Origin of the sequence: Nostoc sp. 2RC (genome assembly GCF_014222165.1) — a bacterium.
In the GTDB taxonomy this organism is placed as follows: domain Bacteria; phylum Cyanobacteriota; class Cyanobacteriia; order Cyanobacteriales; family Nostocaceae; genus Nostoc; species Nostoc linckia.
Map to the genome: position 1 here is coordinate 1 of NZ_JACKZU010000020.1, position 41,083 is coordinate 41,083.

The following is a 41,083-nucleotide window of genomic DNA, read 5'->3' on the forward strand; positions in this document are numbered from 1 at the left end:
CTGTGGGTAACTGTTGCATTAGTTTTCCCCTTGTTGCCACAATGGTTAAAGCATCTTCTAAAGAGAACACACCTGCTATTGCCGCTGCGACATATTCCCCGATGCTGTGACCAATCATCGCCTCTGGATGCACTCCCCATGACATCCACAACTTAGCGAGGGCATACTCAATGACAAACAGTGCTGGTTGGGTAATTGCTGTTTGTTGTAGTTGCTGCAAAGCTTTTTGGATTTTGTCTTCACTAGGATAAAGTACATGGCGTAGATCGATCCCTAAGTGGGGTTTGAGAATTTCTGAACAAATATCCACTTGTTCCCGAAATGTCGTCTCCTCTTCATAAAGTTCCCGCGCCATATTTACGTATTGTGTCCCCTGTCCAGAAAACATAAACACGACTGGACAGTTACAGGGCTTCTGGTAGTGGGTAAAAACTCGTTGCGGATCTAGCGTAGTCAGTGCTTTGAACGCGTCGTCGAGGTCTTGGCAAACCACCATCAAGCGATGGTCAAAAGCCCGACGACCTACTTGTAGAGTATGTACGACATCAGCAAGAGTAATATCACAATGCTGTTTTAGATGTTCAACTAAATTAGCTGTTGTAGTTTCTAAGGCTGTAGTTGTCTTAGCTGACAACACCAGCAATTGCCAAGGGCGAGATTTTCCCGAAGGCTGGAAGGTTGGGGGTTCTTCCAAGATGACATGGGCATTAGTACCCCCAACTCCGAAAGAACTTACCCCAGCGCGACGAGGAATTCCGTTAGTTTTCCACTCCGATAACGTATTATTAACGTAAAAGGGGCTGTCGCCGAAGTCTATTTTCGGATTTGGTTGTTCAAAGTGTAAGCTGGGAGGAATTAATTTGTGCTTGAGGGCCATCACCGTTTTAATTAAACCAGTTACACCAGCCGCGATATTTAAGTGTCCGACATTAGCCTTTACAGATGCGATCGCACAGAAACCTTTTTGGTTGGTACTAGTTTCAAACGCCTCCTTAAGGGCACTAATTTCAATCGGATCTCCCAAAGCTGTGCCAGTTCCGTGAGTCTCAATGTAGCTAATTGTTTCGGGGGTAACTCCGGCCATCGCCTGAGCCTCAGCAATCACCTGAGCTTGACCATCTACACTAGGAGCCGTGTAACCCACCTTAGCCGCACCGTCGTTATTGATCGCTGAACCTTTAATCACTGCATGAATGCTGTTGCCATCGGCCAAAGCATCCTCTAATCTCTTGAGTACAACAATACCCACGCCATCACCAAAAATAGTTCCCTGAGCTTTAGCATCAAAGGGGCGACAGTGACCGTCAGGAGAAGTTATACCCCCTTCTTGATAGAAATAACCTTTATTTTCCAATGACTGTATTGAAATACCACCTGCCAAAGCCAAATCGCACTCGTAGTTTAGTAATCCTTGACAGGCTGAATGAACAGCTACCAATGAAGTGGAACAAGCTGTGCTGATGTTGAGACTTGGGCCTTTCAGATTCAACTTATATGAAACTCTGGTGGCGGCATAGTCCTGACCATTGCTAAATAAAATTGAGGAACCCATCGATTTAACTAAGTCAGGGTTGGAACTCAGTATGTTTAACATATACATACTCAGGTTACTTCCCACGTAAAAACCAGTTAACTCTTTGTCTGCTCTAGGGTCATAACCAGCATTTTCCAGTGCTTCCCAAGCACACTCCAGGAGAATACGGTGTTGCGGGTCCATGATTTCAGCTTCCCTTGGTGATAAATCGAAGAAGGAAGCATCAAACATATCAATATCAGACAAACGAGCAGCAGCTTTAACATAGTTAGGATCGCACAGCCATGCCGAATCTATGCCTGAAACTTCTAATTCTTCATCACTGAAAAAAGCAATGGACTCTTTCCCATTGCACAAATTCTCCCAAAATTCACTAACACTTTTGGCTCCTGGGAAACGACCGACTAAACCAATGATGGCTATACCTTTGATGGAATCGTCGATTTCATGATTATCCATCTGCCTTCCTCCTTTGTTGCATTAATTGTCTTTTTTCTTGTATAGCCACTTCTTTTTTGTTGGCACGTTCGTTAACTTGTTGAAGTTTTGTGGTTTGAACTTTTTTCTCACTAAGATATTTTGTCAGCGCACTGATGGTTGAATATTTAAATAAATCAGCAATTGACAGGTTTTTGTTCAGGGTTTTCACAAGTTGACGATGAACCTGAATGATTAATAGTGAATCTCCTCCTAATTCAAAAAAGTTATCGTAAAGACCAATATCTTTTATGCCTAAATTTTCTTGCCAAATTTTAGCAATTGTTTGCTCAATTTCATTAGTGAGAGGAATGTATGGGTTTTGTAAATCGGGTCTAGGATGAAGCGCTAATAAATTTGTTGGTTCCCCAGATGCTTGCTTTTGAAAAGATTCAAGATTAATCCATTGCTCAATCCGAGCTTGAAGCTCTCCAGTTGAAACAACTAAATGATGGAATTCATTACAATTTAAAATTCTTTGAAAAGCTTGTATACCTTCTTTGGGACTAAATCCAAATTCGTTCAGGCTTGTACCCACAGATGTATTCTGTTTATTTTCTTTTTCTAGTTGCCAACTATCCCAGTTTATGCTAATCCATGAAACTAAATTTTTCTGATTATGTTGATGTACAAAAGCATCCATGAAGATATTCGCTGCCGAGTAAGCAACATATCCTAATCCTCCTAAAACAGATGATAAGGAAGATAGTAAGAAACAAAAATCAAGCTCTTTATCTTGCAAAATCTTGTTTAATACTAAGAGTCCGTCTACTTTCGGCTGAAATTGATCCTCACAATTTCTTTGAGTGATATTTTCAATAGCTGCAAAAGACTTGTCTTTGAGAATTCCAGCGGCGTGAATAACACCATTTAGCTGACCAAACCTTAACTGAGCTTGAGCGATCGCTGCTTGCATTTGTTCCGTGTTGCTTACATCAGCGCTCACTACTAAAACTTCTGCACCCAACTGTTCAAGTTCTTGCACTTTGATAATCTTGCGACTAATACTATCAGTTTCATTGTGAGTTGCTAACCACTGTTCCCAGTCGTCTCGCTTAGGCAAAGTTGAACGACTAATCAACAGCAGTTTTGCTTGTACAGTTTGAGCTAAGTATTCTGCCATCACAAGTCCAATACCTCCAAGTCCACCTGTAATTAGATAGACTCCACCTTGCCTTAATCGCGGTGTTCCGATCTGAGTTTGCTCAAAGCGTACTGGCTCAAAACTTTGCACCCAGCGATTCATACCCCGATAAGCAATCACTTTCTCAGAATTGACAGTTGATAATTCTGTCAGCAATTTTTCTACAAGTTTTTCTTCTTGGCGACTTCCTGGTGAGGGAAGAATCACATCAATACTATGACAACTTATATTTGAGTATTCTTGGGATATGACTTTAATAGGCCCAAGTAAGGTTGCTTTTTCTGGACACAGTATTTCACTTCCTATAACTGGCTGGAGGTTGTTAGAAATAACTGTAATTTTTACTGCAAAAGATGTTTCCTGTTGTCCCAACGCTTGGGCAAGAAATAACAGGCTGTAAAATCCGGTTTTTTGAGCTTTCTTAACTTCTTCAATTTCTAACTCTTTCTCAATAACAGGTGTGACGTTCCACAAATGAATAATGCTTGTGGGTAATTTTTCTTGTATTAAAAGTTCTTTGATTAAGGTATTGTAATCGTGATTGCGATCGGGATTGAGGGTATACTGATACTCGTCTATCTTTGTGAAATTTGCCCCAATTTTTACGGTAATAACATCTTGTTTTTGTTGTTCCAGTTGTTTTACCAGCTTAGTACCCAAGCCACACTCATCAATAAATACCAAAACACACGATTTTTGAGATGCTAATTCTTTAGGTTTTAGCGGTTTTGAGGGTAAAGATGGTTTCCAAAACGGAATGTAAAACCAGTCGGCTATATCAGGTTTTTTACCCAGTAACACTGGAGTAGGATGGCGATCAATTTCTTGTTTTTGGGGTTCAATCCAGTATTTTTGTCGTTCAAAGGGATATGTCGGCAAAGGTAGACGATGACGCTGTTCATGAGTATAAAACCCAGACCAATCTATCTCTACACCAGCCAACCACAACTGACCTAATGTCTGCAATAAGAAACTAATATCCGATTGTTCTTCCTCGGCATGGCGTAATGAAGTCAGCACGAGCTGTTTTGTATCAAACTCTAAATGCTGTGTTGTTAATGTGCTTAAGCTTCCGCCTGGCCCAACTTCTAAGAAAATTCCTTTAATTTGTTGTAAAAGTTGAGATATTCCATCTGAAAACATCACAGATTGCCACAAATGCTGACCCCAATAACTGGGATTTGTAGCTTCCTCGTTTGTAATCCAATTGCCAGTGACATTAGAAATAAAGCGAATTCGTGGCGGGTTAAGTTTCACTGTTTTCACAGCCTGGACAAACGCCTTCAATATGGGTTCTACCATCGCACAATCAAAGCCACCTGGTAAAGGTGAAATCCCCGACATTCTCTCTGTGGGTAACTGTTGCATTAGTTTTCCCCTTGTTGCCACAATGGTTAAAGCATCTTCTAAAGAGAACACACCTGCTATTGCCGCTGCGACATATTCCCCGATGCTGTGACCAATCATCGCCTCTGGATGCACTCCCCATGACATCCACAACTTAGCGAGGGCATACTCAATGACAAACAGTGCTGGTTGGGTAATTGCTGTTTGTTGTAGTTGCTGCAAAGCTTTTTGGATTTTGTCTTCACTAGGATAAAGTACATGGCGTAGATCGATCCCTAAGTGGGGTTTGAGAATTTCTGAACAAATATCCACTTGTTCCCGAAATGTCGTCTCCTCTTCATAAAGTTCCCGCGCCATATTTACGTATTGTGTCCCCTGTCCAGAAAACATGAATACAACTGGACAGTGACTTGGCTTGTGGTGGTTAGTAAAAATCCGATCTGGGTTTTGGGAGGTCAGCACTTTCAGCGCATCATCTATATCATGGCAAACCACTATGCGGCGATGCTCAAAAGCCCGACGACCCACTTGTAGGGTGTAAGCCACATCGGCTAGGGTAATATCGGGATTTTGCTGGAGGTGAGCAACTACATTAGCTGTAATACTTTCCAAAGCTGTGCTGGTTTTGGCGGAAAACAGCAACAATTGGTAGAGGCGAGAAGTTCCAGATGGTTCAACAACAGGAGCTTCTTCGAGAATGACATGAGCATTTGTCCCACCAATACCAAAAGAACTTACTCCAGCGCGGCGAGGAATTTCGTTGGTTTTCCACTCAGATAATTGAGTATTGACATAAAAAGGACTGTTGGCAAAATCTATTTGAGGATTGGGCGCTTGAAAGTGCAAACTGGGCGGTATTTGTTTATGTTTTAAGGCTTGGACAGTTTTAATTAAACCGCTCACACCAGCTGCTGTATTTAAATGTCCGATATTAGTTTTAACTGAACCAATGGCACAGAAGCATTTTTTGTTCGTGCTGGCACGAAATGCCTGGGTGAGAGCAGCAATTTCAATCGGATCTCCTAAGGAAGTTCCGGTTCCGTGTGCCTCAATATAAGTGATAGTTTCAGGTTCAACTCCAGCTAACACAAGCGCCTCTAAGATTACCTCCCTTTGACCATCGACGCTAGGAGCCGTATAACCAACTTTTAAAGAGCCGTCATTATTGATAGCCGAACTTTTGATTAGTGCATGAATACAATCACCATCTGCGATCGCATCCTCTAGTCGCTTCAACACCACGACACCCAAACCATTACCGAAAACAGTTCCTTGAGCATTAATATCAAAGGATCGGCAATGTCCATCAGGAGAATTGATTCCTCCTTCTTGATATTGGTAGCCAACTTTTTGTGGCACTTGTATCGAAACCCCACCAGCCAGAGCAATATCACTTTCGCCATTCAGCAAACTTTGACAAGCTAAGTGAATGGCAACTAATGACGTAGAACAGCTAGTTTGAACATTGATACTTGGCCCTTTAAAGTTTAACTTGTAAGAGATTTGTGTAGGTAGATGGTCTTTATCATTTCCAATAGAAATTTGCAACCTGTCTATAGATTTGAGCAAATCCTGGTTTGGATAGAGGTTTGAGAATAGATAACTACTGATATTTCCACCAGCGAAAAGACCAATTTGACCAGCATAATTTTCTGAATCATAGCCAGCATTTTCTAGAGCTTCCCAAACAGATTCTAGAAAAATACGGTGTTGTATGTCTGTAATTTCTGCTTCTCTGGGAGTAAAGCCAAAAAATGCCGCGTCAAATAATTCTATGTCTTCTATTACAGTGCCTGCTTTGACATAATTGGGGTTATTAAAAACTGTAGAGTCTATACCATTAGACACCAATTCTTCATCAGTAAAACAAGAAATAGACTCTAAACCATCTCGTATATTATGCCAAAACTTATCGACGTTTTGTGCTCCAGGAAAACGTCCTGCTATACCAATTATGGCTATTGCATCTTGAGAACTTAAAATATTAAAACCATTTGTCATATTTAATAACTTTCCCGGAATTTTTGGATTCGTAGACCACTAGCAATGTGAATTTGATCGTTTAAAACGGCATCGATATCATCTTCAGTAGTTAGGGGATTAGCAATCACCGCACGCAAGGCCAAAATAGAAATTTCTGTGCCAAAGCAAGTAGTTGTTTTCGTCGTTCGGGAGATAAAAGTACGACCGGCTTGGCGCTGGCTTTTCTGAAGACGCTCATTCAAGCGATCGATTAGTTGATTGTCAGTTTCACTCAACTGATTTATGCTACTAAGCCCTCTCAATGACTCTGGGATATAGCGATAGATTAGAAGGTTTATATCCGGTTGTGCTAGTAACTCAAACTCTGGCATAGCACGGATACGCTCTGCCATATATTGAGTTTTCCGAATTCCTTCATCAATCAAAAATTCATATCCCTTAAGTCCGATTAGATTTAGTCCAGCATGTAAAAATAAAGCCATACCAGGTCGAGAACCTTCTAGGGCACGTTTACCTAAATCAAATGATCCTTCCCGCATGGTGTAGCTAGCCTGTTTTTCGATCGCTTTGGCTAAATGCGGATCGCGTAGAAAAACCATACCAATTCCCATTGGTAGATAAAGTTGTTTATGTCCATCAATAGTTACTGAATTAGCCTGTTCAATACCAGCAAGTTTATGGCGATGTTGTTCAGAAAAAATTAGTGGCCCGCCCCAGGCAGCATCTACATGAAAGTGAACATTAGCATCTTGTGCAATATCTGCGATGTCCGCAAGGGAATCCACCCCACCGGAGTCTGTTGTCCCAGCAATGCCTACGATCGCAATAATATGTAGTTTCTTTGCACGACAATCGGCAACAGTTTGGCGCAGTTCTTTTATATTAACTCGATTGTTACAATCAGTAGATACTCTAATTAAACTATGCGTACCAATGCCTAAAAAGTCCGCAGCTTTATCAAAAGAGTAATGCATTAAATCTGAGCCAATAATCACAGATCCTTTGTAGCCATAGAAATCTAAGGCTGCGGCTAAACCTTCTTTTTCTACACCAGAAAAGCCATATTTTGCTCCCAAGGAAGCATTACGGGCACACCAGAGAGCTGTGATATTTGCTACTGTTCCTCCCGAAACTAAAATTCCTAATGTACTTTGACTATTTTGAATATACTGTGTGTAGAAATTATCAGAAAAGTTGTAAATCAGTCGATGCATCATTGCCAAAGCTTCACGTTCATAGAAGCTTAGGGCTTTAGCGGTTTCTATCTTAACAGCGTTTTGATTCATCGCCGTCATCAGTTTCGCTAGAGGCCCCACAAAACTAGGGAGCGCCGAAGTCATGTGACCGATAAATCGTGGAGAAGATGTATGTATTGAATGGGCGACGACGTTGTTAGCTAAGTAATTGAAATAGCTTTCAAAATTTGATGGGTCAACAGGGACTTTACTATTACTGAATTTTTCCACTAAACAATCAAGCTTAATATCAGTATTAACATTGATTTCACCTAAAAAATCATCTATTAAAGTAGCAACCTGCCTATCTATCTTTCCCTCTACTGAGGATGATTGACTTGATGGAGCAAATAGTTGCATCACTTTTTTTTCTATCCCATAATGCAATGTTGGCTCCGTCATCAACAAGTTATTTTGATTGGACATTTCTTGTTTACTCAATGTCATTTTTTGTCCTTGAATAATCTAATATTTTTACTCTTTGAGGCAATGATTTGATTATTTATGAAACTAACTTCCAATAGTCAAAGACTAGTCTATTTGAGCTATTGAGATGGTAATCCTTTTTTATTTGCTGCTGCCCGATGATTTTGTCTGGCTTGTTTTTGGCGCTTTATTGCAACCGTCCTGCTTTCAGTTCGGTTAGAATGTTGTGAAAAAGCTAGTTGCTCGCTTTGTTCTTGGGTTAAATATTTAGACATCTGGCTAATCGTGGGATATTGAAACATTTCAACATAGGATAAATCTCGTTGAAATATTTTTTGCATCTTGCTATGAACCTGAATCAAAAGTAAGGAATGACCACCAAGTTCAAAAAAATTGTCATGGATACCTAAATCCTGAATATGAAGTACTTCTTGCCAGATATTTACAATGGTTTGCTCCACTTCATTTCTAGGAGCAACATATGCTGTATGTAAGTTTGGTCTTTGATAGTTTGAGAATAAATTTCCCTGATTTGAGGATTCTGTATCTCGTAAAGATTCCAGCTTAATCCATTGGTCAATTCTAGCTTGCAAGTCTCCAGTTGAGACAACAACCTGAGATACTTTAGACATTGATAACACACGTCTAAAAGTTTCTACCCCTTTTTTTGGTGTCATGAAAAATTTAGGTAAAGTTTGTTCAATATCTGTATCTTGTTGTTCTTCCCTAATGCCCCAATCATCCCAGTTTACACTAAACCAAGGGCAAGAATTAGTAGTCTGGTTATGCTTATGAACAAAGGCATCCATAAACAAGTTCGCTGCGCTGTAGGAAATAAATCCTAAACCTCCTAACACGGATGCTAAAGAAGAGGTTAATAGACAAAAATCAAGCTCTTTTCCTTGCAAGAGTTTATCTAATAAAAATACTCCATATACTTTGGGTTCAAATTGCTTTTGAACTTCAGCTTTAGAAGTTTGTTGAATAGAATGGAGTACACCTTTGAGATTGCCCGCAGCATGGATGACACCATGAATTTTACCAAAGCGCTCAGTAGCGATCGCGATCGCATTCTGCATTTGTTGTTCATCTACCACATCGGCGCTGATTACCAAAACCTCAGCACCTAAAGCCTCAAGTGCTTGCACTCTGCGGATCTGCTGGCTGACACGATCTTGTTCATCATGATTCGTCAACCATTGACACCACTGGTTTTTCTCAGGAAGACCCTTTCGCCCCAGCAAAATCAATTTAGCTTGTACTGTCTCGGCTAAATATTCCGCCAGTGCTAAACCAACCTTACCAAGTCCACCAGTGATTAGGTAAACGCCTTCTTTCCTCAACCTGGTTTTGCCAGCGGTCCTCTCTTCTAAGCGAACGGCTTCAAAGGTCTGTACCCAGCGATGATGTCCCCGGTAAGCAACTATTAAGTCTGTTGGCTGGGCTGTAAATTCTGCTAGTAAGTGGTCTATCAGTTTTTGTGATCCGGTGGTTCCAAATTCTGGAAGCACGACATCAAAGCTATAGCAGGCGATATTGGGATATTCCTGTGGAATCACTTTGCACGATCCTAATACTGTGATTTTCTCAGGACATAACCTCTCATGGCCAGTTACGTCGTGTACATCGCTGGTAACGACCATCAACTTGATAGCCTCAGTTATATTCCGTTCTGCAAGTGCCTTTGCCAAGAACATTAGACTGTAAAAACCGAGATTCTGGCAATCTTCAAAAAACTCATCCGGTGATTTGTTGCTGGGCAAAGTAGCGTTGGGTGTAACGCTCCAGAAATGGGCGAACGCTTGGGGGGTCAAATCTTGAGCTTGGAGCGCTTCCAATAAGGCATTATAATCACCCGGTTGCTGGGGATTAATAGTATATTCCCGGTCATTGAGTTGGGCAAATTGCTCTGCTTCCTTGACAATAATTAGATCATGGCCATATTGTTCCAGTCGGTTTGCGATTTCGGCCCCAACTCCATAGGCATCAACAAAAACCAACCAGCATGACTTTTGCTTTACTAGTTCTTCTTGTTGAAAAAGCTCAAGGGGCATGGATTCTTTCCAACGAGGAACATAGAACCAATCAGCAATATCTGGCTTTATCTCTAGCGTTTCTTGCGGTACCGTTGCTAAGGCAGCTTTTGGGTTTGCCTCAATCCAGTAGCGCTGACGCTCAAAAGGATAGGTTGGTAAAGGAATACGATGGCGTCGTTGATTGGCGTAAAAACCTGACCAATCCACTTGCACCCCCACAAGCCACAGGCGACCCAAGGTGTTGAGGAAAAATCCTGCATCCGACTGTTGCTCTTGTGGATGGGGAAGTGAGGTGAGCGCTGTCAATTCTTCTATCCAATGTTGTTTGGCAAAAGTGCTTAACGTCCGTCCAGGGCCTACTTCCAGTAGGACGCGTTCATGTGCTTTAGTTAACTCAGCAATCCCCTCACTAAAACGCACAGGTTCTCTCAGATGCCTTGCCCAATAGTTGGGGTCTGTTGCTTGGGTTGTTGCGATCCAAGTCCCAGTCACATTAGAGATAAATGGAATTTGGGGAGAATTGAGTTTGACTTTTTGTAACGACTGGATGAAAGGCTCAACGATGGGTTCCATCATCTGGGAATGAAAAGCATGGGAAGTATGCAGCCGCCGACATCCTACGCCTTTTGTTTGTAATTGCTGTTGCAATTGTTCCACCGCTGCTGTTGGGCCCGAAACCACACAGTAGGAAGGGGCATTGATTGCAGCTAAAGATAATTCCTGCAAGAGCAAAGGTTGCACTTCCTGTTGCGGAAGTTGAATTGAGAGCATTCCCCCACTGGGGAGTTGCTGCATCAGTTTTCCTCTGTTCGCCACTAGTTCTAAGGCATCTTTGAGTGAGAAAACTCCGGCTAAAGTTGCGGCAACATATTCTCCAATGCTGTGACCAATCATCGCTTCAGGACGCACACCCGACGCCATCCACAACTGAGCGAGGGCGTATTCAATGACAAATAGTGCTGGTTGGGCAATAAAAGTCTGTTTTAGCTGCTCTGCTGCCTGTTGTTTCTGCACTTCAGTGGGATAAAGTACATGGCGCAGGTCAATATTTAGGTGTGGTTTCAGCAGTTCACTACAGTAATCAATTTGCTGTTTAAAGATGGGTTCACTCTGGTAGAGTTCCCTGCCCATATCTACGTACTGTGTCCCCTGCCCAGAAAACATAAACACTACAGAACGATTACGGGGTTCTTCGTAGTGGGTGAAGACTCGTTGTGGATCTTGAGTGGTCAGCACTTTTAGTGCATCTTCCATGTCTTGACAAACCACCATCCGGCGATGTTTGAAAACCCGACGACCCACACTTAGAGTGTAAGCGACATCAGCCAGGTTTAAATTTGGATGCTGTTGTAGGTGAGCAAGTAGATTAGCTGTAGCAGTTTCCAGAGCTGTACTAGTTTTGGCAGAAAGCTGTAACAACTGCCAAGGACGAGCAGGATCGGATGATTTAACGGCAGGGGCTTCTTCAAGAATCACATGAACATTAGTCCCACCAATCCCAAAAGAACTAACTCCTGCCCGGTGAGGAATGCCATTAGTTTTCCACTCAGAGAGTGTGGTGTTGACATAAAAAGGACTATTGGCAAAATCTATTTGTGGATTGGGTTCTTCAAAGTGCAAGCTAGGTGGTATTTCCTTGTGTTTAAGTGCAAGGATGGTCTTGATGATACTTGCAACACCGGCTGCCCGGTCGAGATGTCCAATATTGGTTTTTACCGAACCGATGGCACAGAAATTTTTATTTTCGGTGCTGGCACGAAAAGCTTTAGTCAGGGCTTGAATTTCAATGGGATCTCCTAAAGATGTCCCTGTTCCGTGGGTTTCTATATAGGTGACAGTATCGGGATCTACTCCCGCATTAGCGATCGCCTCTACAATTACTTCTGCCTGACCATCGACGCTGGGTGCTGCATAACTAACTTTTAAAGACCCATCATTATTGATTGCAGAGCCTTTGATGATGGCATGAATACAATCACCATCTGCGATCGCATCCTCTAATCTTTTCAAGACTACAACTCCTACACCGCTACCGAAAACAGTTCCCTCAGCTTTGGCATCAAAGGCGCGGCAGTGACCATCAGACGAAAGAATATCATTTTCTTGATATTTATAACCACTTTTGTGGGGCAAATTTATAGAAACGCCACCAGCTAAAGCCATATCACATTCGCTATTTAGCAAGTTTTGGCAAGCAATATGTATAGCAACTAATGAAGTTGAGCAAGCAGTTTGAATCGTGTAACTTGGCCCCTTCAAATTAAGTTTATAGGATACGCGTGTGGACAAATGATCTTTATCATTGCCAATTATCAGCAGTTGACCCGCTGATGCAACAACGTCAGGATTTGAATAAAGATTAAATAAGTATGCACTTATACTTGAGCCAGCATAAACTCCAATGGAACCTTCAGCATTGGCGTAACCAGCATTTTCCAAAGCTTCCCAAGCCGACTCTAAAAACAAGCGATGTTGCGGATCTATGACTTCTGCTTCTTTTGGATTAAAGCCAAAAAATGAAGCATCAAACAATTCTATATCTTCGATGATGGGTTTTGCTTTGATATAGTTAGGGTCACTCAGCACCGTTGCTTCTATCCTCAAACTTTGCAATTCTTCATCACTAAAAAAAGTAATTGACTCTATCCCATTTCGCAGATTTTGCCAATATTCATCAATATTTTTAGCTCCGGGGAACCTGCCAACCATGCCAATGATTGCGATGTCTAAGTTGTCAATCATTATTTTCAATATCTTAATATTATTAACTGCGAAATTAGAGTAACCCAATAGCAAATAGAAAACTGCCTAGCCAGGGAAATTCTATAATCAGTGGTACAAGATGACCTTTTATTCCATCAGCCTCAATAAAACTTTGGAAAACTAGTTCTGAGTTCCATTGATCTACCGAGTTGCGTTGCAAGGTGATAGCCTCTTCGATATTCTTCACATGATGCCACCAATCTGGGGGGATGTAGATGATTTCTCCCTGGTTTAGTGTGCATTCTACAGGATTGGCATTCTTATACAGTGGGAACCTTTCTAAATCCGGGTTGAAGGTGTCAACTTCTCCATCGTATAAAAAATCTTGTTGATCTGGTGAGAACAAAACAGCTCGCTTTTTCCCAGAAATCACTGCTACCCATGCATTCTCATGACCGGAATCACAGTGAAGACCTATCGATGTATCTTTATGACCTATGAGGACATGACCTGGTTCAAGTTTATATTTCCTTCTAAGCTTTTCTGGTATTCTCTCTAAGAGATCGGGGAAATACACTGGAATTTTGTAGTCCTCCCGAAGCTCAGGATAATCTTGAATTAACAAGCGTTCCAAGCAGAGCAATTTGTCGCGCTCTTTGAGAGTCATGTAATCGAGGTAATCAGCAATAGTCATGGAAGATTTAGTTAGAGTGTCGCAATCCAGCACTTGACCCACTGCGGACCCGTACTCTGATCTGAAGAAATCCACAGTCCACTTTGTTGAGCATTTCCAGTTTTTCACCACATCAGTGATGATCACAGGCTTTCCAATAGATGCATATTCCCGAACGAACTCATCATAAGAGAGGTTGCTACGACGATCAACAGAAGAAATAGGCGTCCATATCAACTTACTTTTTTTCTTACGCCACATCCTTTTTAGCAGGTAGATAACTGAGCTTGTAAGGATACTCAACATAATTGTGGCAAAAATCAGTCCAATAATCTTGGAGAAGGAAAGAGGTGATTCTATAGTCATATCAAGCCTACCAATTAGTTTCTCAAATAGAGCAAAAAAAGTACGCTTACCTGTAGGTAAAATACACCGTGGAGGATAAACAAAAATCGAATAAGAGAAAAGCGTTTAACTTAATGAATTCTTACATTGTTTGGATGAGGTTTATGGACACAGCAGAATCAAACGCTGCGACCATAATTCCATAATCTCCTCAAGGATTCCTTGAGCTTTTCTTTCGTCAGTCTCGCCATCTTCCTGGAGGAGGCTTTCTACTGTCTTCTCACTGTTTGCTAACATCAAAATACGAAAGACTTTAGATGATATTCCTAGTTGAAAATTTCTATCATAGCTATTGCCGATACAGAAGAAATTATTGAATTTTCTATCTGAATCAAGCTTCTTAACCTGATGCAACGAAATATGGGGGGGGGGAAGTGAAATTTTAAGAGACAGATAGTTCTTCCAAGATACCTCCTTTTTTTTAACCAGATACTCTCCTACAACAAGGTAATCTAGTTCGGTAGTTAAAAAACAAACTACTGCATCTTGAACAGAATCTACAATTGGTTCAACGTTGTTATTAAACGATGTGTTAAGCAAAACCGGAACGCCTACAAACTTTTTAAACGACTGAATTAAGTCATAATATTTTTCGTTTGTTTCCCGTGATACAGTTTGTATTCTTGCTGTTCCATCAATATGGGTCACTGCTCCCAGAAGTTTACGTTTTTCTTCTCTAACATTAACCACGAATACCATGAATGGAAATTGTTTTTGATGAGGCGGAACTTCAAAGAATTCATCTACTTCCTCTTCTAAAACAGATGGTGCGAAAGGTCTGTAGCCTTCACGCTTTTTAATCATTTTGTTGATACGTTCTTTATTTTCTTCCGGACGAGGATCTGCAAGAATACTTCTATTACCTAAAGCTCTTGGCCCAAACTCTGAGCGACCTTGAACCCATGCCACGACAAGTAAATCAAAGTTATGTTTTGCAAAGTAATAGGCAATCAAGTCAATGTCTTGTAGTTTGATGCCATGTTTTTTCAAGCAAAAATGTAATGATTGGGTCGGAAACTTGTTCGTATGTTTTATTCTATTAAGTCTTTCTTCCTCTATTGCAAAAACAACTTTTCCATCTTTTATTAAAACACATGCTGAGTCATGACCACTGGTTTCAAATCCGTATATATTCTCGTGAACAAGTTCCAGCCCTCCAGAAATCCCTAAAACTAGCATTTTTACTACCTCTATATTTGACAGAATCTCGAACTAACTTAGTTAAGGGAAATTGTCTTTTTGATTTTTTTAATGACGCTGTTGCTGTGATTTTTTTTGTCGGCGTTTTTCTCCACGAGACTTATTTTGCTCAAAATGATTGATTTCGTTGGAATCAGAACTGAGAATTTCGGTAAGAGAATTTATAGTTGGTCTTTCGTAAATACTGACGATAGGAATCTCAATATTTAATTCTTCTTTTAACTTAGAAATAATCTGAACACTAATTAGAGAATTTCCTCCCAACTCAAAAAAGTTGTCATGAATACCTACTTGTTGAATACCAAGGATTTGTTGCCAGATGTTAGTGACTATTTGCTCTACCTTGTTCCGAGCAGGGATGTAATCATTTCCCAAATTGGGGCGGGAATGGAGTACTTGAGGCAGAATTGTTGATGCTAATTCCTCTTCTAGAAACTTGAAAGAATTACTCTGCTGAATTTGAGCCTGGATATCTCGCGTCGATACAACAACTTGAGGTAGTCTACTTTGGAGAATGCGGCTAAATGCATCAACACCTTCTTGAGGTGGTATTCCTTCTTTAAGGTATTCTTCACGTTCTTTCTTTAGTTCTTCGTTCACCACTGCTGTATTTACTGCCATTCCGACCTCTTGCCAAGCACCCCAGTTAATAGATTGGGTGAACGTAGTACGCGTGGAGGTATTGCAGTGAGCAAAGGCATCAAGAAAAGCATTAGCAGCACAATAGTCTACCTGCCCAAATCTACCGAGAATTGAGCCTGAACTTAAGGCAGAACAAAGGATCAGAAAATCTAATTCAACGTCCTTGAAGATGCTGTCAAGGACTAATGTTCCTTGGACTTTGGGAGCTAAAACACTTGCCGCTACTTGGGGCGTTTTTAGTTGCATAATGCCTCCCCCAGCAATTCCGGCGGCATGGATGACACCATGAATTTTACCAAAGCGCTTAGTTACTGATGCGATCGCTAACTGCATTTGTTCAAGGTTAGCGACATCTGCCCTCTCTACTAAAACCTCAGCACCTAACCCTTCTAACACCTGCACTGCTCTGATTTTCTTGCTTACAGGGTCTTGCTCATCATGAGTTATGAGCCATTTTTCCCACTCATCTGCTTTCGGAAGACCAGAACGTGATATCAACACTAATTTAGCTTGCACTGTCTTGGCCAGATATTCTGCTAGTGTCAAACCAATACCTCCCAAGCCACCTGTAATTAGGTAGACTCCCCCTTGCTGTAATCGGGCTTTCTCTGGGCTAGCCTCTTCTAAGGAGACTGGTTCAAATGTTTGAATCCAGCGATGATGCTTACGGTAAGCAACTACTGAGTCAGTTGGTTTGGTTGTAAATTCTGCTATTAGTTGATCGATCAATTTCTCCTGTTGCGATATTACAGATTCAGGAATCACAATATCAATGTTGCGGCAAGTAATATTCGGATATTCTTGGGGGATTACTTTGCACGGCCCTAGTACTGTTGCCTTTTCAGGGCATGGGTTTTCCTCACCAGTCACATCGTGTATGTTGTTAGTCACAACTAGGATTTGCAGGGCATCTGTAATACTTTGTTGTCCAAGTGCTTGACTCAGAAAAAGTAAGCTGTAAAAGCCAACAGCCTGACTTGTTGCCAACGATTCAATTCCTGAAGATGTCTGATTGTTTGGCGTAATTCCCCATAAATGAGCAATCATTTGTGGCATCAAATCTTGGCTACGAAGAACTTGGAACAAGGCTTCATAGTCATCTTTTTGTTGAGGGTTGATGCAATAAGCGCGTTGGCGAAGCCTGTCTGTAGGACACTCGCACAGTTTGGTAAACTGCTCTCCTAAGCTGACAGTAATTACGTCTTGCCCTTGCTGTTGGAGACGTTTTACGAAGAGTGAACCCACTTCACATTTATCTACAAAGACTAACCAGCACAATTTCTGTTTTGACAGTTCTGTATTTTCAACAGATTCAAATAGTCTGGACTGTTTCCAAACTGGAATATAGAACCACTCAGCAATATTTGGCTTTTTGTGTAACGCTTTTTGGGGCGTAGTCACAAGGGCGTTTGATGATTGTGGTTCAACCCAGTATCTTTGCCGCTCAAATGGGTACGTTGGTAAGGGGATGCGGTGACGACGTTCAGTCGCATAAAAGCCAGACCAATCTATTTTTAACCCAGCAAGCCAGAGTTTACCCAGTATGTTGAGCAAAAAGGCAACATCCGACTGTTGTTCTTGGGGATGGCGCAAGGAAGAAAACACAATCGGTTGAGCAGGTTGTTCTGAATGCTGTCTAACTAAAGTACTTAATGTCCGCCCTGGGCCAACTTCCAGCAGGATTCGCTTTGGCTGTTGCAGCAACTCAGTAATTCCCTCAGCAAAGCGCACAGTCTGCCGTAGATGCTTTGCCCAATAGCTGGGATCAGTTGCTTCTGCGGCAGTAATCCATGTACCAGTGACGTTGGAAATAAAAGGAATTTGGGGAACTTTTAGGTTGATTTTTTGCACCAGTACCATGAACGGCTCGATGATTGGGTTCATCATCTGGGAATGAAAAGCACCAGAAGTATGCAGACGTCGACAATTAATCCCTTGCTTAGTTAATTTGTTGTGCAACTGATCAATTGCCAATTTTGATCCCGAAACTACGCACAATGATGGCCCGTTAATTGCAGCTAGGGAAAGTTCTTCGCCTAGCCAAGATTGCACTTCTTTCTCAGATTGAGGCACTACTAACATATCCCCAGAGGGCATCTGCTGCATTAGTTTTCCTCGCGCAGCTACCAGCGCCAATGCATCTTCTAGAGAGAATACGCCAGCAAGACAAGCTGCTACATACTCGCCAATGCTATGACCAATCATGGCTTCAGGATGCAATCCCCATGACATCCACAACTGAGCTAGGGCATACTCAATGACAAATAGGGCTGGTTGGGTAATATAAGTCTGCGTCAGCTGCTCCACTGCTGCTGTTGCTTGCTCTTTGCTGGGATATAGAATATTGCGTAGGTCTATCCCAATGGAGAATTTGAGTAATTCTGCACAATAATCAACCTGTTTTCGGAAAATTGGCTCATTTTGGTAGAGTTCTTTACCCATCTCCACATACTGGGCACCTTGACCAGGAAACATAAATATAACTTGTCGCTCACTGGGTTCGGTGAAGTGGCTGAAGACCCTTTGTGGCTCTTGGATTTCTAAAACTTTCACTGCATCGTCAATGTCTTGGCAAACTACGATTCGGCGATGTTCAAAGGCTTGACGACCCACCCCAAGGGTGTAAGCGACATCTGCCAAGTTGAGTTGAGGATGCTGCTTTAAGTGGTTAACTAAGTTTGTTGTGGCAGTTTCCAGTGCAAAGCTAGTTTTGGCTGAGATTACCAATAAATTCTGTGAGCGTCCAGGGCTAGATGGTTCCAGAATTGGGGCTTCTTCAAGTATTACATGGGCATTAGTGCCACCAATTCCAAAAGAACTAACCCCAGCGCGTCGAGGTTGTCCGTTCGATTTCCATTCTGAAAGCTTGTTATTAATATAGAATGGGCTGTTGATGAAATCTATCTGCGGATTGGGCTGCTGAAAGTGCAAACTGGGTGGTATTTGCTGGTGTTTGAGCGCCAGAACTGTCTTGATTAAACCCGCAATCCCAGCCGCAGTATCTAAGTGTCCAATGTTTGTCTTTACCGAACCAATAGCGCAGAAACCTTTTTTGTCAGTGGTAGCACGAAAAGATTTGGTTAGCGCTGCAATTTCAATGGGATCTCCGAGAGCAGTTCCGGTTCCATGAGCTTCTACATAACTAATCATGTCGGATTTCACCCTCGCTACGGCAAGAGCCTCGGCAATTACCTGAGCTTGACCATCGACGCTGGGAGCTGTGTAGCCAACTTTTTTAGAACCATCATTATTAATAGCTGAAGCCTTAATAATAGCGTGAATAAAATCTCCATCAGCGATCGCATCCTCTAATCGCTTTAAGACTACAATACCTACACCTTCGCCGCTGACAGTTCCCTTTGCCTTGGCATCAAAGGCACGGCAATGTCCATCGGGAGACAAAATTCCCCCTTCTTGATAAAAATAGCCAGCTTTTTCTGATCCAAATATGCAAACTCCACCCGCTAAGGCCAGATCGCATTCACGATCTAGCAAACTTTGACAGGCTAAATGTACAGCGACTAATGAAGTAGAACAACCAGTTTGGACAGTGATTGCTGAACCATTTAGATTTAATTTATAGGCGACTCGTGTAGCTAGGTTATCTGGGCGATTACTATGTCTAATTTCATCAAAACCAACAAGTTTTATTAATTCAGGGTTAGAAAAAATATTGAATAAAAAGTAACTGCTAACGCTGGCTCCACCATAAACACTAATTCTACCTTCATAGGTTTCAGAATTGTAGCCAGCACTTTCGAGCGCCTCCCAGGCAACTTCTAAGAAAAGCCGTTGCTGCGGATCGATGAGTTCTGCCGCTCTGGGAGAATAATTAAAGAAGGAAGCATCAAATAATTCTACGTCTTCCAGTTCAGCGTTTGCTTTAACATAGTTAGGGTTATTTAGGGTACTTTTGTCTACACCCGCAGACTCCAGTTCTATATCTGAAAAAACCGAAATTGATTCCACCCCATTCTGTAAATTTTGCCAAAACTCATCAAGATTTTTGGCTTTTGGGAAACGCCCATTTATACCTACAATGGCTATCTCATTAAAAATTTCTGAAGCCTCTAAATTGTTTTTCATTTTTCACTCCAGATTTTTTAATTTAAAGTTTTTGCCGAAACTGTGTTCTTAGTTGTCTTTCATTCATCCGACTTTTAGCTCTGTTATGGCTTTCTTCTAAAGAAGATTCTTCACTTTTTTCTGGATTCAAGAACTTTACTAAAGAACTGATAGTAGGATGTTCAAATAAATCAGTTATGGATAAATCTTGATTAAAAAGTTGTCTCAGTTTGCTATGAATTTGCACAATGAGTAATGAATGTCCACCGAGTTCAAAGAAGTTATCATTAATACCAACTTTTTGCACATTCAGCGCCTCTTGCCAGATAATAGTGATCGCTTCTTCAATCTCTGTTTGAGGTGGCTGATAAGTTGCTTCTAATTCTGGGCGATAACCATCTGGTTCTGGTAAGGCACTGCGGTTCACCTTGCCATTTGGCATTAGTGGCAGCACTTTGAGAATCACGAAAGCCGAGGGCATCATATATTCCGGCAGTTTTTCTCTCACAAACCTGTGCATATTACTAACACTGGGTGTCTGTTTTTGCTTAGGAATAATATAGGCAATCAACCGCTTGTCTTCTCGCAGCAAAACCACAGCTTGTTGTACTTCTGGATGCTGACACAGCACCGTCTCAATCTCGGAGAGTTCAATCCGAAAGCCCCGGATTTTTACCTGATTATCTAGCCGTCCGATAAATTCAATGTTGCCATCAGGTAGGTAACGTGCTAAATCACCAGTTTTGTAAAGGCGATCGCATTTTGAATTTCCAAAGGTGTTGGCTATAAATCTCTCTGCGGTTAGTTCGGGCCGATTTAAATAACCCCGAACTAAAGAGGCTCCACCGATATACAATTCACCTGGCACACCAATGGGTACGGGTTGCAGCTGCTGATCTAACAGATAAATCTGTATATTCCCCAGTGGACGACCTAGTGGAACTGTTTTTGAATTATGACTAGCTTGGTTATTCTGAACGGCGAAGGTAGTAACACCTACGGTAGCTTCTGTTGGGCCGTAGTGATTGAAGATTAAGCAATCTGGTGCTTGCTGCTGAATCTGCTCGATTAAATCCCAAGTTGCAACTTCACCTCCCAGGATCAGTCTTTGGTGAGGCAGAATGGACTGGGATGGAGCGGATGCTAGGAGACTGGCAAGGTGGGAGGGGACAATTTTCAGACACTCGATGGAATGTTGGCGGTTGTATTCAGCTAAGGCTGCTGAGTCAGCAACTCGCTGGGAGGATATGATATGCAGAGTGCCACCTGTACAAAGAGAAGGAAAGATAACGGTGTTACCCAAGTCTGCGGCTAAGGTAGAAACACTAGCGAAATTAGCTGCTGTGGGTAGATTTAATCTTTCTGTGATGCTATTGAGGTAATTAACTAGTTGCTGGTGTTCAATGGCTACTCCCTTTGGTTTGCCAGTGGAACCAGAGGTAAATACTACATAGACTAAATTTTCAGTCGTTACCTCACTGCTGGGATTATCATCGTCGTACTGAGAAATGATGTTCCAATCAGTATCTAAATTAATCACCAATGACGCTTGAGCATCCTGCAACCGGAAATCAAGACTTTCCTTTGGTAATGTTGGATCTAGTGGTAAATATGCTCCACCAGCCTTGAGGATGCCCAAAAGTCCAATAATCATTTCGAGCGATCGCTCTACACACAGCCCAACTATAACTTCCGGCTTGACTCCCAATGTTTGCAAGTAACGAGCTAGTTGATTAGCTTTGCGGTTCAGCTCTGCGTATGTTAGTTGCTGGTCTTCAAAGACAAGGGCAATGTTGTTAGGTGTTTTTTCTACTTGTTCTTCAAAAATCTGATGTATACATTTGTCTTTTGGATAATCAATCTGCGTTTGATTAAACTCAACTAGTAATTGTTGGCGATCGCTTTTACTGATTATATCTAATTGACTAATTTTTTTATCTGGATTGTTCGTAGCATGATTTAATAAAGTTTGAAAATGTCCAGCTAAACGTTGAATACTATCAGGTGAAAAATAATTGACATCATAGTAAAATTCTGCATTTAAAGTTTCACCATGCTGAGTACAAGTGAGTTTAACTTTAAATGGCTCAATACAGCTATAGTATTTTTCTAGCGAAAATGACACACTATTCGCAAAATGTTTTTCTGGTAGTTGCTCAAACTCAAAACCAATAGGAAATACTAAATTGTTTTCATTCCCTACAGATTCAGGAGTGTAATAATCTTGCCATTCTGTGTTATTAGTTAGGGTGTTTTCGTTAAGTTTTAAGACTTCTTGGAAGCATAAGTCTGGTGTGAGTTGACTTTTAATGGGAATCCAGGTGGCAATCAGTCCCAGTACTTCATGGAGTTCTTCATACTCCCTGCGATCGCTAGCCATACCGATGATAATTTCTGACTCTCCAATGAGCCGCCAAATTAGGGTTTGCCAACAGGCTAGTAGAACTACAACCGTTGAAGTATTATGCTTTCTAGCTAGGGTTGCAGCCTTTGCTGTGACATCAGGTGCGATCGTCAATCGAAAAGAGTCAAGCTGGAATTCTGTTTGTTTTGCAGCTTGGCTTTCAAAAGGCAGTCTTAATATAGTTTGGGAAGGCAACTTTTGCTCTTGCCAATATTTATGAGCTATTTCCGCATTCTCATCTTCGAGCAATTGATTTTGCCATTCTGAGAATTGGAGGTATTGTACAACTTCTTCTGATACTATTTCACTTTGTAAGCAAGCAGAGTATGAATAGCTGATTTCAGCTACTAAGTTTTTGAGTGTCCAGGTATCAGCACAAAGGGAAGGTAAACTGATTATTAAAATATATTTGTGCAGTGACAGCGTTAGTAGAGATGCAGACAAGAGCGGATCTTGCTCAAAGTCGAAATTTTGGCGTCTCTGTTGTTGAAAAATAGCTTCAAATTTAGCTTCTTGTTCCTGTGGTTCACAATCACTCAGATTGATTTCGTGCCATACCAGAACACTACTATCTGCTATAACCATGACTGGAATTTTGATACCTGACAAGCGACGAAAACTTGTCCGAAGAATTCCATGTCGATTGATGACTTGTTGTAAAGCGGCTTTTAAAACCTCTGGGTTGAGATTGCCTTCAAGGAAAATAGCACATTGAGTACAATAAGTTGAATTATATTGCTGTAATAACCAAAGACGCTTTTGTAAAGGGGAAAGCTGAAATCCGCTAACAGTTTTAGTAGGCATAGACTTTATTTATAATATGTTCACTATCTTCAAATACAAATCATTTTATCTGTCGTTGTACCATCTTAATCTAAACATATATGTATTAACTTTTTGCTATTGCTAAGAATAATCTATTTTGTTCAGTTTATATTTAGTAAAATAGCTATTGAAGTTGGCAAGTTTCTATTCGCATATTTAGTAAGCAAGAATTTTCAAAAAAGTATTCTATTGCCTCATTAAATAATTTCTAAAAATCAATTTATTCTTTTGAATTAGCTGATATTCTTAAATAAGAATTACTAATAAATATGAAATTGGATCAATTTCAATATGTCTTGATTTCGTATTATTTGCTGAAAAGTCAGTTTAGGAGAAAATTTTATCACAAACAAAAGTGATTTTAACAAATATTTACAACCATATTAGAGAAAACCAATAGCAAATAGAGCATTGCCTAACCAGGGAAATTTTATCATTAATGGTATCAGATAACCAACTTTTGGACTATCTTGAATATAACTCGCAATCCATCACTTGACCCACAGATGATCCGTACTCTGTCCTGAAGAAATCCATAGTCCACTTGGTTGAAGCTTTCCAGTCTTTCATCGCGTCAGTGATAATCACAGGCTTTCCAACAGATGCATATTCTCGAACGAACTCATCATAAGAGAGGTTGCAGCGACGATCAATAGAAGAAATAGGCGTCCATATCAACTTACTTTTTTTCTTGCGCCACGTGAGGTACATGACTAAACTTATGACAGCAGTTAACGTAATTAGGGCAAAAATAAGTTCCATAATATTGGGGAAGAAAAAAGATGATTGTATAGTCATAATCAAATGCAATTAATTAGTGATTTTATAATTTGTGGTTGAAGAGATAATATTTTACTTCGCTAGTATAGTTTCTTCACTATCTTCAACTACAAATCATTTCCCCCATCGCCACTACAATCTTGCGTTGTCCTACATAAGGATAACGTCCGTGTGCAGCCAGCATATTATCTAGCATCAAAATATCTCCTTGCTGCCAAGAAAAGCTAGTTTCTGCCTGATGATAAACTTCATTAATTTCTGCAATAACTGAGTCTTCTATAGAAGTTCCATCACCATAATAAACATTACGTGGTAGCCTCTGTTCTCCAAATAAAGACAACAAAGATTCTCGAACTTCTACATCCAAATAGGCGATGTGATGTAACTGGATTTGATTGAAAAATACTCTGTCACTTGTTTTCGGATGTACCGCGATCGCTGGACGAATTTGGCGAGTTATTAAACTCTTATTATCATACCATTCACAAGTCACCCTAGCCTGACGACAGTAATTTTCTACTACAGATTTATCATTGGTATGGAAAAAGTCTTGCCAGCTTACATCTAAATCATCGGTGTAGTTGCGGACGTACATTAATTGTTTTTCAGCTAATCGTTCTCGCAACTGAGGATTGAGTATTTGGTAAGCTTGGCGACAGTCGATAATCGGCGTTTCTCCACCTTGTTGTGCTGGTTGTACACAGAAGAACCAAATTTTTAAAGGCCAGCAATGTAAGTGAGAACTTTCATTATGGAAGAGGATAGCTTTATCGGCTGGATAAGGAGTGGAACCATAAACTTTACTCCCTTCTACAGCACGAGGTAAATCGCCATATTCACTAAATAATTCTGGACAAATCCCTTGAGCAACGCTTTCAAATACCGAAACGGAATTTACATGAAAATTTCTAAATAGAATAGCTCCGTGTTTTAACAATTCTGTCTCTATAAATTTCCGATTCGTTTTAGCCCAATCTCCCAAATCAATCTCGTCAGTATCAGGCTGAATTACTAGAGGAAATGTTTGCCCAGTTTGCAGATAGGATGTCTTAATTAATTTTTCTGGTGATAGGGTGACAGCCTTGGGAGCAATACTAATAAATTTTTCTCGATTGAAAGCTTTCCGCTCTTGTTTTTGCATAGTTTGTTGCTTGTTTTCAGCTTCGGTCAGCATTTCTAGACTGTTGATTCGGGCATCAGGTTCGGAGATAATGCTATTGAGTAATGTCTTGAAATGATCTGTCATGCGAGTTATGATGCTGGTTTCAAAAAGGTCAGCATTGTATTGCCAGTTTCCGACGATACCTTGATCTGTTTCTGTCAGAAATAGTGCTAAATCAAACTTTGCTATTTCGTTTTTAACCTCCAATAAACTTAATGTCAGTCCTGGCAATTCTAATGGTGGCATCGGAGCATTCTGAAGGACAAATAACACCTGAAATAGTGAGGGTGTGTTGCTCAAATTCCGCTCTGGTTGCAATGCCTTCACTAATTGATCGAAGGGCAAATCTTGATGAGTGTATGCTCCTAATGCAACTTGGCGCACTCGTTTAAGTAACTCTCGAAAACTGGGGTTTCCAGCAAGATCAGTGCGTAAAACAAGTAGGTTGACAAAAAAACCAATTAATGGTTCAGTCTCAGGTTGGTTACGGTTAGCGACATCAGTACCTACAACGATGTCATCCTGATTTGTATAGCGTTGTAGCAACACTTGAAAACCTGCCAGCAGAGTCATGAACAAAGTGACACCCTCTTGACGCGAGAGTGCTTGAAGTGCTTTGAACTCTTTGGCGGGAATTAAAAAAGATGAAGTGTCACCTAGATTAGTTTTCACTTCTGCACGGGGACGAGTTGTAGGCAATTTCATTACAGGGAGATTACTTAATTGCTTCTTCCAATAGGCGAGTTGGGTTTCTAAAACATCACCTTGTAACCACTGTCGTTGCCACGCTGCAAAGTCTGCATACTGAATAGCCAATTCTGGAAGCGGGGAGGATTTTCCAGCAGAGAAGGCTTCATACAGTGCTACTAATTCCCGAACAAAGACGCCCATTGACCAGCCATCTGAAACAATATGGTGGATGGTGAACAATAGTATATACTCTTGTTCATGAATATGCAGGAGAGTGCATCTTAGTAATGGGCCTTGAACTAAGTCAAAGCAGCGTTGCGATTCTTCTATGATTAGTTGTTGAACAAGAGCTTCTCTTTGTGCTTCTGGCAATTCCCGCAAATCCACCACTGGTAGTCTAACTTTTAGGCTGGAAGCGATCACCTGAAAGGGTTGTCCATTTACCAGATGAAAGGTAGTGCGTAAAGCTTCATGGCGAGATACGATTTTAGCAAAAGCTTGTTCCAGCGCAGCCACATTCAACAAACCAACTAAGCGCACGGCAATTGGTATGCTATACATAGCGTTGCCTGGTTGTAATTGCTCCAGTAACCATAGTCTGGCTTGAGCGAAGGAAAGAGGCAGATTTTTGACTCTAGAGACGCGCCTAATGGTGGGAGGCTGTTGTCCCAATTCTGCTTCCATCGCTTCCTGGATACTTTTGGCTAATTCAACCACTGTCGGAGACTCAAATAAGCGATGTAGCGATAGATCGATCTCGAAAGCTTTATTTATGCGAGAAATTACTTGTGTCGCCAACAATGAATGCCCGCCTAACTCAAAGAAATTGTCATAAATACCTATTTGTTCGCGATTCAGAACTTGAACCCAAATGCCAGTTACCACTTCTTCAAATGGATTCTGAGGTGCGACAAAAACTTTTTCTAGGTGGGATCTACTAGTATCAGGTGCAGGTAGCGCTTTCCGGTCAACTTTGCCATTGGGTGTGAGTGGTAGCGCTTTTAGCATCACAAAAGCACTTGGCACCATGTAGTTTGGCAACTTCGACTCTAAAAAGTTGCGTAGCCCCGGTAATATTTGACGTTGTGAAATTTGCTCAGTTTGCAATTTCGTCGTCTCCTCGTCCGATCCCTGATGTTCTGGGTTCTGCACTAAATAAGCTACCAAGGACTTCCCTTCAGAGGAGTCTTCTCGAGCCATAACCACACTTTCTCGCACCTCTGGATATTGGTTAATTACTGCTTCAATTTCTAAGAGTTCAATGCGGAAACCACGGACTTTTACTTGGTGGTCAATGCGACTAATGTACTCTATTTCTCCATTAGGTAAATAGCGGGCTAAATCTCCAGTTTTATAAAGACGTGCAGCTTTTTTGCTAAAGGGATTGGGGATAAATTTTTCTGCTGTCAAATCAGGACGGTTTAAGTAACCTCGTGCCAGTCCATCTCCACCGATATGCAATTCGCCTGCTACACCTACAGGAACTAACTGAGTGTGTTGGTCGAGGATGTAAAATTGCGTATTCGTAATCGGATGGCTAATTGCTACAACCTTGCTGTCTCTTTCTACCTGAGATGCTGCCGACCAGATGGTGGTTTCTGTGGGGCCGTACATATTCCACAAAGAGGCACACCGATGCAATAATTGATTGGCTAGGTATTCGGGTAAAGCTTCTCCACCACAAAGAATTTTTAATTGTTCATTGCCACTCCAGCCTTCTGTTAGAAGCATTTGCCAAGTAGCAGGTGTGGCTTGCATGACTGTAGCTTTTGAGTCTTTCAATTTAGCTGACAACTGTGTTCCGTCTAAGGATACTTCCCGACTAGCGATTACTAAACGACCACCAACTATGATTGGCAGAAAAATTTCTAACGCCGCAATATCAAAGGAATATGTTGTGACTGCTAGTAAGGTATCTTCTTGGGTTAATCCTGGTCTTTGCCTCATGGAGTACAAAAAGTTGCTCAAAGCGCTGTGGGTAATTTGTACGCCTTTTGGTTTACCTGTTGAACCAGAAGTATAGATGACATAAACTACGTTGTCAGGAGTTAAGTCGGAGCATAAATTTTCCTTGCTCTGTTGTACGTTCGGCGCTCGTGCAGCATCTTCGTCTCGTTGGTATGGCTTCTCGTAAGTATTCTTCTGCCAATTTCTATCTAAACAAACAACTTTAGCTTTGTGTTGTGGCATTTCCTCCACAAGGGAGGCTTGAGTTAGGAGTACTGGCACTTGGGCGTCTTTGAGTATAAATGCTAATCGCTCGTGGGGATAACTAGGGTCTAAGGGGATGTATGCACCACCGGCTTTGAGGATGGCCAATAGTCCGATGACCATAGAGAGCGACCGCTCTACACAAATTCCCACCAATACTTCTGGTTTTACTCCTAGCGATCGCAAATAATGCCCTAATTGATTTGCTTTGGTGTTGAGTTCGCGGTAAGTTAGCTGTTTATCTCCAAATACGACTGCAACAGCATCAGGTGTGCGTTCTACTTGCGCTTCAAATAATTGATGAGTGCATAACTGATGGGGATACTCAACTTCTGTATCATTCCATTGCACTAATAATTGATGCCGCTCAGATTCACTCAACAGTGGTAACTCTGATAACCGCTGCTGTGGATTTGCAACAATTCCTGTAAGCAACGTTTGCAAATGACCCACCAGTCGCCAAATCGTGCTTTGCTCAAATAAATCAGTATTATATTCTAAACTGCCAACTAACCCCGACTCTGTTTCAATCATGTTTAGGGTCAAATCAAACTTGGCACTATCACTATTGCTGTGTAAATAAGTTAAGGTCAGATCGGGCAACTCTAAGGTAGAAATTGGTGCATTCTGAAGGACAAACATCACTTGAAATAGTGGTGTATGGCTTAAATCTCGTTGTGGTTGCAGTTGCTCAACTAACAATTCAAACGGCAAATCTTGATGAGTGTATGCTCCTAATGCTACTTCCCGCACTCGTTTGAGTAGCTCCTCAAAGCTGGGATTTCCTGCTAAGTTGGTTCTCAACACCAAAGTATTGACAAAAAATCCAATTAACCCTTCTATCTCTGCCCGGTTACGATTGGCAATGGGTGAACCAACTACGATATCTTCTTGCCCTGTGTAACGCCATAGCAGTGTTTGGAAAGCTGCTAACAGCGTCATAAATAAGGTACTTCCCTGCTGATGACTGAATTTATTCAGGGCTACAGAGAGTTCATCTGATAGCTCAAATGAGTAAGTTGCACCCCGGAATGTCTGAATTGCTGGTCTGGGATAGTCTGCGGGTAACTCTAATACTTTGGGTGTATTTTCTAACTGTTTTCGCCAATAGGATAGTTGCGATTGTAATACTTCTGCTTGCAGCCATTGTCGTTGCCAAGCGGCGAAGTCTACATATTGTATTGGTAGTTCAGTTAAGGGTGTGGGTTGCTGATTACAGAAGACTGGATAAAGTTTTGCCAACTCTTGCACTAGTACACCAATTGACCAAGCGTCAGAGACGATGTGGTGCATTGTTACTAGTACAATGTGTTCTTGTGCATCTAAACGTAATAGTTTTACCCTCAATAAGAGGTCACTGGTTAGATCAAAAGGTGTTTGTGCTTCTTGTACAGCCTGTTGTTTGACTGCAAATTCCAGCCGATCTGAAGTTAATTCACTCAGGTCGAGTAAAGGCAATACAAGCGATTTGGTTTCCTTGATAACAGCTATTGCTTGCCCTTCAACTGTCTGGAAATTGGTTCTCAATGCTTCATGACGGCGCAGAATTTCGTCGAAACTTTGTTGTAGTGCCTCAAAATTTAATTTTCCTTGTAGGCGAACATTAACAGGGATGTTGTAGAAGGGACTGTCTGGCTCTAATTGCGCTAGGAACCATAACCTCTGTTGAGCAAATGATAGGGGTAATTGTGGCGATCGCACTATCGGCTCAATCTTTGTTGTTACAATTCCTAAGTTTGCTTGGCTGGCTATTTCAATTTCTTTGGCTAATCCTGCGATTGTCGGTTTTTCAAATAAACAACGCAAAGGCAGTTCTATATGAAATACTTGCCGTATTTGGGATATTACGCAAGTGGCGATTAATGAATGTCCTCCCAGAGCAAAGAAATTCTCATGAATACTGATTTTGTTAAGTCCCAGTATTTCTGCCCAAATTCCTGCTAATAAATTCTCTATTGGCGTGGTAGGTGGAACATGATTGGATGATGATAGCTGCGTTAATTCTGGGGCTGGCAGTGCTTTCCGGTCAACTTTGCCATTGGGTGTTAGCGGTAGTGCTTCAAGGATGACAAAAGCCCCTGGTATCATATAATTTGGCAACTTTGACTCCAGGAAGCTACGTAGTTCTGAAATTACTAGTGTTTGCTCTTTTTGTGGAACTACATAAGCAACTAAACGTTTAGAATCTACAGAATTTTTCTCTACTACAGTTAGGCTTTCTCGGACTGGCGGATATTGGTTAATGACAAATTCAATTTCTCCCAACTCAATGCGGAAACCACGTATCTTAGACTGGTGGTCAATGCGACCAATGTATTCAATTTCTCCAGTTGGTAGATAGCGTGCTAAATCTCCTGTTTTGTACAGACGTACAGAGTGTTGAATACTAAAAGGGTGAGGGATAAATTTTTCTGCTGTCAAATCAGGACGGTTTAAGTAACCTCGTGCCAATTGGTGGCCACCTACGTATATTTCACCAGGTACACCTAGAGGAACAGGTTGCTTATTGGTATCTAGTATATGTATCTGGGTATTAGCAATTGGGCGACCAATTAAAACAGATGTTGTTTGGGGTGTCTGTGGGGTAATCTTGCCACAAGTAACATCCGCAGATACCTCCGATGAACCATATAGGTTTAACAAGGTACTATCCGGCAAACTCTGCCGAAATTGTACTAGGAGATCGGTAGATAGTGCTTCACCACTGCTAATCCATAACTTTAACTTGGGTAGCTGCAACTGTAAAAGATTGTATGTATTTAATAATATACGTAATAAGGAAGGCACAAGTACTAATCGGGTTACATTGTTGTTTGCAAGACTAGTTATAAATTGTTGTGGGTCTTTGACAACTTTCTCTGGCACAATTACTGTGGTTATTCCCTGAAGTAAAGGGCCAAAGATTTCCCAAACTGAATCTACAAAGTTTAAGGATGTCTTTTGACAACAAACCTCTTCTTCAGTGAAGGGATGAAATTTCCACATCCAATGAAACCGATTGACAGCACCTTGATGAAGACCAAGTACCCCCTTGGGTTTGCCTGTGGAGCCAGAGGTGTAAATTACATAAGCTAAATTATTAACTGTAGAAGTATTTATCAGGTTAGTTTCGCTTTCTTGAGCAATCTGATCCCAATGTGTGTCTAAGCAAACTATATGTGCTTTATGTGCTGGTAGTTGTTCAACTAAGTACTGCTGAGTTAGCAGAATTGGTAGTTGAGTATCAAACAACATATAAGCCAAGCGTTCTTTGGGATAATTAGGGTCTAAGGGTACATAAGCACCACCGGCTTTGAGGATAGCCAATAGTCCGATGACCATATCGAGCGATGCCTCCGGCAACATCTCTGACGATCGCTCCACACAAATCCCAACTAATATCTCTGGCTTCACTCCTAGCTTTCTTAAATAGTGCGCTAGTTGATTTGCTCTAGCATTCAGTTCGCAATAAGTTAGTTGTTTATCCTCAAATACTACTGCTACAGCATCAGGTGTGCGTTCTACTTGCGCTTCAAACAACTGATGAATACATTGTTGTTGAGGATATTCAACCTGAGTGTTATTCCACTCCACTAGCTGCTGATGTAACTCCTCAGCCGTTAATAGTGGTAAGTCAGATAATCTTGCTTGTGGATTTGCAACAATACCTTCTAGCAAATTACAAAAATGCTTTACTATCCGAGTAACTGTTTCAGCATCAAACAAATCGGTGTTATATTCCAAAAATCCCCGCAACTTTGGCTGTCCATCGACTAAGTACAGGCTTAAATCAAATTTAGCAGTATGACCGTGCGTCGGGAGCCAATTCAAAGTCAAACCAGGTAGTGTCAGTTCTTTTTGAGTGTCTTCTTGCCAAGCAAACATTACCTGAAACAAGGGCATCTGACTGAGATTTCTATCTGGATGAAGTTCTTCCACCAATTGCTCAAAAGGTATATCTGCATGAGCGTATGCACCCACGCATACCTCGCGCACTCTATTCAACAATTCTAAAAAACTTGGATTACCAGAAAGATGAGTCCGCAGCACCAGGGTATTGACAAAAAAACCAATTAGCCCTTGAATCTCGCTTTGATTGCGGTTAGCAATTGGAGAGCCAACGCAAATATCTTCTTGCCCTGTATAACGGTACAGTAAAGCTTGAAATGCTCCTAGTAGCGTCATAAACAAGGTTACTCCTTCCTGATTGCTCAGGGATCTGAGCATATCAGTTAAGCTTGCTGATAACTCAAAAGAAGCAACTGCGCCTCGGAAGCTTTGGACTGCTGGTCGTGGGCGATTTGTGGGCAAAGCTAAAGTTGAAACATCTGCCAATTGTTGCTTCCAATAATCAAGTTGCGTCTTTTGTAATTCCCCTTGTAACCACTGACGCTGCCAAATAGCAAAGTCTGCGTATTGAATAGAGATATCAGCCAGGGGAGATGCTTTGCCAGTGGAAAAGGCTTCATACAGTCTTGCTAATTCACGAATCAGCACTCCTATAGACCAACCATCAACAGCAATGTGGTGGATCGTGAATAGCAACAAGTATTCTTCGGCACCTGTTTGTAGCAGCATAACTCGCAGCAACGGGCCAGTCATTAAATCAAAAGGTTTTTTAGCTATCTCTGTTGTTAACCTCTCAACTTGTTCTTGTCGTTTTGCTTCTGACATCGAGAGCAAATTCACCAGTGGCAGCGTCACAGTTACAGCAGGATGAATAATTTGAATTGCTTCTTCCTCAAGCATCTCAAAAGTAGTACGTAACGCTTCATGGCGCTGCACAATCTCATTGAGACTTCGCTCTAACGCATCCATTTTAAGCGCACCTAACAACTGTACACACGCTAGTTCGCTGTAGTAAGGATTGTCGATATCTAACTGTTGAAGAAACCACAGGCGTTGTTGGGAAAAGGATAGGGGAGCAGGACTTATTTGAGCGCGTTTTGGAATAACGTTTAATTGAGAGCGAGAGTTAACTTCACCGCGCAATCGCTTTGTGAGAAGTTCCTGTTGAGCGAGTGAAAGCTTCGATCGCCGTTTTAAAATTTCATCTTTTCTTGTTTCCATAATCCCCCCTATCAAACTACGATAACTAGCAGTACCTTCTAATCCATAATTTTGACCTTGACATATTCAGGAATAGGCTGTATTCGCGTTAGATCGTTTTCTAAAATCTCCAAATCTCCATTTTTTTCAATTTCTTGAAAACCTGCAAACTTATAAGATATATACATCATTCGATTACGATTATTTGAAACAAACTCAGCCCGCAAACGAACATTATTATTCTTAGCCAATGTCATAATATGATTTAGCATAATTGTGCCGACACCTCTCGACATAACCCGACAAGACATCAGCAAAAGCTTCAGAGTCCATACGGACTCTGCACATTCTATAAGAGCTAGTCCAATTTTTCCATAACTACCATATTTATCTTCTAAACTAGCAATTAGTATTTTATGCCGATCGGATTGCCGGAAATGATTCAGTTCGTTATATGAATATGTATAACCAGTTGTATTTAATTGATTAGTTCTTAATGTTAACTCTTCAGCTCTTTGTAAATCATCTTCTTGAGCATCAGAGATAGTAAAAATCATATTAAGTGTAGCTAAAAATTCGTCTTGAGTACCAATAAATTCTTTTTCCGAATTATTTCGCTCAATATCACTAATATACATTAATCTTCTCAGCTTTGAATCTTCTGTAATAAAACGAGGATTCATTTCTGGTTTATCTAAGAGATCCGGTAAATCAGTTACATTAATACAATGTACTTCCGGAAGGAAAAAATTGACTTCTTCAAGTTCAAATAACTGGTCATCGATAAAAGCAAATACATCGATACCAATATTGAGCGACTTAGCAATTTCTTGAATAGAACTCGATTTTGAATTCCAATTGATTTGGGGATAGAGAAAATATTCGTGTAGCCCAAACTCCTGGATTTTTGCCATTGCTTTGGCATAGTCATTTTTGCTGGCAATAGACTGCAAAATACCTCGACTATCTAATGTTTTGATAATATCGATTATATCGGGGAACAGATAAACACAATCACCCTCTAACAAAACACCATCCCAAAGCGTGTTATCTAAATCCCAAACTACGCATTTGATAGTTTTTTTATCGACTTGTTTATCGCTTGAGATTTGAGTGTTTATGCTAATCATATTCTCACATCATTGCCAGTAAGTTTTGAGAATTAACAGTGGAAGCAGGTTTTGATATGTACTCCTGATAACCGTAATCAGCGATGGTAATCTGTTGTATTTGTGTACTTCCTTCAATGATTTCCATAATTTTTGCATCTCGAAAATATCTAGCAACCGAATATTCATTAGTACAACCATTAGCCCCGTGAATTTGTACGGCATCATTTGCGACTTTAGTTGCTGTTGTAGATGCAAAATATTTGGCGATTGAAGTCTCTGTGATGGAATTAGGATCGCCAATTTCTTTGAGATAGCCAGCTTGATAGCATAGTAATCTTGCTGCTTTCACATTGACTATCATCTCGGTAATCATTTGCCGAATTAATTGGTGTTCTTTCAAATAAACATCAAACTGTTTTCGTTCACTCGTGTAATGAATGCAGTCTTCTAGACAAGCTTGAGCAATACCTAGAGAACCCCATGCCACACTATATCTTCCATAATCTAATGCAGAAGAAGCTATATAGGAAAAGCCAAAACCCAATCTGCCTACCAGGTTTTCTTTAGGAATTCGACAATCTAGAAAGTTTAATTGAGCAAGCATTGAAGCTCGAACGCCTAATATCCCAGAAATAGGTTGTATTGAAAATCCTGGACTATTCTTTTCAACTAAAAAAGCAGAAGGTTTACCCGAACATTGGGCAAATACTAAAAATACATCTGCAATTTGCCCGTAGGTAATCCATTTTTTATTTCCATTTAAAACATAATAATCACCAGAGAGTGTTGCTGTGGTTTCTATACTTTTGGCATCGCTACCTACGTGAGGTTCACTTAATGCGAAAGCAGCTATAACTTCACCAGATGCTAATTTTGGCAGCCAATACTCTTTTTGAGACTTATTACCCCATCGACAAAGAGCATAAGAAACCATACTGTGAACTGTGAGCAAACTCCGTAAAGAAGAACATCCTCGTCCAACTTCTTCATTCAGAAGACCATAAGTGATGATATCCATACTTTTGCCACCAAATTCTTCAGGTAATACTGCACCCAAATATCCTTGATGAGCAAACTTTTCTATAACTTTTGAAGAGGTATACTCTTCTTGGTCGAAGGAATTTGCATGAGGTATAATTTCTTCGTTTACGAAACCTCTAAACTTAGATTTATCATCTTTTTGTTGAGATGTCAACTCAATTTTCATGATGATTACTTGTTTGGTAGAAAGGATGGTAATTTTTATATTGATTCATTTTTATGCGACTAAAGTTGTTTTGCGTTCAACTAAACGAGTCATAGAATTTATAGTTCTGAAGTTATCAAGTTCTAGGTCTTCATTGTCAATAGTAATTTGAAACGCTTGTTCGATAAATAAAACAAGTTGCATAGCAAACATGGAATTGACAAAACCAAGCGCAAAGATATCTTCATCTAACTGCAAATCATGATTTCGGAAAAATCGGGATAAAAATTGTCTAATTTTTACTTGTATTTCTGACATTTTTCAATTTGCCTTGATTTTCAGAATGGCTAAGGACTTTGTTTTAATATCCAATTTTAAATTGCTCCATTGTAAGTATAAAAACCTTGCCCACTTTTGCGACCAAACAACCCGGCATCTACCATTTTTTTCAGTAATTGACAGGGCCTATATTTGCTGTCGTTGAAACCTTCATACAAAACTTCGATAGAAAAAAGAATCGTATCCAATCCAATTAAGTCAGCAGTTTCTAGAGGGCCCATCTTGTGCCCAAAACAACTTTTAAAAATTCTATCTACTTCTTCCACTGAAGCAACTTGGTCTTGTAGCAAGAAAATTGCTTCATTAATCGTCAACATGAGAACTCGGTTAGAAACAAAACCTGGCGAATCATTGACGAGAATGCTTTCCTTACCCATCTGAGCCAGTAATTCTTTCGCTGTTGAGATTGTTTCATCAGATGTGTGATACCCGCGAATCATTTCAACCATCGGCTTCATGGGAACCGGGTTCATGAAATGCATACCAATCACTTTATCAGCACGCTTAGTTAATGAAGCAATGCGAGTAATGGGAATAGCAGATGTATTAGCTGCAAATATAGTTTTTTCTGGACAAATCGCATCAAGCTGTGCGTATACTCCCTTTTTAATATCCCACTTTTCGGTGACATTTTCAATCAGAAATTCTGTATCTTCAAAAAAATTATAGTTTGTAGAAAATTTAATTCTTTGAAGAGTGGTATCAGGATTGTCTACTTTTTCATTTTTATTGAAAAAACCTTGAAAACGGATATTATTTCCGATTTGTTTGTTAGCAGCTGACAAAATCTCTTCGGAAATATCTACTAAAATTACGTGATGACCAGTTTGGGCGAGGCTTTGGGCTAACCCAATTCCCATAACACCTGCTCCGACAACACCGACAGTTTGAATTTTCATAATCTTTATCCTGCAATGAACAACTTTTTTGATCTAGTTTGACAGTTGCATATCAGGAGTTTTGTTTATCTCCTCTGTTGAATTTACTTCGTTTTCAGATAATTGTTCTAACTCTTCGATGAGAATTTCTTCAATCACCAAAGCTAATTCATCAATAGTGGAAGCTTCAAAAAGAGAACGAACAGGTAGTTCTATCTGAAAAGTTTTGCGAAGCTGAGAAATAAGTACAGTTCCCGTCAGAGAGTCTCCTCCTAAAGCAAAAAAGCTGTCATGAATACCTACAGGTTCTATACCCAGTAACTCTTGAAAAACTTCAACTAGTTTTTGCTCTACATCATTACTAGGAGCAATGTATGCATTTTTTAAGTTCGGTCTAGAGTGACGACAAGATAAATTCGCTTTTTGAGCATTAGTTTTCTGTTGTAAAGGCTTTAATTTAATCCATTGGTCAATTCTAGATTGTAAATTACCAGTTGAGACAACTATTTGATGATATTGACTCCACACAAGAATCCGTTCAAGGGCATTTATACCTTCTAAAGGTTCGATGGCGAATTCAGCCAAAGCTGTATTAGCAGGTATTTGTGAAGTGCCTACTGCAAATCGCCACGCATCCCAGTTAATGCTCATCCAAGGAACAGGATTTATCTGATTGTGCTGGTAAGCAAAAGCATCCATGAATAGACTAGCTGCTGAGTAGATAACAGAGCCTAATCCTCCTAAAACTGAGGTTAAGGAAGACATTAATAGACAAAAATCAAGCTTTTGGGAATGCAAAACTTCTTCTAATACTAAGAGTCTTTGTATTTCTTGCTGAAGTTGCTGTTTACACTCTTTCAGGTCTATCTCTACGATAGGGCTAAATAACTTATTTGCGGGGATTTTTGTTGTGTGGAATACCCCATTTATTTGACTAAACTTGTTTTGTACTAAATTTACCACATCAGCGCTTTCGATTAAGATTTCTGCGCCCAATTTTTCTAGTTCTTGCACTTTGAAAATCTTGCGGCTGATGTTATTTTGATCCTTGTGAGTTTTCAGCCACTGTTCCCACTCCTGCCGATTGGGAAAATCTTCAGCTTCTAAAATCAGCAGCTTTGCCTGTAGTGTCTTTGCTAGATGTTCGGCTACTACAAGTCCTATGTCTTCCAGTCCACCTGTAATTAAGTAGACTCCTTTTTCTCTTAACCTGAGTGTATCCGAGACGTTTGCATCTAATTGGACAGACTCAAAGGTTTGCACCCAACGTTCAAAACCACGGTAAGCAATAACTGAGTCAGAGAAATTAGCTTTAAGTTCTGTCAGCAGTTGTTCTACAAATTTCTCTTCTTGCCAACTTCCTGGTGAGGGAATAGCAACATCAATGCTACGACATTTTATATTTGAATATTCTTGTGGGATGACTTTAACAAGTGCAAGGAGTGCTGCTTTTTCTGGGCAGAGATTTTCGACTCCGGTTACAGCTTGCATATTATTAGAGATAATTGCAAGCTGTAACTCATTTGTAAAATTCTGTTTTTCTAGCGCTTGTGTCAACAATAATAAACTTTGGAATCCTTCTGCTGCATTAGAATCTGCAAATTCTGACTGGGTTACACTCCACAGATGAATAATTCTTTGTGGGATTAAGTCTTGGGCACGAAGTTCTTTGAGTAGAGTATTGTAATCATCTTGTTGTTGCGGTGCTATTGTATATGCACGCTTACCTAGATGCTCTCTTGAAGATTCACTCGTAGTCTCAAATTGTTTTCCAACTCTGACGGTAATTACATCATGACCTTCAAGTTCTAGTCGCTGCACGATTTGAGCGCCTAACCCATACTCATCAACGAATATTAACCAGCGTTCTGCTTGTTTGACCTGACCGTTTGATTGTGGTGGTAGCGAACGTTTCCATGAAGGGATGTAGAACCAGTCAGCAATGTTGGACTTTTTGCCAAATGAAACTTCATACGTTTTGTCGGCTTCAAGTAATGCTGTAAATGCTGCTGGTGCTTTGGGCGTTGTTTGTGTAGTAGCCTGAGCGACAATTATGTGGTCTGTGAAAGGTGCGAATTCTGAGAAGGCTCTCACCTGCACAAAACCATGAGATTTGAGTTCTTGTTGCCACTGCTCTTTGGATAAAAAGGGATTGCACATGTTACGATCGCTTTCTAAATCCTCTATCGGATTCATCAGCAGCGCGTCAATAAACTCAAATTCCAAGCGTGGTTGAGTTGTTTCCCAAAAGAGAAGTAAACCTCCAGGAGCGAGTAAAGAGCGAATGCGCTCCAGAGTTTCTCCAATATTTCGAGCGACGTGCAACACTTGGAAAGCTACAATTACATCAAAGCTGTGACTTGAGTATCCTTGTTCTTGTAGCGATCGCTCAAGGTCTAGCAATTGGTATTCAATAAATGGATAATCGCTAAATTTCTTCTTAGCTGCATTCAAGAAGAAGCCTCCCACATCAGTGAAGGTATAATTTGTTTTCTCTGATGGCAATATAGGTAATAACTCTGCCGTGCCAGTACCAGTTCCAGCGCCAAGTTCCAGAATTCTGAGATTAACTTCAGGTGGTAGCACTTTTAACACTTGTTCTAAGCATACCCGCATGATGGAGTTGTAGTACTTATTTTCAGGCAATTGTTGGACTGAAAATTCTCCTGACTTTAATAAGGTGGAAACATGGAATTCTAATGGTTCTTTTTTACCAGTCAGCAGAACTACCATATTTTCGCCATACAGTTGCAGCAAATCTATTTGTTGCGGTGTGTCTGCCCATTTGGCTCTGACTTCTACCAAAAGCTGATTAACCAAGTCTGTTGATATTGGTAAAAAGTTACTAAACAGCTTTTGTTCTTCATGTAAATGACCTTGCTCTACCAATATTTCTAGCCATCGACTGAACAATTCTCTATAGGAAGGAATAATCTGACATTGGTCAAATAACTCTTCTAAAAAATACTTTTTATTAGGATTGCTAAAAACTCCTAAATGTGCTGTTGTAAGATTAATATAAGCAATACATAAACGATCTAAACACTCTCTTTTTTCTTGAGCAATTTGGTCGTCAAATTCCAAAGCTCCTGTACTAGCTTGGAGTTGACCAGCTTCTACTAAAGATTTCCAAAGCTCTGATGCTGTTAACTTGGGTTGGAAATTTATTTGTGCAGGTAATAATTTTTGTGGTTCAATCCAATATCTTTGTCGCTCAAAGGGATATGTTGGCAAGGGAAGGCGATATCGGCGTTCATGGGTATGAAATCCCGACCAATCTATCTTGATTCCCTCAAGCCACAGTTGTCCTAATATGTTGAGGATGAAAGCAATGTCAGATTGTCGCTCATAAGCATAGCGTAGCGAGGATAATATTACTTTGCGATCGCCAGGAACATTATCTAAGCATTGCATTGCTAAACTGCTTAATGCTTGTCCTGGCCCCACCTCTAAGAAAATTGGACTGTGTTTTGTCCACAACTGATTTACTCCATCAGCAAAACGCACGGGTTGGCATAGATGCTGTGTCCAATAGCTGGGATTTGTAGCTTGCTCTGCTGTAATCCAAGTTCCGGTAACGTTAGATATATAAGGAATTTGCGGTGGTTTGAGGCTGATAGTTTGCACTAGTTCGGTGAAAGAGTCAGCGATCGCCTCCATCATGTAAGAATGAAAGGCATGAGAAGTCTGCAATTTCCGACAGGCTAACCCCTTAGCGCTCAACTCACGTGCCAGTTCCTCTACAGCCTGTGTAGTTCCGGCAAGTACACACTGAAATGAGCCATTGACTGCTGATAAGCAAAGGTTTTTATTCAAGAAAGGTTGCACTTCTTCTTCTGTCAAGGGAACTGCTAGCATTGCTCCCCCTGGCAACTCTTGAATCATTTGCGCTCTTTTGGCAACAAGAGTAATCGCATCTTCTAGAGACAATACTCCGGCTATTGTTGCTGCGGTATATTCACCGATGCTGTAACCAATCATCGCTACTGGACGAATGCCCCAGGATATCCATAATTGAGCTAAAGCATACTCAATGGCAAACAATGCTGGCTGCGTGAGGTATGTTTGATTTAGTTTTTGGGCGGCAGGATCTAGTGATTGGCGATCGCGACCAAGCATTTGGCGTAAATCTATACCCGGTTTTTCTTTGGTTGTTTCGGTTATTGAATGGGAAGTAGGATAAATAACTTCTTTGAGATTAAGACCTAAAAGGGGTTCAAACAACGAGCAACAGCGATCGAGGTGTTCGCGAAAAGTTGGTTCAAACTGGTATAATTCAGAACCCATGTTGAGATAATGAGTTCCCAAACCAGTAAACATCAAGACTACTGGGCGCTCATTCATATCCTGAGTGCTAGTTAGGACTCGTTTGGGATTTTGGAAAGCTGCGATCGCATCTTCAATATCTTGACAAACAACTGTCCGCCGATGGCTCAAACCATGTCGCCCAACTTGCAATGTATAAGCGACATCTGCAAGGTTAAATTCTGGGTGCTGTTGCAGGTGATTAACCAAATTTGTAGTCGCCGTCTCCAAAGCAGAGTCAGTTTTAGCAGAAACTACCAGCAATTGATACTTTCTCCCCTGCTCCCCTGCTC

General features: G+C 40.7%; 15 protein-coding genes. All 15 read right to left on the reverse strand.

All coding sequences use genetic code 11. The features are described 5' to 3' along the window. Positions 1-1,993 (reverse strand): type I polyketide synthase (locus tag GNE10_RS04200; RefSeq protein WP_185563789.1); only part of this gene is annotated, 1,993 nt, incomplete at its 3' end. Further along, positions 1,986-6,503, reverse strand: coding sequence for a type I polyketide synthase (locus tag GNE10_RS04205; protein ID WP_185563790.1), 4,518 nt, complete (start codon positions 6,501-6,503; stop codon positions 1,986-1,988). The genes GNE10_RS04200 and GNE10_RS04205, both read right to left, overlap by 8 nt. A gap of 2 nt (positions 6,504-6,505) precedes the next feature. Beyond that, positions 6,506-8,167 (reverse strand): pyridoxal-dependent aspartate 1-decarboxylase PanP, encoded by a 1,662-nt coding sequence (gene panP, locus GNE10_RS04210; RefSeq protein ID WP_185563791.1) that lies wholly within the window; start codon positions 8,165-8,167, stop codon positions 6,506-6,508. Between the two features lie 98 nt (positions 8,168-8,265). Then, complete coding sequence (locus GNE10_RS04215; protein ID WP_185563792.1) at positions 8,266-12,924, reverse strand: type I polyketide synthase; 4,659 nt, start codon at positions 12,922-12,924, stop codon at positions 8,266-8,268. A 34-nt stretch (positions 12,925-12,958) separates the two neighbouring features. Next, positions 12,959-13,924, reverse strand: a complete 966-nt coding sequence (locus tag GNE10_RS04220; protein ID WP_185563793.1) for a cupin-like domain-containing protein — start codon at positions 13,922-13,924, stop codon at positions 12,959-12,961. Positions 13,925-14,065: 141 nt separating this feature from the next. Then, a complete protein-coding gene (locus GNE10_RS04225) occupies positions 14,066-15,142 on the reverse strand; it encodes a carbamoyltransferase C-terminal domain-containing protein (protein WP_185563794.1) in 1,077 nt (358 codons plus the stop codon). 69 nt (positions 15,143-15,211) lie between these two features. Next, a complete protein-coding gene (locus tag GNE10_RS04230) occupies positions 15,212-19,891 on the reverse strand; it encodes a type I polyketide synthase (RefSeq protein WP_185563795.1) in 4,680 nt (1,559 codons plus the stop codon). Positions 19,892-19,913: 22 nt separating this feature from the next. Beyond that, a complete protein-coding gene (locus tag GNE10_RS04235; protein ID WP_185563796.1) occupies positions 19,914-23,078 on the reverse strand; it encodes a non-ribosomal peptide synthetase in 3,165 nt (1,054 codons plus the stop codon). A gap of 486 nt (positions 23,079-23,564) precedes the next feature. Continuing rightward, the gene (locus tag GNE10_RS36470; RefSeq protein ID WP_185563797.1) at positions 23,565-23,897 is read right to left on the reverse strand and encodes a cupin-like domain-containing protein; all 333 of its coding nucleotides are present in this window, start codon (positions 23,895-23,897) and stop codon (positions 23,565-23,567) included. Between the two features lie 85 nt (positions 23,898-23,982). Then, the gene (locus GNE10_RS04245; RefSeq protein WP_185563798.1) at positions 23,983-32,991 is read right to left on the reverse strand and encodes a non-ribosomal peptide synthetase; all 9,009 of its coding nucleotides are present in this window, start codon (positions 32,989-32,991) and stop codon (positions 23,983-23,985) included. 38 nt (positions 32,992-33,029) lie between these two features. After that, positions 33,030-34,100, reverse strand: coding sequence for an HAD family hydrolase (locus tag GNE10_RS04250; RefSeq protein WP_185563799.1), 1,071 nt, complete (start codon positions 34,098-34,100; stop codon positions 33,030-33,032). A gap of 4 nt (positions 34,101-34,104) precedes the next feature. Then, positions 34,105-35,289, reverse strand: coding sequence for an acyl-CoA dehydrogenase family protein (locus GNE10_RS04255; protein ID WP_185563800.1), 1,185 nt, complete (start codon positions 35,287-35,289; stop codon positions 34,105-34,107). Positions 35,290-35,340: 51 nt separating this feature from the next. Then, positions 35,341-35,586 carry an acyl carrier protein gene (locus GNE10_RS04260; RefSeq protein ID WP_185563801.1) on the reverse strand — a complete coding sequence of 82 codons (246 nt, stop codon included), beginning with the start codon at positions 35,584-35,586 and terminating at the stop codon, positions 35,341-35,343. A 56-nt stretch (positions 35,587-35,642) separates the two neighbouring features. Continuing rightward, positions 35,643-36,506: a 3-hydroxyacyl-CoA dehydrogenase family protein gene (locus GNE10_RS04265; protein WP_185563802.1), complete on the reverse strand. Its 864-nt coding sequence runs from the start codon at positions 36,504-36,506 to the stop codon at positions 35,643-35,645. Positions 36,507-36,539: 33 nt separating this feature from the next. Further along, entirely contained in the window at positions 36,540-41,054 is a 4,515-nt protein-coding gene (locus GNE10_RS04270; RefSeq protein WP_260446798.1) for an acyltransferase domain-containing protein, read from the reverse strand. Positions 41,055-41,083: the final 29 nt, after the last annotated feature.

What these genes read in the sequence shown, in the direction of transcription:
- GNE10_RS04225 (WP_185563794.1), bottom strand. Translation starts at nt 15,142, where the DNA reads ATGCTAGTTTTAGGGATTTCTGGAGGGCTGGAACTTGTTCACGAGAAT.
- panP (WP_185563791.1), bottom strand. Translation starts at nt 8,167, where the DNA reads ATGACATTGAGTAAACAAGAAATGTCCAATCAAAATAACTTGTTGATG.
- GNE10_RS04260 (WP_185563801.1), bottom strand. Translation starts at nt 35,586, where the DNA reads ATGTCAGAAATACAAGTAAAAATTAGACAATTTTTATCCCGATTTTTC.
- GNE10_RS04215 (WP_185563792.1), bottom strand. Translation starts at nt 12,924, where the DNA reads ATGATTGACAACTTAGACATCGCAATCATTGGCATGGTTGGCAGGTTC.
- GNE10_RS04245 (WP_185563798.1), bottom strand. Translation starts at nt 32,991, where the DNA reads ATGGAAACAAGAAAAGATGAAATTTTAAAACGGCGATCGAAGCTTTCA.
- GNE10_RS04205 (WP_185563790.1), bottom strand. Translation starts at nt 6,503, where the DNA reads ATGACAAATGGTTTTAATATTTTAAGTTCTCAAGATGCAATAGCCATA.
- GNE10_RS04230 (WP_185563795.1), bottom strand. Translation starts at nt 19,891, where the DNA reads ATGAAAAACAATTTAGAGGCTTCAGAAATTTTTAATGAGATAGCCATT.
- GNE10_RS04220 (WP_185563793.1), bottom strand. Translation starts at nt 13,924, where the DNA reads ATGACTATAGAATCACCTCTTTCCTTCTCCAAGATTATTGGACTGATT.
- GNE10_RS36470 (WP_185563797.1), bottom strand. Translation starts at nt 23,897, where the DNA reads ATGACTATACAATCATCTTTTTTCTTCCCCAATATTATGGAACTTATT.
- GNE10_RS04235 (WP_185563796.1), bottom strand. Translation starts at nt 23,078, where the DNA reads ATGCCTACTAAAACTGTTAGCGGATTTCAGCTTTCCCCTTTACAAAAG.
- GNE10_RS04255 (WP_185563800.1), bottom strand. Translation starts at nt 35,289, where the DNA reads ATGAAAATTGAGTTGACATCTCAACAAAAAGATGATAAATCTAAGTTT.
- GNE10_RS04265 (WP_185563802.1), bottom strand. Translation starts at nt 36,506, where the DNA reads ATGAAAATTCAAACTGTCGGTGTTGTCGGAGCAGGTGTTATGGGAATT.
- GNE10_RS04250 (WP_185563799.1), bottom strand. Translation starts at nt 34,100, where the DNA reads ATGATTAGCATAAACACTCAAATCTCAAGCGATAAACAAGTCGATAAA.